At 28.0% G+C, this 42101-nt stretch carries 42 protein-coding genes, 1 pseudogene and 1 riboswitch; of the genes and pseudogenes, 38 read left to right on the top strand and 5 right to left on the bottom strand.

Annotated elements, in window-relative coordinates; genetic code table 11:
* Nucleotides 1-160: 160 nt before the first annotated feature.
* A complete protein-coding gene (locus tag ACRDBA_RS12585; protein ID WP_438573271.1) occupies nucleotides 161-1291 on the bottom strand; it encodes a DUF1002 domain-containing protein in 1131 nt (376 codons plus the stop codon).
* Nucleotides 1292-1472: 181 nt separating this feature from the next.
* Nucleotides 1473-1588: riboswitch (FMN riboswitch) on the top strand.
* A 249-nt stretch (nucleotides 1589-1837) separates the two neighbouring features.
* On the opposite strand from ACRDBA_RS12585, the pseudogene ribD reads away from it, so the two are divergent.
* From ribD to ACRDBA_RS12550, 7 genes and pseudogenes are all read left to right on the top strand, one after another.
* Nucleotides 1838-2917 (top strand): annotated as a pseudogene (gene ribD / locus ACRDBA_RS12580) (bifunctional diaminohydroxyphosphoribosylaminopyrimidine deaminase/5-amino-6-(5-phosphoribosylamino)uracil reductase RibD).
* A gap of 9 nt (nucleotides 2918-2926) precedes the next feature.
* Nucleotides 2927-3574, top strand: a complete 648-nt coding sequence (locus ACRDBA_RS12575) for a riboflavin synthase (RefSeq protein WP_438573270.1) — start codon at nucleotides 2927-2929, stop codon at nucleotides 3572-3574.
* A gap of 23 nt (nucleotides 3575-3597) precedes the next feature.
* Nucleotides 3598-4791, top strand: a complete 1194-nt coding sequence (locus tag ACRDBA_RS12570; protein WP_438573269.1) for a bifunctional 3,4-dihydroxy-2-butanone-4-phosphate synthase/GTP cyclohydrolase II — start codon at nucleotides 3598-3600, stop codon at nucleotides 4789-4791.
* A 30-nt stretch (nucleotides 4792-4821) separates the two neighbouring features.
* On the top strand, nucleotides 4822-5283 hold the full coding sequence (gene ribH, locus ACRDBA_RS12565; RefSeq protein WP_438573268.1) for a 6,7-dimethyl-8-ribityllumazine synthase: 462 nt from the start codon (nucleotides 4822-4824) through the stop codon (nucleotides 5281-5283).
* Nucleotides 5284-5416: 133 nt separating this feature from the next.
* Entirely contained in the window at nucleotides 5417-5980 is a 564-nt protein-coding gene (locus ACRDBA_RS12560) for a metal-binding protein (protein WP_438573267.1), read from the top strand.
* 163 nt (nucleotides 5981-6143) lie between these two features.
* Nucleotides 6144-8537 carry a PAS domain-containing sensor histidine kinase gene (locus ACRDBA_RS12555; RefSeq protein WP_438573266.1) on the top strand — a complete coding sequence of 798 codons (2394 nt, stop codon included), beginning with the start codon at nucleotides 6144-6146 and terminating at the stop codon, nucleotides 8535-8537.
* Nucleotides 8538-8630: 93 nt separating this feature from the next.
* Nucleotides 8631-9737 (top strand): M20/M25/M40 family metallo-hydrolase, encoded by a 1107-nt coding sequence (locus ACRDBA_RS12550; RefSeq protein WP_438573265.1) that lies wholly within the window; start codon nucleotides 8631-8633, stop codon nucleotides 9735-9737.
* Between the two features lie 99 nt (nucleotides 9738-9836).
* Here the strand turns inward: ACRDBA_RS12550 and ACRDBA_RS12545 are convergent, their stop codons facing one another.
* Nucleotides 9837-10388 carry a J domain-containing protein gene (locus ACRDBA_RS12545; protein ID WP_438573264.1) on the bottom strand — a complete coding sequence of 184 codons (552 nt, stop codon included), beginning with the start codon at nucleotides 10386-10388 and terminating at the stop codon, nucleotides 9837-9839.
* 292 nt (nucleotides 10389-10680) lie between these two features.
* Between ACRDBA_RS12545 and ACRDBA_RS12540 the strand changes: the two genes are divergently transcribed.
* Together ACRDBA_RS12540 and ACRDBA_RS12535 are read left to right on the top strand one after the other, a co-directional pair.
* A complete protein-coding gene (locus ACRDBA_RS12540) occupies nucleotides 10681-11556 on the top strand; it encodes a radical SAM/SPASM domain-containing protein (RefSeq protein ID WP_438573263.1) in 876 nt (291 codons plus the stop codon).
* Between the two features lie 237 nt (nucleotides 11557-11793).
* Complete coding sequence (locus ACRDBA_RS12535) at nucleotides 11794-12756, top strand: aromatic acid exporter family protein (RefSeq protein WP_438573262.1); 963 nt, start codon at nucleotides 11794-11796, stop codon at nucleotides 12754-12756.
* Nucleotides 12757-12792: 36 nt separating this feature from the next.
* Here the strand turns inward: ACRDBA_RS12535 and ACRDBA_RS12530 are convergent, their stop codons facing one another.
* Nucleotides 12793-13644: an MBL fold metallo-hydrolase gene (locus ACRDBA_RS12530; RefSeq protein ID WP_438573261.1), complete on the bottom strand. Its 852-nt coding sequence runs from the start codon at nucleotides 13642-13644 to the stop codon at nucleotides 12793-12795.
* 145 nt (nucleotides 13645-13789) lie between these two features.
* Here ACRDBA_RS12530 and ACRDBA_RS12525 point away from each other — a divergent pair, with 145 nt between their 5' ends.
* Nucleotides 13790-14008 (top strand): hypothetical protein, encoded by a 219-nt coding sequence (locus tag ACRDBA_RS12525; protein WP_438573260.1) that lies wholly within the window; start codon nucleotides 13790-13792, stop codon nucleotides 14006-14008.
* 79 nt (nucleotides 14009-14087) lie between these two features.
* The gene (locus ACRDBA_RS12520; RefSeq protein WP_438573259.1) at nucleotides 14088-14810 is read left to right on the top strand and encodes a DUF3784 domain-containing protein; all 723 of its coding nucleotides are present in this window, start codon (nucleotides 14088-14090) and stop codon (nucleotides 14808-14810) included.
* Between the two features lie 3 nt (nucleotides 14811-14813).
* Here ACRDBA_RS12520 and ACRDBA_RS12515 read toward each other — a convergent pair whose 3' ends face one another.
* Nucleotides 14814-15191 (bottom strand): DUF1622 domain-containing protein, encoded by a 378-nt coding sequence (locus ACRDBA_RS12515; RefSeq protein ID WP_438573258.1) that lies wholly within the window; start codon nucleotides 15189-15191, stop codon nucleotides 14814-14816.
* A 165-nt stretch (nucleotides 15192-15356) separates the two neighbouring features.
* On the opposite strand from ACRDBA_RS12515, the gene ACRDBA_RS12510 reads away from it, so the two are divergent.
* The 23 genes from ACRDBA_RS12510 to aspS all read left to right on the top strand — a co-directional run bounded on the left by ACRDBA_RS12510 (nucleotide 15357) and on the right by aspS (nucleotide 37320).
* Nucleotides 15357-15968 (top strand): DNA-3-methyladenine glycosylase, encoded by a 612-nt coding sequence (locus tag ACRDBA_RS12510; protein ID WP_438573257.1) that lies wholly within the window; start codon nucleotides 15357-15359, stop codon nucleotides 15966-15968.
* A gap of 208 nt (nucleotides 15969-16176) precedes the next feature.
* On the top strand, nucleotides 16177-16551 hold the full coding sequence (locus ACRDBA_RS12505; RefSeq protein WP_438573256.1) for a hypothetical protein: 375 nt from the start codon (nucleotides 16177-16179) through the stop codon (nucleotides 16549-16551).
* A 128-nt stretch (nucleotides 16552-16679) separates the two neighbouring features.
* On the top strand, nucleotides 16680-17909 hold the full coding sequence (locus tag ACRDBA_RS12500) for a transglutaminase domain-containing protein (RefSeq protein WP_438573255.1): 1230 nt from the start codon (nucleotides 16680-16682) through the stop codon (nucleotides 17907-17909).
* Between the two features lie 23 nt (nucleotides 17910-17932).
* Nucleotides 17933-18229, top strand: coding sequence for a Dabb family protein (locus tag ACRDBA_RS12495; protein ID WP_438573254.1), 297 nt, complete (start codon nucleotides 17933-17935; stop codon nucleotides 18227-18229).
* Nucleotides 18230-18249: 20 nt separating this feature from the next.
* Nucleotides 18250-19119, top strand: coding sequence for a DegV family protein (locus ACRDBA_RS12490; RefSeq protein WP_438573253.1), 870 nt, complete (start codon nucleotides 18250-18252; stop codon nucleotides 19117-19119).
* A gap of 220 nt (nucleotides 19120-19339) precedes the next feature.
* Nucleotides 19340-19981 (top strand): hypothetical protein, encoded by a 642-nt coding sequence (locus tag ACRDBA_RS12485; protein ID WP_438573252.1) that lies wholly within the window; start codon nucleotides 19340-19342, stop codon nucleotides 19979-19981.
* Nucleotides 19982-20125: 144 nt separating this feature from the next.
* Nucleotides 20126-20533, top strand: a complete 408-nt coding sequence (locus ACRDBA_RS12480; RefSeq protein WP_438573251.1) for a hypothetical protein — start codon at nucleotides 20126-20128, stop codon at nucleotides 20531-20533.
* A 230-nt stretch (nucleotides 20534-20763) separates the two neighbouring features.
* Complete coding sequence (ruvA, locus tag ACRDBA_RS12475; protein WP_438573250.1) at nucleotides 20764-21369, top strand: Holliday junction branch migration protein RuvA; 606 nt, start codon at nucleotides 20764-20766, stop codon at nucleotides 21367-21369.
* Nucleotides 21370-21379: 10 nt separating this feature from the next.
* Nucleotides 21380-22411, top strand: a complete 1032-nt coding sequence (gene ruvB / locus ACRDBA_RS12470) for a Holliday junction branch migration DNA helicase RuvB (protein WP_438573249.1) — start codon at nucleotides 21380-21382, stop codon at nucleotides 22409-22411.
* Between the two features lie 11 nt (nucleotides 22412-22422).
* Nucleotides 22423-23457 (top strand): tRNA preQ1(34) S-adenosylmethionine ribosyltransferase-isomerase QueA, encoded by a 1035-nt coding sequence (gene queA, locus ACRDBA_RS12465; RefSeq protein WP_438573248.1) that lies wholly within the window; start codon nucleotides 22423-22425, stop codon nucleotides 23455-23457.
* A gap of 42 nt (nucleotides 23458-23499) precedes the next feature.
* Complete coding sequence (gene tgt, locus ACRDBA_RS12460; protein WP_438573247.1) at nucleotides 23500-24642, top strand: tRNA guanosine(34) transglycosylase Tgt; 1143 nt, start codon at nucleotides 23500-23502, stop codon at nucleotides 24640-24642.
* A 140-nt stretch (nucleotides 24643-24782) separates the two neighbouring features.
* The gene (yajC, locus tag ACRDBA_RS12455) at nucleotides 24783-25052 is read left to right on the top strand and encodes a preprotein translocase subunit YajC (protein ID WP_438573246.1); all 270 of its coding nucleotides are present in this window, start codon (nucleotides 24783-24785) and stop codon (nucleotides 25050-25052) included.
* A 53-nt stretch (nucleotides 25053-25105) separates the two neighbouring features.
* Nucleotides 25106-25471 carry a TIGR04086 family membrane protein gene (locus ACRDBA_RS12450; protein WP_438573245.1) on the top strand — a complete coding sequence of 122 codons (366 nt, stop codon included), beginning with the start codon at nucleotides 25106-25108 and terminating at the stop codon, nucleotides 25469-25471.
* Between the two features lie 245 nt (nucleotides 25472-25716).
* A complete protein-coding gene (secD, locus tag ACRDBA_RS12445) occupies nucleotides 25717-26991 on the top strand; it encodes a protein translocase subunit SecD (protein ID WP_438573244.1) in 1275 nt (424 codons plus the stop codon).
* Nucleotides 26984-27856, top strand: coding sequence for a protein translocase subunit SecF (gene secF, locus ACRDBA_RS12440; protein ID WP_438573243.1), 873 nt, complete (start codon nucleotides 26984-26986; stop codon nucleotides 27854-27856). The genes secD and secF overlap by 8 nt, the downstream gene beginning before the upstream one ends.
* 164 nt (nucleotides 27857-28020) lie before the next feature.
* On the top strand, nucleotides 28021-28875 hold the full coding sequence (locus tag ACRDBA_RS12435) for a DHH family phosphoesterase (RefSeq protein WP_438573242.1): 855 nt from the start codon (nucleotides 28021-28023) through the stop codon (nucleotides 28873-28875).
* 59 nt (nucleotides 28876-28934) lie between these two features.
* Nucleotides 28935-29453 carry an adenine phosphoribosyltransferase gene (locus ACRDBA_RS12430; RefSeq protein ID WP_438573241.1) on the top strand — a complete coding sequence of 173 codons (519 nt, stop codon included), beginning with the start codon at nucleotides 28935-28937 and terminating at the stop codon, nucleotides 29451-29453.
* A 107-nt stretch (nucleotides 29454-29560) separates the two neighbouring features.
* The gene (locus ACRDBA_RS12425) at nucleotides 29561-31738 is read left to right on the top strand and encodes a RelA/SpoT family protein (RefSeq protein ID WP_438573240.1); all 2178 of its coding nucleotides are present in this window, start codon (nucleotides 29561-29563) and stop codon (nucleotides 31736-31738) included.
* A gap of 15 nt (nucleotides 31739-31753) precedes the next feature.
* Entirely contained in the window at nucleotides 31754-32203 is a 450-nt protein-coding gene (gene dtd, locus ACRDBA_RS12420; RefSeq protein WP_438573239.1) for a D-aminoacyl-tRNA deacylase, read from the top strand.
* A gap of 15 nt (nucleotides 32204-32218) precedes the next feature.
* Nucleotides 32219-32821, top strand: a complete 603-nt coding sequence (locus ACRDBA_RS12415; RefSeq protein ID WP_438573238.1) for an MBL fold metallo-hydrolase — start codon at nucleotides 32219-32221, stop codon at nucleotides 32819-32821.
* 9 nt (nucleotides 32822-32830) lie between these two features.
* On the top strand, nucleotides 32831-34255 hold the full coding sequence (locus ACRDBA_RS12410) for a coproporphyrinogen III oxidase (RefSeq protein WP_438573237.1): 1425 nt from the start codon (nucleotides 32831-32833) through the stop codon (nucleotides 34253-34255).
* A gap of 12 nt (nucleotides 34256-34267) precedes the next feature.
* Nucleotides 34268-35515 (top strand): histidine--tRNA ligase, encoded by a 1248-nt coding sequence (gene hisS, locus ACRDBA_RS12405; RefSeq protein WP_438573236.1) that lies wholly within the window; start codon nucleotides 34268-34270, stop codon nucleotides 35513-35515.
* A gap of 17 nt (nucleotides 35516-35532) precedes the next feature.
* Nucleotides 35533-37320, top strand: a complete 1788-nt coding sequence (gene aspS / locus ACRDBA_RS12400; RefSeq protein WP_438573235.1) for an aspartate--tRNA ligase — start codon at nucleotides 35533-35535, stop codon at nucleotides 37318-37320.
* A gap of 32 nt (nucleotides 37321-37352) precedes the next feature.
* On the opposite strand, the gene ACRDBA_RS12395 is transcribed toward aspS, so the two are convergent.
* Nucleotides 37353-37598 carry a DUF1294 domain-containing protein gene (locus ACRDBA_RS12395; RefSeq protein WP_438573272.1) on the bottom strand — a complete coding sequence of 82 codons (246 nt, stop codon included), beginning with the start codon at nucleotides 37596-37598 and terminating at the stop codon, nucleotides 37353-37355.
* Between the two features lie 327 nt (nucleotides 37599-37925).
* Between ACRDBA_RS12395 and ACRDBA_RS12390 the strand changes: the two genes are divergently transcribed.
* The 4 genes from ACRDBA_RS12390 to recQ form a co-directional block, all read left to right on the top strand.
* A complete protein-coding gene (locus tag ACRDBA_RS12390) occupies nucleotides 37926-39263 on the top strand; it encodes an APC family permease (RefSeq protein WP_438573234.1) in 1338 nt (445 codons plus the stop codon).
* A gap of 221 nt (nucleotides 39264-39484) precedes the next feature.
* Nucleotides 39485-39880, top strand: a complete 396-nt coding sequence (locus tag ACRDBA_RS12385) for a DUF1540 domain-containing protein (protein WP_438573233.1) — start codon at nucleotides 39485-39487, stop codon at nucleotides 39878-39880.
* Between the two features lie 69 nt (nucleotides 39881-39949).
* The gene (locus ACRDBA_RS12380) at nucleotides 39950-40510 is read left to right on the top strand and encodes an AAA family ATPase (protein ID WP_438573232.1); all 561 of its coding nucleotides are present in this window, start codon (nucleotides 39950-39952) and stop codon (nucleotides 40508-40510) included.
* Nucleotides 40511-40725: 215 nt separating this feature from the next.
* A partial coding sequence (gene recQ, locus ACRDBA_RS12375) for a DNA helicase RecQ (protein ID WP_438573231.1) occupies nucleotides 40726-42101 on the top strand: 1376 nt, incomplete at its 3' end.

The following is a 42101-nucleotide window of genomic DNA, read 5'->3' as shown; positions in this document are numbered from 1 at the left end:
AAAGAAATCTTCTATTCGAGTATATTATTCACCTTAATTGGTGAATATATACAATGACTTGAAGATATAATATAAATCAAAATATCTTTAATTATTTCTAAGAAGAAATTTCAGATACACAAAGTTTTTTACAGGCTCTTTTTATATAAGTATTAATTTATTAATTAGTAGTCTTTTCAGAAGTATTAGTGTCTAAGTTATTATTAGAGTCACTTGAGTTAGATGTATCTTCAGTTGAAGATGTGTTTTCAGTGTTATTTTCATCTATGTTTGGCTTTGAATCTGTATCTTCATTTGGATTTATACTTCCTTCTTCAGAAGTACTGTTATTAGTATCACTTATGTTTTCTGAAGTATTATCTTTTTCCGGGGTTACAGTTTCAGTTGAGTTTGAACTATCACCTGTAAATAATGATTTAAACCAGTCTACAATATTGCTAAAGAAGTCAGATATATTATTCCAAATGTTTTGGAAAAATCCACTATTACTTAATTCCTTTCCTGCTGTTTCTAAAGCATTAGAAATTTTATCGCTTATATTACTTAATGTTTCCTTTACTTCACTATAATCAATATTTAAATCATTTACTTGAACCATTAAATTAGTGATATTAGATTTTTGTTCATCAGTAATATCTATGGTATAGTCTTTTGTAACCTTATTAACTATTTTTTCTACTTCAGCTTCTGATTTTGGAGCTTCCTTTATAATTTCTGTTTTAACATCATTAATAACAGCAGCAGCTTCATCAAAGCCTATTTCTTCCCCAAGATTAGCAGTAGTCTCTACTTCTTCTTGAGCTACCTTTTTATTTTTTAGGGACAATTCTTCACCTTTTATAGCTTCAAAACCTTTTAATATTCCTGATAAAGCAGATGTTCCAGTAACAGGGAAGGGTGAACTAGCTTTAACATCAGCATTTGTTACACCAGATGTTACAAGGGCATTAGATAACATTAATCCAGTAACCTCAGTTAAATTATTAGCTTGTACATTAATTCCACCTTCGTTAGTAAGTTTTACATATGAAGACGAATAACACCCACCTTGATAATTAGATTGGTCATTAGGATCAAGACCTAATTGCTTAATGATATCATCATTTGTAATTCTATCTATACTAACCTTATCAGTAGTAACGCCAAATTCCTTTAACATTTGTTCTTCTTGTGCATCTGTTAAATCTATTCCAAAGGTTACTCTTTCCTTATTTTGTGCTTGTACATTTACTGTAAAAGAAGAAAATATTAAAGTAGTAACAGTAAGTAATGATATTATTTGTTTTTTCATATTTTAAATCTCCTTATTCAATAGTTTTAACTTATTTTACTTTAATTCTATCTGTAAAACTACTATATAAAGAAATTTTAAGAATAAATTAAGAAAAAATATATTGTTAAAATAAAGAAAATTAAGAAAAAAATGTTGACTTTATTTTAAAGGTGATTTAATATTTAGGTATAAATTAAATATTAATCTTCAGGGCAGGGTGAAATTCCCTACCGGTGGTAAAGCCCACGAGCTCAAAGAGCATGATTCGGTGTAATTCCGAAGCCGACAGTAAAGTCTGGATGAAAGAAGATAGATGGATTTTATGAATGTATGTTACTATACTTAGTTTTTTAGTATATTAATATATTTTAGTAAAGGATTATTTGCTCTGAAACATTTTGTTTCAGAGCTTTTTTATTATTCATCTAGGATACAGTTTTTTTCTGTATCTTTAAAAGCCTTGGGATAAAATTCTCAAGGCTTTTTCTTCTTTTAAATTCTAAATATTTATAAGAATGATAAATGTTTAGAATTAAAAAAAGAAATTTATAGGAAGGTAATTTTATGGATGATAAATATATGAAAATGGCATTAGAGCTTGCTAAGAAGGGGGTTGGAAGAGTAAATCCTAATCCATTAGTAGGAGCAGTTATTGTAAAAAATGAAAAGATTATTGGAGAAGGATATCATGAATATTTTGGTGGCAATCATGCAGAGGTAAATGCAATTAATAATTCAAATGAAGATTTAGTAGGCGCTACTATATATGTAACTTTAGAGCCTTGTTGTCATTATGGAAAAACTCCGCCATGCACAGAACTAATTATTTCTAAAGGGATATCAAAGGTAGTTATAGGAGCATTAGATCCAAATCCATTAGTTTCAGGCAAAGGAATAAAACAGTTAGAGGCTGCAGGTATTGAGGTTGTTTTAAATGTTTTAAAAGATGAATGTACAAGCTTAAATAATGTATTTAACAAATATATTAAAACAAAATTACCTTACGTTGTTCTTAAAGGCGGTATGTCATTGGATGGGAAAATAGCTACTGAAGCTGGTGAGTCTAAGTGGATTACATCAGAAGAATCTAGGAAACATAGTAGACAAGCTAGATATGCATTATCTGCAATTATGGTTGGAGTAGGAACAGTGATTAAGGATAATCCTTTGTTAACTTCAAGAATTCACGATAAAAAAGATCCTATAAGAGTAGTAGTAGATACAGATTTAAGAATTCCATTAGAAAGTAATGTGATTAAAAATAATAAAGATAATTTAACTATTATTGCTACAACTTCTAATAGTGAAAAAAACACGAAAGAATTAATAAAAATGGGTGTAAAGATATTAAGAGTAAAAGAAAAGGAAGGTAAAGTTGATTTAAGAGATTTAATGATTAAGCTTGGTAATTTAGGAATAGATAGTCTTTTAATTGAAGGTGGTGGAAGGTTAAACTTTAGTGCATTAAAAGAAGGAATAGTGGATGAAGTAAGGTTTTATATATCACCAAAGATAATAGGTGGATAAAATTCTATAGGAATAATAGGTGGAAAAGGAATTGAAAAGTTAGATAATGCATTTAAACTTAAAAATTTAAATGTTGAATTTATAGATGAAGATATATTAATTAAAGGTTTTTTATAGGAGGAACAGGTGTTTACGGGACTAGTAGAAGAAATTGGAGAAATTAAAAGTATAAAAAAAAGTAAAAAATCTGCCTTTATTAACGTAAAAGCAAGACAGATATTAAAAGATATAAAAATAGGGGATAGCATTAGTACTAATGGAGTTTGTTTAACTGTAGTTAGTTTTACTGAAAATGAATTTTCAGTAGAGGCTATGGCTGAAACTTTAGAAAGATCTAATATAGGAAAGCTTTCAAATGGAGAAAAGGTAAATTTAGAGAGGGCAATGAAGGCCAGCGATAGGTTTGGAGGTCATATTGTAAGTGGGCATATAGATGGTAGAGGTGTAATTACTTCTTATAAAAATGACGATATAGCAATTTGGATTACTATCGAAGCTAAAGAAGAAATATTAAAATATATAGTTGAAAAGGGGTCTATAACTTTAGATGGTGTAAGTTTAACGGTGGCTTATGTAGATAATGAAAAATTTAAAGTAGGAATTATACCCCATACTTCTAAATTTACTACATTAACAAGTAAAAGTCTGGGAGATGAAATTAATATAGAATGTGATGTAATTGGTAAATATGTAGAAAAACTTGTGAATTTTCAAAAGGTAGAAAAGAAGATTAAGGATATAGATATAAATTTTTTAATAGAAAATGGATTTTAAATTATTAATAGGAGATGAGCGTAATGTTTGAATTTGATAGTATTGAAGAAGCAATAGAAGATATTAAAAAAGGTAAGATAATAGTGGTTATTGATGATGAGGATAGAGAAAATGAAGGAGACTTAGTAATGGCTGCTGAATGTGTGACAGGAAGTAGTATAAATTTCATGGCTATGTATGGAAGAGGATTAATATGTATGCCTGTTGAAGAAAAAAGATTATTAGAACTAGATATAAAAGAAATGGTTTATGAAAATACAGACAATCATAAAACAGCATTTACAGTATCTATAGATGCTGTAGATACAACAACAGGTATATCAGCCTTTGAAAGAGCTCACACAATAAAAAGGGTATTAGATGAAAAGTCAACCAAAGATGATTTTAGAAGACCAGGACATATATTTCCACTGATAGCTAAAGAAGGTGGAGTTTTAAAAAGAGCAGGACATACTGAAGCAGCAGTTGACCTTTCTAAGCTTGCAGGATTTAAAGGAGCAGGAGTAATTTGTGAAATTATGAATGAAGATGGAACTATGGCTAGAACTTTTGACTTAATTAATTTTTCTAAAAAGCACGACTTAAAAATTATAACAATAGAGGAATTAATTAAATATAGAAGATTAAAAGAAAGATATATAGAAAAGGTAACTGAAGCAAAGATGCCTACAAGATATGGTGAATTTAAAATACATGGATATATAAATAAGTTAAATGGTGAGCATCATATAGCATTAGTAAAAGGTGAAATAAATGGGGATGAGAATATTTTGGTAAGAGTTCATTCTGAATGCTTAACCGGAGATGCATTAGGATCAAAAAGATGTGATTGTGGAGAACAATATGATGAAGCAATGAAAAAAATTGCTAATGAAGAATCAGGAGTTTTACTTTACATGAGACAAGAAGGCAGGGGGATTGGTTTAATAAATAAGTTAAAAGCATATAATCTTCAAGATACAGGTTTAGATACTGTAGAAGCAAATTTAGCATTAGGATTTGAAGATGACTTAAGGGATTATGGAATAGGAGCTCAAATACTTGAGGATTTAGGAATAAAGAAAATAAGACTTATTACAAACAATCCTAAAAAGATTATCGGGCTAAAAGGCTATGGAATAGAAGTTGTAGAAAGAGTTCCAATAAAAATAAATCACAATGAAGAAAATAAATATTATTTACAAACTAAAAAAGAAAAAATGAATCATTTAATATAAAAATACTTAAATAAAAAGGGAGATAGAAAGATGAATATATATGAAGGAAGTTTAATTTCAGAAGGGTCAAGATATGGAATAATAGTAGGAAGGTTTAATGAATTTATAACAGGAAAGTTACTTAGTGGAGCAATAGATGGTTTAAAAAGACATGGAGCAAAGGAAGAGGAAATAGATATAGTATGGGTACCAGGTGCATTTGAAATACCATTAATATCAAAGAAGTTAGCTAAAAGTAAAAAATATGATGCTATAATTTGTTTAGGTACAGTAATAAGGGGAACAACGTCTCATTATGATTATGTATGTCAGGAAGTTTCTAAGGGAGTAGCATCAGTTTCATTAGAAAGTGATATTCCAGTTATATTTGGGGTGTTAACTACAGATACTATAGAACAAGCTATAGAAAGAGCAGGTACAAAAGCTGGAAACAAGGGATATGATGCTGCAGTAACAGCAATTGAAATGGCTAATTTAATTAAAAAAATATAATTTTTATTATAAATAGAATCTTTATTTAGAAAGATTCTATTTATTTTATTTCATTTTAAATTCAGAGAACATACATTTTGTGATATACTAATTAAAAATAACATAAAGATACTTAAGATAATGGGGGAGGGAAATGGCAGCAGGCAAAACACATGATAAAATAACAGTAGCATTTTCACCAATTGTAATAATAATCCTTACTATTGTTAATGTAGAATTTATAAATGAAGTTGAAAATATAATTATATTAACCTTTGTAGGTCTATCAGTATATATTTTCGGTGGATATATGTTTTCAGGTGATCTTGATATAAAAAGTAGAGAATATAATAGGTGGGGAAAGATAAAGTTTATTTGGATTCCATATCAAAAGTTTTTTTCGCATAGGAGTATTTTTACACATGGATTTATATTAGGCCCTACGGTAAGATTAATATACATTTACATAATATATATATTAATTTTAGCAGTACTGTATTCATTTACAATAATAAATGTATCAACAATAGATATTGTAAATATTACGTTTGAGTTAATAAAGGGTAATGATATTCTTTTTATTAATATTGGTCTTGGAATTTATTTAGGATCAGGATTACATACAGCTACAGATATAATATATAGTTTCTTAAAAAAGAAATTTACAATCAAAATTAGAAGAAAAAAGAAGTATAAAAGAAAGGTAGCTTGGAGGTAAAGTATTTACCTTGTTAAGAATTAAAAAATTATTACGAAATAAGACATTGATGAATTTGAAATCAATGTCTTATTTTATTGTATATGGAAAAATAATGTATTATAATTAAAGATATCCAAATAACTTGTCAAAGTACATTTAAATATAAAGTGGGGAGAAAATTATGTTAGATGTTTTTATTAATGACAATAGTGAGAAGAATAATATAAAATATACAAAATTTATATTATTAATCCTAATATGCATTATTTTTTTGCTTATAAATTTATTAATTAGAAACTTAAAATCTCCGATAAATCCTGGAGGAAATAATATTTTAGTTGAATGTATGATTGTAAATAATTTCATGAGGTTATTTAATTTAATTTTATGTATTATTTCAATTGGAGCATGTGTATTTTACTATAATTCAACAAAGAAAAAAGAAATATTTATTGTTTCTTTAGCCTTTATGGTACTTTCAGTAGAGATATTTTTTAGATGCTATGATGTAATATTTTGTATAAACGATTTAAATAAAATAGAGGGTGGATATAAAGTTATAAACTCTATACTAAGAGTTACATTATTATTTATTGCTATATCAAAATTTGAAAAGTTAAAAAAATACATTACAAGCAATAAATGGTTTATAACAGGATGTATATATATAATTTCAATAATTGCTAATATTATGGAAGAAAAAAATGGGATTTTATACTTTTTTAAACAAGATAATTTTGCTATTTTATATAGTATAGTTTTTATTTTAATATACAGTATAATAGGAATTACGTTTATGAGAAAGGCTTTTAAAGATAGGGAATATATTTATGCTATTATAGGTTCTAGTATTATATTATTTGCTATAAAAGCTATATATGCAATATTTATAATTGTTGATCCTAATTTTGTACTTAAGGTAATTTCAATTGGAATTACTTATACTACTTTCATTAATATTATAAGTGGTTTATTTATTGAAATAATGATAAAGGTAAGTAAATCAACAATTCTTGAGGAAAAAATGCTTGTATTTTATAGTTTGATAGAAAATGATCCACATAGTGAAATTATGATTTGTACCGAAGATGAAGAAGTAGTATATTGTAATAAAATGGTTAGGAAAATTTATGAAGAAATACATAAAAAAGAAATGACTTATGAAAAAGTAAATGAAGTATTTAAAAACAAAATAAATAATATGGATAAAGAGTATGTAAAGAAAATTAGAAGAACTGTAAATGAAGCTGGATGTTGGGAAGGTTTAATCAAAGTTGGAAAAGGTGATGATGAAGTTTATAGTTCTAAGATGCAAGTAATTTATAATGAAGAAAATCATAAAAATTATGTTATTTCTTTAAGAGATATTACTGAAAGATATAATTTGAAAAAGAAATTAAAAGGAAATGAAAAAAAATTACATAGCCTAACAGAAAATATTAAGGATCTTATTATTAGCACTGATAAGGATAATATAATTGATTATGTAAATAAATCTATGATGAAATTACTTTGTCATAAGGAAGAGGAATTAATAGGTCAAAATATCAATAAATTTATTCTTTCAGAGCCGAGTGTTTTAAAGTCTTTAGAGGATGGAAGTGAATTAATAGTTGAACATTACTTAAGAGATAAAGACAAGCAGATTATAAAACTAGAAACTATAAGAACGCCTATTTATGATGAAACAAATGAAATTCAAGGATGGGTACTTGTAGCAAGAGATATAGAATATAGAGATGAATTAGAAAAGCTAAAAATAAAATACAAAGAAATACAGGAATATCAAGAAATTAAAAATGAGTTTTTTGCCAATTTATCTCACGAACTTAGAACACCTACAAATATAATATATTCATCAATTCAATTATTAGATAGCCAAATTGATAATAATGAATTATTTATGGATTATTACAGAAAATATGATAAGACTATAAAACAAAATTGTTTTAGAATGTTAAGGTTAATAAATAATTTAATAGATATAACAAAATTTGAAGCAGGTTTTTTAAAAACTGAAATGGTTAATGTAAATATTGTAGCTTTAATTGAAGACATAACATTATCTATTATACCTTATGTTGAGTCAAAGGAAATAAATATTGTTTTTGATACAGAGTATGAAGAATTAGAGATAATGTGTGATATAGAAAAAATAGAAAGAGTCATTTTAAATTTATTAGCTAATGCTATTAAGTTTACTAATCTAGGTGGAAATATTCTTGTTCATATAAGGCTAAATGGAGAATATGTTGAAATACTAGTTAAAGATGATGGAATTGGTATTCCTCAACATATGAAGGATGTTATCTTTGAAAGATTTGTTCAAGTTAGCAAGTCATTTAATAGATTAAAAGAAGGAAGTGGAATAGGTCTTGCATTAGTTAAGTCTTTAATAGATCTACATAATGGAAACGTATTTTTAAATGATACAGAAGATAAGGGGTGTGAATTCATCATTAAACTTCCAAATAAAAAGCTCCGATATGCAGAAGAATTTGTTGTGTCAAAGGAAGAAAAACCTCTTCAAGAAAAAATATCTATAGAATTATCAGATATATATGACATATTATAGAGATAATTTAGGTATAATTTAGATAAATTTAATGAAAAAACTCGAAAAATTTGTTAAAATTCTTAAGAGGTTATATTTTTAGGAGGAAAACTTATGATAAATAATGAAAGAGTACTAAAAAGATTTTTAGATTATGTGCAAATTGATTCAGAAAGTTATAATGAAAAAGAATTTGCATTAAGATTAGAAAATGATTTAAAAGAAATTGGTTTAGAGGTTGAATTTGATAATGCTGGTGAAAAGGTAGGTTCAAATACTGGAAACCTTATTGGGAAATTAAGAGGAAATGTTGAAGGAGAATCAATATTATTCTCTTGTCATATGGATACTGTAACTCCAGGTAATGGTGTTAAGCCGGTAATTAAAGATAATAGAGTTTATAGCGATGGAACCACTATTCTTGGCGGTGATGATAAAGGTGGTATAGCTGCAATTATTGAAGCTTTAACAGTTATTAAGGAAAATGATATAAAGCATCCAACTATAGAAGTAGTTTTCACTATAGCTGAAGAAGTTGGTATATTTGGAGCTAAAAACTTAGATTATTCTAAAATAACTTCAAAGACTGCTTATATATTTGATACTAGTGGAGATATAGGGTCAATAGTTATAAAAGGCCCAGCTCAAGATAAATTCCATGTTAGAATATCAGGTAAAACTGCTCATGCAGGGGTAAGTCCTGAGTCAGGAATAAGTGCAATTCAAATAGCAGCTGATGCTATAGCTAATATGAAGCTTTTAAGAATAGATGAAAATACTACAGCAAATATTGGAAAAATATCAGGTGGTGTTGCAACAAACATAGTTTGTCCTGAAGTAATAGTAGAAGCAGAAACTAGAAGTACTGTAATTGAAAGTTTAGAAGAGCAAACTAAGCATATGATTGAGACTTTTGAAAATGCAGCAAAAAAACATGGTGGTTCAGTTGAAATAAATGTTAATAGATTATTTGGACAATTTGTAATTGAAGAAGAAGATGCCATTGTAGCTAAGGCTAAAGAAGCTTTAAAAGCAATAGGAATAGAAGGAAAAGCCGTTTCAAGTGGTGGTGGAAGTGACACTAACATTTTAAATGGAAATGGAATTAAAGCTGTTAATTTATCAAGTGGTGAAAGAAAGCCTCATACTGTTGAAGAGTATATGGAAATTGAAGATTTAACAACTCTTTCAAAGCTTGTTTTAGAGTTAGCAAAAGCATAGAAATAAATACAGAAAAAATTAAAGAATGCCGTAAAGCATTCTTTAATTTTTTTTATTATGAATTTTTATACTTAAAGGACTGTTAGATAAATATAAAATTTAGCACATTCCGCCGCCACCGCCGCCACCACCGGCACCAGGACATCCAGCCATATTGTTATTAGCTTTGTTCATATTCATATTATTAGGTGGTGGAGGTGGTGGTGTATATTGCTTATAGTTATTCATAAATTCTTGAGCTCTTGATTGAAGAGTAATTAAGCTATCTTTATATTCACTATTAGATGGGTCGATCTCTGTTGCGATTTTTATGTGATTTACAGCTGTATCAAACCAACCTTTTTTTAATTGAACAAATCCTTGAAGATAATTCCATTCAGCAGAATTTCTATGTTCAATTAAATTTAGTTTAGATTCTGCTAAAATAAAGTTTTGATGTTCAATTAAGTTTCTAATTTCTTTGTATAGATTTCCATCAGTCAATAAATCATAAGCCAAGTTAACAGCATTTAAATTTTCTTGAACCTCAGGCTTAAGAGCTACATTTGAGCCTTTATCAACATTCAGCTGTGAAAGAATATTTTGATATGCGGACTTTATCTCATCTTTTGATGCACTTGGACTTAGACCTAATATCTTATACGGATCCAAATTTACTTCACTCCTTATTATAGTAATAATATTATATTCTAAATATATTTTAAATATAAAATATTATTCTGTAATTTGGAGATATATTAAAAAAATATTAAATAAAAAAAGTAGAGCTTGGCATCCGGCGAAGGACAAACCAAGCTCTACAAGTAATTAGCACTTTACGTACCAACTGCTCTATAATAATAACAGCATTTAAATAAAAAAGCAAGAAAAAATAAAAACAATGGAAAAATAAATATAAATATGGTAAGTTAAAAATAAAGATTATTAATTAGGAGAACAAAAGATGCCGAGATTTAAAAAAGTTTATATAGAAATAACTAACATATGTAATTTAAGTTGTAATTTTTGTCCTAAGACAGGGCGAGAACTTGGATTTATGAATGAAGAAAAATTTAAAAGAATAATAAAAGAAGTAAAATCTTTTACAAATCATATTTATTTTCACTTAATGGGAGAACCATTACTTAATAAGAACATTGAAAGATTTCTTGAAATAAGCAATGAAAATGATTTAAAAGTAAATATAACAACTAATGCTACCTTAATAAATAAAAGTAAAGATATATTAATTAATTCACCAGCTTTAAGACAAATGAATATTTCACTTCATAGCTTTGAAGCTAATAATTCTAACATAAGCTTTAATGATTATTTAAATAATATAATTAATTTTGTAGATGAAGCCACTAAAAAAAGTAATATTATTTGTGCTTTAAGATTATGGAATATAGATACAGAAGAGTTAAAAGCAAATAATAGCTTAAATACTGAAATAATAAAAACTTTAGAGGAAAAGCTAAAGATAGAATTTGACTTAAGAAATGCTTTATTAGAAAAAAATAGAATGAAATTAAAGGATAATGTCTATCTGAATATGGCAGAAAAGTTTAAATGGCCAGATATTAATATAGAAACTGTAGAAGAAAATGTATTTTGTTATGGTCTTAGAGACCAAATAGGTATATTGGTAGATGGAACAGTTGTACCATGTTGTTTAGATAGTGAAGGAAATATACCTTTAGGTAATGTTTATAAAGAACATTTAGATGAAATATTAGAAAGTAAAAAGGCTAAGGATATATATGATGGATTTTCAAGAAGGTGTGCAGTAGAAGAGCTTTGTAAAAGATGTGGTTATGCGAAGAGATATAAAAAATAAAGGTGGTACCCATAATAGTTACCACCTTTATAAAACTCGTTAAAATGAGGAAGTTATCCTCTACAAATGACTTTTCGAATTAAACACATTTCACAATTTAAATTATATTCATTCACTTTAATGTCATCAATATAATTTAAAAGGTAAAAAATTAATATATAGGTTATATAAGAATTTTAATCTAATTTAGTTAAATAATTCTTTTGTTTTAAAATTAAATATAAGGGGGAGTGTATAATGGGCTATATTTATAATCTTGCTTTTAAAATGGCTTTATCAGCAACTGTATCATATATAATTGCAGAATCAATAAATTTGAAGTATGCAACGGTTGCTGCAGTTATAGCCATATTAAGCATTCAAGATAATAGAAAGAAAGCTTTAGTAGTTGGAAAAAATAGAGCTTTAGCCTGTATTTTAGGACTTGGAATTTCTACTATAATATATAAACTAATGGGGAGCAATGCATTTTCATTTGGAATTTTTTTGATTATATTTATTCCGGTAACATCAAAGTATAAAATAGAAGTTGGTATGGTTCCAGCTGTAGTTTTATCTACACATTTACTAGTAGCAGACTTTATAAATTCAGGATGGATAATAAATGAGCTATTTATAATGGTAATAGGTATAGGGATTGCTTCAATTGCAAATATTTTTATGCCATCTATGCAAGATGAGTTTAATAAGGACAAGGAGTATATAGAAGAAACATTTAGGATTATAATTTTAAAAATGAGTAAATCTCTTGTAACTCACACTGTGGATATAGATGAGCAAAAATATATAATAGATCTTGAAAAAAGGTTAAAGGAAAGCAAGGATAGAGTTTATAAAATAGTAAATAATAATTTTTATAAGTCAAATTCATATTATACAGATTATATAAATATGAGAATAAATCAATTTGATACAATTAAAAGAATGAGATTACATTTTGAAAAGTTTTATATGTCATTTGAGCAAACTACATTAATGGCTAAATTTGCGGAAAATGTAGCTAAAAGTATTGCAGAAACAAATGATTGTATAGATCTTAGTAATGAAGTTATGGTTTTAAAGTCAGAGTTTAAAAAAATGCAGTTACCTAAAACACGAGAAGAGTTTGAAAACAGAGCTCAATTACTGCAGTTTTTAAATGATTTAGAAGAGTTTATAAGTATAAAAAGAAATTTTGCAATAAATTATTTAGAAAAATAACTTAGATAAAGGAGTGGAAATTTAAATCCACTCCTTTTAAATTTCAATTTCCATACCATCATATGAAAATAAAATATTATGCATTTTAAGAGATACTTCCATTTTTTTATAGTCATCATAACTTAGTCCCCAGTTTTCTTCAAGGTGGGTTAATACCACTGTTTTTATATTAAAACTTTCTTTAATATGTATTATTTCATCTATTGTAAACATTGCAGTATAAATATCATTTCCAAGAGGTATTTTTATGGAATGGTTAAAATTTTCAGTAGGGATAAATCCACCCATAATTAAAAGGTCTGCATTATTAAATAAAGAATTATTTGGAAAAGGTTTATTATCACAAGGAGCATAAATAACCTTTTTATTATTATATTTAAAAACAAATGATGTAGATACTATATTAGATATAATAGGAACTAATGAAATATCTATATTTTTTATTATTGTTTTATTAGTTTTATTTACTAAACATAAATTATGGGATTTATAATAATCTAAATAAGAACCATATTTATTTTTAATATTGTAAATATCATCTATAACTTCAGGGAGACCAATTATATTAATAGGTCTTGAACACTTAATTCCTCTAAAATAATCAATCCAGTTTAATCTTAATTGCTCTAAAAGTCTAATACCTAAAGTATGATCGGGATCCCAATGAGAGTAAAAGATATTTTCAATTTCAGTAATATTATCTCTGTTAATCTGATAGTTTACATCTTCAGGTGTATCTATTAGAAGTTTAAGATCTTTTACATATAAGCAACAGCTACTTCTTTTATATGGTTCTCCCTTTAAGCGAGCTTCCGAACATATATTACATTGACAAGTGGGTTTTGGAATAGATGTACATCCTCCAGAACCTAGTATTTTAAAAATCATAAAAGTTCTCCTTTCAAATAATAGTATAAGGAATATTATACCATAATATTCTTCTAGGGTTTTATTTATTAAGGATTGTAATATTATTTAAAGTAAGTTCATATATATAAATAGTTTAATAAAGAATTGATAAGGGGGTATTACTTTGGATTATGCTGATAGATTAGAAAAACATAAGAAAAAGATAATTGAAAATATTAATTATGGAAAAGAGATTGGTGTAAATAAGATTTCAGCAATATTTATGTTAGAAGATGAAGAAAGAGATAAAATTGAAAAAGACTTAATAACATGGTTAATAATTGATGGATACAAGGTTGCCTTAAGAAATGATGAAGTGAAAATTTTAGTAGTTGAATGGTAAAAATTAACTTATAAAATTTGACAATAATAGATAAGCCATATACTATAATAGGTATATTTACATTAGTAGAGGTGAGTATATGGGTTTATTTCTTTTATTTTTTGTTTTAGGTTTTCTATTTTTATTTTTTGCAGTAGCTATAAGTAAAAAGAAGTGGTATTTTCTAATAGCTGGTTATAATACTTCTTCAGATTGTGAAAGGGAAAAAATTAATATAGAAGGTTTAGCAAAACATATAAGTATAATGTGTTATATAATTTCAGCTATATTTTTTATAGGGGGAATATGTTCTTTTATATTTAAAATATCTATAATACCATTTATGATATTACTTTTATTAGTTATAAGTTATTATGTTTGGTATCTTCAAAGATTTGATAAAAATGATATAAAAAAAACAGATGTGAAAGTAGTTATTTTAGTTAGCTTACTTACGATAATTCCTGTGATTTTTGCTTTATCAATAGGAGGTAGAGAAAGTAAAGTTGTTATTAGTGAAAACTATATTGAAATTTCAGGGTTGTATGGTGAAAAAATTAATAAAGAAGATATAAAAAATGTAGAGCTAATAAATGATATGCCTAAAATCATAAAGAAAATTAATGGTTATGACACTATAGGTGAAGATAGGAAAGGTGAATTTAAGCTTGAAAATCAAGAATTTTCCATGATTTATATTGAAAGAGAAAAGGGAATTACCATAAAAATAAAATTACTAGATGAGAATTTTTATATAAATTATGAGGATATTGATAAAACAGAAGAATGTTTTAATAATATTGTTAAGTGGAAAGAAAACTAGAATTTAAAATTCTAGTTTTCTTTTTTTTTCAGTATTATTATTTCCTTCCTTTTTAGATGGGGGCTTTGGTTCTGAAGTCATTTCCCAATGTATAATAAAGGTTAAAAATCCTCTTAGTAATGTGATAGATCCAAGTATTATAAGTTCATTTAAATTTCTAACTATAACGGTTTTAAGAATTTCTGCTGCTAATTTAAATTCTAATGCTGTTGCCATTGAATTAGCATATTCCCATTTCAATGGATATGAATCCTTTTTTATAAGTCCCATAACATAATGATAGAAGGCTTTTATTGAGCCTACCGTTATAACTATAATACCCATTACTTCTAAAATAGAAATTAAAAATGGAAGTGTTTTATTAATAAGTTCTTCAATCATACTGTAACTCCTTTAATAATATATAAAATTAGTATTATACATATAAAGAAAAAATATTAAAGATTTAGTAAATAAATAAGAATGAGCTAATAAGAGATACATATGTATTATTAATTAGAATTTAGTTTATAATTATATAGAAAATATTTATTGAGTGGTGGAAAAATGATATTAGAAAAAAACTTTTATAGAAAAGATACTTTAACGGTAGCAAATGAATTATTAGGTAAGATTCTAGTTAGAAATATAAATGGTAAAGTTATAAGAGGTAAAATAGTCGAAACAGAAGCTTATATAGGTGCTATAGATAAGGCAAGTCATGCTTATAACGGAAGAAGAACTACTAGAACTGAACCGCTGTATGCTGAAGGTGGAATTGCTTATGTTTACTTTATATATGGTCTTTATCATTGCTTTAATGTAATTTCTGAAGAAAAGGATATTGCAGGTGGAGTTTTAATAAGGGCAATAGAACCTTTAGATAATTTAGAACACATAGCTAATATTAGATTTAAAAAGAAATATAATGAGTTAACTAAGGCTCAAAAATTAAACTTAACTAATGGACCATCAAAACTATGTATGGCATTAAGTATTAGCAAGGAAGAAAATTATAAAGATTTAACTAGTGAAGGGTCATTATATATAGAGACTGGTAACAGTGAAGAGTTTGAAATTGTTAAGGCTAAAAGAATAGGAATAGATTATGCAGAAGAGGCTAAGGATTTTTTGTGGAGGTTTTATATTAAGGATAACCCTTATGTTTCAGTAAAATAAACAAATTTATAACCTTTAGGTGTAGTTTAGCTACATATAAAGGTTAGGGAATTAGTTATGTCTATATAGTGAGTATGGTTTTAGTTGTATCATAAAGAAAGGTGAGTGTTACAAAGGTTATCAATAAGATAAATACATAAATAACATAGTATATTTAAATTTTAATTAATTAAACTAAAAGGGAATAAAATATATAGGAGTGAAGTTTATGAAGTTAAAGAAAACTTTAGTGTTAATGTGTTTATTTTTGCTTTTAGGAGTTATTGGGGTAGAAGCAAAGATTGAAGCTAAACCAAATAGGAGCCCAGTAGTAATAGGAGAAGTATTAGAAGTAAATGAAGATAAGGAAAACTTAATGGTATTAGTAGATGGATATATTAAAGGAAGCGAAGTTATAAAAGAGAAAATAGTATTAATAGTAGGAAAAGAAACAAAGGTTTTAAATTCTAGTGCAGATAAAAAGGAGAACATTGAAATAAATAAGGGAGATATGGTTTATGCAAGAGTAAGCGATGCTATGACCAAATCATTACCTCCACAAGTTGTTGCAAAAAGGATTTTTGTTACTAAAGGAGTAAATTAAAATTTCATATGTACAATTAAGTTCAAAATTGTTATAATTTACATAAAATGTATATATGAGCCTGAAAAGGCTCTGCTTATTTTACAGATAAAAATATTTTATTAAGGTTATTATGAGAGGAAATATTAATGATTGTAATTGTAAATGGTGCCTTTGGAACAGGAAAAACTTCTGTAGCATTAAATTTAACAAAATCAATACCTGATAGTATGTTATATGATCCAGAGGAAGTTGGCTTTATGCTTAGAAATATTATATCTGATGATTTAAAAGAAGAAAAAGAAAAAACAGATGATTTTCAAGATTTAGACCTATGGAAAAGGTTTGTTGTTAAAATAGCAGATGAATTAATATCTAAGTATGGCAAAAATCTTATTGTACCTATAACTTTAAAAAACAGTGAGTGCTTAGAATATATTAAAAAAGGTTTTGAAAGTTTAGATAGTCAAGTTTATCATTTTTGTTTAACTGCATCAGTAGAAACTATTCATAAAAGGCTTATAAAAAGAGGGGATACTCCGGGAAGTTTTAGTTTTAATAAAACTTTACCATGTATTGAAGCTTTTAAAGGATTAGAATTTGAGGAGTATGTAGATACAGAAGAAAAAACTATTGAAGAAGTAGAAAAGGTTATTTTAGGTAGAATACAAACTTTAAGTAATGTTTTTTTAGAAGAGGAATATTTAAGCAAAAGAGAATATGTTTTAAAGTTGCCTAGAGTTGATATGAGCATATTAAATTCAGCTCATCAAAGGGTTATCCATTCACAAAAGAAAAGAAATCATTTTGAAATAAATATAGAAACTTATCCGTTAATAATTCAGCAACAATTAGTAATAGATGGACTAAATAATTATTTAGTTCCAACAAAAAAAATACAATGTAACTCAAAGGAAATAAAAAATTTCACTAGAGTCTTAATTGGAAATGAAAAAAATAAATACAAAGCTATTGAAAAAGCTATAAACTTCACTAGAGAAATTAAATTTGATGATGAGTTAGCTTTAGAAATATTTGAAGGTGGGGAAAGTAGGGGAGCAATAGAAACAATAGAAAATAAAATAGGAACATGTAGTGAGTGTACAAATGTATTTATTGCAATTATGAGAGCATTAGAAATTCCAACTAAGTTTATTTTAGGGAAAACTTCAAAGGATGTGTATCATACATGGGCAGAGGTTTATATAGAAAAGATAGGATGGATTCCTGTTGAAACACAAATTCATATTCCAATTGATATTAGTAGAGGTTATTTTGGTATAACAAATAAGCATATAAAAATATATGAAGGAATAGACTTTGAAGATATAGGGATAAAGTTATGTGAATCTAGTATTGAATTAAAACAAGTTTTTTAAATATTTTAATTAGGGGGGATAAAATGATAAAGCATATTGTTATGTGGAAATTAAAGAGTGATTTAGAGAGTAAGGAAAGTGTAGCTTTAGAAATAAAAGAAAAAATAGAAGGGTTAAAAGATTTAGTAAAGGAAATAGAAAAAATAGAAGTTGGTATTAACATTGAAAATTCCAAAGACTCGTATGATGTTGTACTTTATTCTGAATTTAAAGATAAAGAAGGGCTTGATATTTATCAAAACCATAGTGAACATTTAAAAGTAGCAAAATTTATTTCTAGTGTAAGAGAATCTAGGAAAGTAGTTGACTATATAATTTAGCTGTTAAGGGGGATTAGGAGATGGAAGTGGTTGTAATTACAGATTCATGTTGTGATTTACCTATAGAGTGGATAAAAGAAAATAAAGTAGAGGTTATGCCTATTAAAGTTAATATTAATGGGGTAGAGGTAAATGATGATTTAGGACAATCTTTAAGTTATAAGGAGTTTTATAATAAAATAAGGAATGCTGAAAAAGCATCAACCTCACAGGTTAATTCATATGAATTTGAAGCTGTTTTTGAAAAATATATAAAACAAGGGAAGAAAGTTATTTATTTAGGATTTTCATCAGGATTAAGTGGCTGTATTAACAGTGCAATTTTAGCTAGGGAAAGTTTAAAGGAAAAGTATGATGACTTAGATATTGAAATTATTGATAGTAAATGTGCATCCTTAGGATTAGGTGCAATGGTGTATTACTTAGTAAATATATTAAATGAAAATAAGGATTGTAAGGAAGCTGTAAATTGGATTGAAAATAATAAGCTTAAGCTTAATCATTGGTTTACTGTTGATGACTTAAATCACCTAAAAAGAGGCGGAAGATTGTCAGCAGCAAAAGCGATAGTTGGAACAATGTTAAATGTAAAACCTATTATGAACGTAGATGATGATGGGAAATTACAACCAGTTGAAAAGACAAAAGGAAGAAAGAAATCATTAAAAGTATTAAAGGATAAACTAAAGTCAAAAATAATAGACTCAGAAAAGCAAACTATTTTTATTAGTCATGGTGATGCACAAGAGGAAGCAGAGTATTTAAAGGAATTAATTTTATCAGAAGTAAAGGTTAAAGATGTAGTTATTAACAATATAGGTCCAGCTGTAGGTACTCATTCAGGTCCAGGGACTATAGCATTATTTTTCTTAGGAGAAAAAAGAAATTAAGATATATTAAACAAGAAGTAATAGTGAAAAAGGGACTAGGTAATTAGAACGATAGGAAGTGGTAAAAGGGCAAAGGAAAAATTACTATTAGAGAGTATATGGTTATGCTTTGTTTATTATACAAAATATTATTAAAAGATGCTGAAATATAGCATCTTTTTTTATTTAATTGATTAATTAAGAAAAAAGTGGAAATAATACAGCTAAGGGAGTGATATATATGATAGATAGAAATAATAATTTTAATAATAAAGAAGATAAATTATCAATGGGAAGAAAGATAGGAATTGTTATACTAACAATGATTTCATTAGCTGTTTTATTTTGTGGTAGCTATATTTTAACAGGTTATTTCACAAATCCAACTAAACAAAGAGTAGAGGAATTAGATGGTGAGAATAAAACTGTTTATAGCGAAACAAGTAAGTATTTAAAGGATAACACAATTATAATTTTAAAAACAGGAAAAGAAGTAGATAGTGAGGAAGAATTAGTTTCAATTAAATCAAGATTAGGTTTAACTGGTGAAATATCAAAAGAAGCATTAACTACAAGGTTAGAAAATGATGGATATAAATTAGTGGAAGATGGAGAGGCAAAGCTTGTATTTGGAAGAGAAGGAAACGAATCAGGTAAGGTAGAGCCAAATAAATTCTTTATTGGAGAAAAAGATGGCTATTTAGCTATTTATTTTAGTGATGAAAATGGAAACTTAAGTGTAACATCAGAAAAAGATGTTTTTAGAGAAAGAAAGATGGTAAAAGATTTACCAGAATTAGAGCAAAATAAAATAAAGAATTTTGAGTTTATTTATGATTCAAGGCAAGGTGCAATGGAAGATATAACAGAATTAATATCATAGTTTACAATAAAAGCATGTACTGTAGATTTAGAAATCAAAGGTATATGCTTTTTTATTTTAAATTTAATGGCAGAGTTTATTTAGAATAAGTATTTTAATTAGGGGAATAAATATAATTGAAAACAAAAGATTAGGAGGGAAAGTATGAGTTTAGCACCATATTATGAGTATTTATTAGTTTTACCTACTGGGGATACTCTAGGATTTAATGATTTAGATACAGCTAAAGGATATGTTTATATTTACTATGAAAAGCAAATAAAAGATTATTCAGAATCAACTGATTATATGGATGTAACAGAGCTTGTTGGGCAAGTAAGAAATAATATTTGTCAACATATTGGAGTAGATGAGGGTGAGTGTGTTTTATATAGCATTCCAAGTTTAGTGGAAAAGCTACAAGAAAATTTAGTTTTTGATGAAGATAAGCAAGAAATAATAAGTAAGCTTTTAAGTAAAAATATAAATTTAAATATTTATGAGTATTCAATTGATAATATATTAACTGAAGTAGAAAAAATTCAATTAATAGATAGTTATGGAGAAATATAAGTATAAAGTTAATTATTTTTGGATAAGATATAACTGGTATAGAGTAAACCTTCGAATATTGAGGTATTACATTTTATTAAACTTTTATAGCCATTTGCAAAAAATTGCAAATGGCTATAATTATTTTTAGTTAATTAAAGAATCTTAAGTAATCTTTAGTCCTATTTTGTTGAATTATTTTATTTATAATGATAAAGTATAATGTAGATTAATTTTGCGGAGGATTGTAAATGTACGAGTATATTAAAGGTAAATATATTGGGATAAATAAAGATTATTTAATTATTGAAAATAATGGTTTAGGATATAAAATATTTACATCAGGAGCAACCATGTCCTCCATGCCAAAAGTTGGAGACGAGGTAATGCTTTATCTTGAGCAAATAGTTAGGGAAGATTTTATTGGACTTTATGGCTTTGATTCAAGAGAAGAACTTTCAATGTTTAAAATGTTATTATCTATAAATGGTGTTGGGGCAAAGGCAGCTCTATCACTGTTATCTATAAGCAGAATAAATAACTTGAAATATGCAATAATGTCTGGTGATGAAAAACACCTATGTAGAGCTCCTGGAATTGGTAAAAAAACAGCAGGAAGAATAATTTTGGAACTTAAGGATAAGCTTAAGCCAGATGAATTACTTGATAGTGAGGGCGATCAAAGCGAATTTGCAGATATTGTTCCACAAAATACTAATGCAATTTCAGAAGCATTAGGAGCATTACTATCATTAGGATATTCAGAGAAAGAAGCTGAAACTGCATTGAAAAAAGTAAACAGAACAGAAACTGTTGAAAATATTATTAAGGAATGTTTAAAAGTATTAATGGGATAGGGGTGAGATTATGGAAAGAATAATAACACCAGAAGAAATTATAGGAGATGGTGGTGGTTTAAGCTTAAGACCACAAAGTATTGATGAATATATAGGTCAAGATAAAGTAAAAGAAAGACTTAATATATTTATTAAGGCAGCTAAAACAAGGGAAGAAGCATTAGATCATGTTCTTTTATATGGACCTCCAGGACTTGGAAAAACTACTCTTGCTAATATAATAGCAAAGGAAATGGGGGGAGAACTTAAGATAACTTCAGGTCCAGCTATAGAAAGAGCTGGTGATTTAGCAGCTATTTTAACTACATTAAAGGATAATGATGTATTATTTATTGATGAAATACATAGATTAAACAGAAATGTAGAAGAAATTTTATATCCTGCTATGGAAGATTATGTTTTAGATATAGTAATAGGAAAAGGTGCAGCAGCTAAATCTATAAGATTGGATTTACCTAAGTTTACTTTAATAGGAGCAACTACTAGAATAGGGATGCTAACATCACCATTAAGAGATAGATTTGGTGTTTTATGCGATATGCAATATTATACAGAAGAACAATTAAAAGAAATTATTGTAAGGTCAGCTTTTGTTCTAGATTGTAATATAACAGAAGAAGGAGCCATTGAGCTTGCAAGAAGGTCTAGGGGAACTCCAAGGATTGCAAATAGATTATTAAAGAGGGTAAGAGATTATGCACAAGTGTATTCTGATTCTTTAATTAGTTATAAAGAAGCAAAGGCAGCTTTAGAATTACTAGAAGTTGATGCAAAAGGATTTGATCGAGTTGATAATAAAATCTTAGAGGCTATTATAGATAATTTTAATGGTGGGCCAGTTGGGATCGAAACCTTATCTCATTTTATTGGGGAAGAACTTGGAACTATTGAAGATGTTTATGAGCCGTATTTACTTCAAACAGGTTTTATTATTAGAACTGCTAGAGGAAGAATTGCAACTGATAAGGCTTATAGTCATTTAGGAAGAAGCAAAACAAAAAGAAAAAATATAGGTTCACAAGAAACCTTTTTTAAAAGTTAAAGGAGAAAGATATGAACGTAAGTGATTTTGATTTTTATTTACCAGAGGAGCTTATAGCTCAACATCCATTAGAAAAGAGAGATTCTTCAAAATTAATGGTTTTAGATAAAAATACAGGAGAAATTCAGCATAAAGCCTTTCATAATATTGTAGAGTATTTAAATGAAGGCGATACTTTAGTATTAAATAATACTAGAGTTATGCCAGCAAGGCTTATAGGAGAAAAAGAAGGTACAGGAGGCAAGATTGAATTCCTACTTCTTAAAAGAATAGAGGGAGATAAGTGGGAATGCTTAGCTAAACCAGGTAAGAAAGCTAAGATAGGCCAAAAATTCACCTTTGGAGATGGTAAATTAACTTGTGAAGTTATAGACATAATTGAAGAGGGAAATAGAATTATAGAGTTTTCATATGATGGGATTTTTGAACAAGTTTTAGATGAACTAGGTGAAATGCCTCTTCCTCCATATATAACGGAAAGATTAGATGATAAAGAAAGATATCAAACTGTTTATTCTAAGGAAAAGGGGTCGGCAGCAGCACCAACAGCAGGACTTCATTTTACAGAAGATTTATTAAAGGAAATAAAGGAAAAAGGTATAAATATAGCATACTTAACACTACATGTTGGTTTAGGTACTTTTAGACCAGTAAAAGCTGAAAGTATTGATGATCATGTTATGCATTCAGAATATTATTCTTTAGAAGAAAATGACGCAAATATCATTAATGAAACAAAAAGCAGAGGGAATAGAGTTATTGCTGTTGGAACTACATCAACAAGAACTTTAGAAACTATAGGAGATGAAAACGGATTAGTTAAGTCTCAATCAGGATGGACTAATATATTTATTTATCCTGGATACAAATTTAAGGTAGTTGATCAATTAATTACTAATTTCCATTTACCTGAATCTACTCTTATAATGCTTGTTTCAGCATTAGCAGGAAAAGAAAATGTAATGAAGGCATACAATGAAGCAGTTAAAAGTGAATATAGATTCTTCTCCTTTGGAGATTCTATGTTTATAAAAGAAAGCAAGTAAAATAAAATTAATATACAAAAGCAAATAAGGAAGTGAAATTTTTTGAGTAAGAAAAGATATACCCTACTAAAAAAAGAAGGTAATGCAAGAAGAGGTAGATTTGAAACTCCTCATGGAACAATTGAAACACCAGTATTTATGAATGTTGGAACATGTGCTGTTATAAAAGGTGCAGTTTCATCTATGGATTTAAAGGATATTGGATGCCAAGTTGAATTATCTAATACATATCATTTACATTTAAGACCTTCAGATAAGGTTGTAGCAAAATTAGGTGGATTACATGAATTTATGAATTGGGATAGACCGATTTTAACAGATTCAGGTGGATTCCAGGTATTTTCATTATCAGGAATGAGAAAGATAAAGGAAGAGGGAGTTTATTTCTCATCTCATATAGATGGTAGAAAAATATTTATGGGACCTGAAGAATCAATGCAAATACAAAGCAATTTAGCATCTACTATTGCAATGGCATTTGATGAATGTATTCCTAATCCATCAACAAGAGACTATGTAGAAAAATCAGTTGCTAGAACTACTAGATGGCTTGAAAGATGTAGAGTTGAAATGGATAGGTTAAATTCTTTACCTGAAACAATAAATAAAGAACAAATGCTGTTTGGAATAAACCAAGGTGGTTGTTATGAAGATATAAGAATAGAGCATGCTAAAACAATTACTAAAATGGATTTAGATGGTTATGCTATAGGTGGATTAGCAGTTGGGGAAACTCATGAGGAAATGTATAGAGTAATTGATGCTGTAGTTCCATATTTACCTCAGGATAAACCAATATATTTAATGGGAGTTGGTCTTCCAAGTAATATTTTAGAAGCTGTAGATAGAGGTGTAGATTTCTTTGATTGTGTTCTACCAGCTAGAAATGGAAGACATGGTCATGTATTTACTAAAGAAGGTAAAATTAATCTTATGAATGCTAAATTTGAGTTAGATACAATGCCTATAGATGAAGGTTGTGAATGTCCAGCTTGTAAAAGCTATACAAGAGCATATATAAGACATTTATTTAAAGCAAAAGAAATGTTAGCAATGAGATTATGTGTTTTACATAACTTATACTTCTATAACAAGCTTATGAAAGATATAAGAGATGCAATAGATGGTGGATATTTTAAAGAGTTTAAGGAACAAAAACTTAAGGAGTGGAATGGAAGAGCTTAAATAATAATGAACAAAGTGTAGATTTTTATTTAACAAGTTGTACATTAGTTGACACTTAAGTTTTAATAGGTTATATTATTATTTATAAATTTGGCACATAAAAATTATTTTATGTGCAATTAAGAAGGGATGAATTAATTATGGCTTTAGTAGCAAGTTTAATACCGTTTGTATTAATGTTTGGTCTTATGTATTTATTACTTATTTTACCAGAGAAAAAGAGAAACAAGAAATATATGCAAATGCTTTCAGAGTTAAATAAAAATGATGAAATTATGACAAGAGGCGGAATTATTGGGAAAATAATAATTGTTGAAGAAGATCATGTTATAATAGAATCAAGTGCTGAAAGAACAAAGTTAAAAATATCCAAAAATGGAATAGCTTCTAAAATAAATAAAGAGCTTTAATAAGAATATTACCCCCTGAAATATCATAGATTATATCAGGGGGTGATTTTGTTATGGATTCAAAAAAATATGTAAATAGTATCTCTAGAGGAGTGCTAGTGGCTAGTATAATTACTATAATAGCATCTGCGGTATTAGCATTAATTATGAAGTACGTAAATATAGGTGGAGCTGAGAATGTTATTTATGTAGTTCTAACAAGTTTAGCATTGGTAGTTGGTAGCGTATATGCCGCAAAATATCATGGAAGTAAAGGGTGGATTATAGGATTAGGTGTAGGTATTATCTTTTACATAGTATTGTATGTAATGGGAGTTGTTTGTGGAGCTGAAATTGAATTTGGAAGTTACTACTTAATAAAATTTGGACTATCTGCATTAGTTGGAACATTAGCAGGTATGCTTGGAATTAATTTATAAAAAATATATATTTTAAATTTTAAAAACTAGAAAGGCATTAAAAGCTTTTCTAGTTTTTTATATTTTTTAGTATAATTTAAGAAGTTTAAATAAGGATAATAAGTTGAAAAAACAGAAAAAAATGTATTTTTTCTAATAAAAAGGAAAAAAACTCTATAATTAATTGAATATTTTGCTAATGTATCTTGATATTACGTTACATAAGTAATATAATTTAAATGAAAACGTAACAGAGGGGGAAGAACATGAAAGCGAAAGGCAAAAGTAAAAGTAAAGGCAGAAGCTCAATTTTATTTATACTCTGCGTCGTTGCTATATTTTCTTTAGCATTTGCAGGATTTAAAGGTTTCGAGATTGCGGGATGGGAATTTAAATCATTTGACAAAGTAATCACTAGAGGGTTAGACCTTCAAGGTGGAGTATCTGTATTAATGGAGATTCAAGATGAAAACATTACCAGCGAGGATTTAGAAAAAACTAGACAACTATTATCATTAAGAGTAAATAAACTTGGAGTAGCAGAAACGATTGTTGCTACAGAAGGTGATAGAAGAATAAGAGTAGATATTCCAGGTGAATATAGTTCTAATGAGATAGTAAGTAGTTTAAGTAAAACTGGTAACTTAACATTTAAGGATTCTGAAGGAAATGTTGTTTTAACAGGTAAGGATGTTAAAGAAGCATCTGTAATGTTAGATAATCAATCAGGTAAACCTGTTGTTTCATTAAAATTAAATGATGAAGGTCAAAAGAAGTTTGCTGATGCAACTACTAAAAACGTAGGAAAGCAAATTTCAATATTAATGGACGAGGAAGTTATTTCAAGTCCAACTGTACAAAATCCAATAACAAATGGAGAAGCTGTAATTACAGGTAGTTCTTCAGTTGATGAAGCTAATAATTTAGCAGGATTAATAAGCTCAGGAGCTCTTCCTGTTACAGTTAAAGCTGTATCAGTTAAAAATGTAGGGGCACAATTAGGTGCTGAAGCATTACCAAACTCAGTTAAAGCTGCAGTTTTTGGCATAGGACTAATTTTCTTATTTATGATAATTTACTATAGAGTTCCAGGTTTCTTATCATGTATAGCATTAACTTTATATATTTCTTTAGTTCTTTTAATATTTGCAGAGGTTGGTACTACACTAACATTACCTGGTATAGCAGGGTTCTTACTTACTATAGGTATGGCAATTGATGCTAATGTTATTATTTTTGAAAGAATAAAAGAAGAGTTAAATAAAGGTTTATCAATTAAATCATCAGTTAAAAAAGGCTTTGAAAATGCATTAACTTCAATTGTAGACTCAAACGTTACTACAATTATAGCAGCATTAGTTTTATACTTCTTAGGAACTGGAGCTGTTAAAGGGTTTGCTGTTACATTGATGATTGGTATTGCTGTAAGTATGTTCACTGCATTAGTAGTAACAAAAATTTTAGTAAACTTAGCAGTGGATATGGGACTTTTAAAAAGCCTAGGACAATTTAGAGTTAAGAGGGGGGCTAACAATGCTTAAGATTGTAGAAAAGAGTAAGGTTTGGTTCTCTATATCAATGATAGTTATTTTAATAGGTTTAGGCTTTATGTTTACAAGAGGACTTAATTTTGGTATAGATTTTAAAGGTGGAACTAAGGTAACTATAGAATTAGGTGAAAATTTTAATAAGCCTGAAGTAGATGAAATAGTTAAAAAGTATGCACCAGATGCAGTTACAAATGAAATTGAAAAAACTCAATATGAAATAAAGTCAAGAGATTTAGATACTGCAAAAGTAGATGAAATGTTTAATGAATTAAAAGAAAAATATTCATTAGAGGATTCAGCATTACTTGAGCAAGATGAAATAGGTGCTTCAATAGGTAAAGAGTTAACAAGAAATTCTTTATTAGCTTTAGGTGTTGCATGTATTGCAATGTTAATATATATTGCATTAAGATTTGAAATGGCATTTGGTGTAGCTGCTTTAGTAGCCTTATTACATGACGTTTTAATAACTTTAAGTGTATTTGCAATATTTGATATTCCTATAAATACTCCATTTATTGCGGCTATATTAACTATTATAGGTTATTCAATAAATGATACTATCGTAATATTCGATAGAGTTAGAGAGAACTCAAAGAGTATGAGACGAGCATCAACAACTGAAATTGCAGATAAGAGTTTAACACAAACATTAGCAAGATCTATTAACACTACATTAACTACTTTATTTGTAATTGCTGCAATTAATGTATTTGTACCAACAGTTAGAGATTTCGCATTCCCATTATTAATAGGTATAGCTGTAGGAGCTTATTCATCATTATTTATAGCTGCTCCGGTTTGGGTTGCATTTAAAAAGAGATTATCTAATAAAAAGGTTACAAAAACGGCATAAAATAAAGTTGAAACTTATTTTATTAAGTAAAAAATCAATTATGTAAAATATAAGTCTCTAATTTTTTAGAGACTTATATTTTTTTTTTTTATAAAAACATTTGTAATATGGTCAATAATCAATTATAATAAATGTGTTTTCTTAGTTTTATGGAGGAGTTTATCATGCGGAAGTTTTGGGAGAGTATTTATAGTCCAAATTATATTACTGGATATAATCCCTTTATACTTAAAGATATGAATAAAGCTATTGAGTGTATGGTAGAAGCTGTTAACAACAGAAAAAAAATTGTTGTATATAGTGTACCTAATGTTGATGGATTGTGTGCAATTTCATCTTTAAGCCTGGTGCTTAAATATTTGAATGCAGACATTGAATATATAATTCATGAAAATGACACTAGTTCCTCAGCAATTTCAGTAAGTGACATTATTAATAATGTTAGCTTTTTGGGGGGGCAAGTTTTGATAACCTTGGGGATAGGGTTGAAATCAAAAGAGGAGGAATTGCTTTGTAAAAATCTTGGTATAGATTTGATTGTTTTGGAAAATAAAGAAATAAAAAGTGACAGTAATTACATATATATAAATCCAAATCAAGTAGGATGTCAATATAGATATAAAAATTTATCTGTAAGTGGATTGACTTTTAAGTTAATGCAAGCAATCGCTATATATTATAATATTAAAAGTATAAATAAGTATTTGGATTTGATTTTAATAGGAGAACAATGGGCAGGAGTACCTTTAAAAGGCGAAAATGCCATTATACTTAAAGAAGGTAGAAAGTTCTTGATTAATAGTAATAATCATGGCTTAAGAGCTATTATGAATTGTTATAACATAGTAACAATGGATGATGAGTGCATCTTAAAGATTATTGAAGTAATTACACCAACTATGAATGCGGTAAGAATTATGGATAATGCCCGTATTATTATAGAATTATTAACTACAACACAAAAAGAAAGAGCAGAACAAATAACTAAATATTTAAATAAGTCAAAGAAAACTATATAATTGTAGTATATTAATTATATAGTTTCTAAGTTTTTATTTTATAAATTGGAGGATTTTATATGAATCTTAAAGAAAAAATTAGAGTAATTGAAAACTTTCCTAAGGAAGGAATAAGCTTTAAAGACATAACAACAGCAATAGGTGATGGAGAGGCTTTAAGATACTCAATAGATGCTATGGCTGAATACTTAAAAGATAAAGAAATTGATGTAATAGTAGGGCCAGAAGCTAGAGGGTTTATTTATGGTGTTCCGCTTGCATATGCAATGGGAATAGGTTTTGTACCAGTAAGAAAGCCAGGGAAATTACCAGGAGAAACTGTATCTATAGATTACGCTTTAGAATATGGTACAGATACATTACAAATACACAAGGATTCGATAAAAAAAGGTCAAAGAGTAGCAATAGTTGATGACTTGCTTGCAACAGGAGGAACAATAGAAGCTGTAGCTAAGTTAGTAGAAATGGCTGGAGGAGAAGTTGTTTCGTTAGCCTTTGCAATAGAGTTAACTGAACTAAATGGTAAATCAAAGTTAGAAGGTTATGATGTTATGTCATTAGTTCAATATGATATCTAAATTTATTGAAAATTTAAAGTAAATATTATATAATAAAAAGAAAATGGCTGGTTTTTTAAACCAGCCTTTGATTTTAGAATTTACTAAGCTGAAGGAGAGATATCCTAATGATTACTAACCTGTTACAAAAAATTAAAGATAATTGTAACAATGTTGATGTTAGCATTGTAAAAAAAGCATATGATTTAGCTATAGAAGCACATAAAGAACAAAAAAGAGAATCAGGTGAGCCATATGTTATTCATCCAATTGATGTTGCGTGTATTTTAGCAGAAATGGGGATGGATACTAGTACTATAGTAGCAGGATTGCTCCATGATGTAATTGAGGATACTCATTATACATATGAAGATATAAAAGATCTTTTCAATGAAGAAATTGCAAACTTAGTGCAGGGAGTTACTAAATTAGGGAAGATAGAATATAAAACAAAAGAAGAGCAGCAAGCAGACAATGTAAGAAAGATGTTATTAGCCATGGCTAAGGATATTAGAGTAATTATTATTAAACTTGCAGATAGATTACATAATATGAGAACTTTAAAATTTATGAAAAAGGAAAAACAAAAGCAAAAGGCAAAAGAAACCTTAGATATATATGCTCCTCTTGCTCATAGATTAGGTATCTCTAAAATCAAATGGGAGTTAGAAGACTTATCTTTAAGATATTTACACGAAGAAGAATATTATGATTTAGTAAAGCAAATTGCAGAGAAAAGAGTTGAGAGGGAAACTTATATAGCAAATACTATAAAGGATTTATATGAGAAATTAGAGGATGCAGGTGTAGATTCTGATATAGAAGGTAGACCGAAACATTTTTATAGTATTTATAAAAAAATGGTTAATAAAAATAAAAGCATTGAGCAAATGTTTGATTTAACTGCTATAAGAATTTTAGTTAATTCAGTTAAGGATTGTTATGGCGTTTTAGGTATTGTTCACACTATTTATAAACCAATACCAGGAAGATTTAAAGACTACATTGCAATGCCAAAGCCTAATATGTATCAATCATTACATACAACTGTAATAGGGCCACAAGGTAAAACCTTTGAAATTCAGATAAGAACATTTGAAATGCATAGAACTGCTGAATATGGTATTGCAGCTCACTGGAAGTATAAAGAAGGTGATTCTCATGAGGAAAAGGAGAAAACCTTTGAAAGTAAGCTTGTATGGTTAAGGGAAATGTTAGAATGGCAAAAGGAAACCTCTGATGCAGAAGAGTTTATTGAAGGCTTTAAAATAGACTTATTTACAGATGAAATTTTCTTATTTACTCCAAAAGGAGTAGTTATAAATCTGCCTAATGGAGCTACACCTATAGATTTTGCCTATAGAATACATACAGACGTAGGTAATAGATGTGTAGGTGCAAAGGTAAATGGAAAAATAGTACCTTTAGATTATAAGTTGAAAACGGGTGAAATAGTAGAGGTATTAACATCCAATTTTGCCAAGGGTCCAAATATGGATTGGCTTAATATGGCTAAGAGTAACCAAGCAAAGAGTAAAATAAGGCAATGGTTTAAAAAAGTTAAGAAAGAAGAAAATATTGATAAGGGTAAGGAACTTTTTGAAAAGGAATTAAAAAAGCAAGGCGTAGTTTATTCGGAAATTGCAAAAGGCGAAACTTATGAAAGATTACTTAAAAAATATAATATTAACAATATGGAAGATTTATATGCAGCTATAGGTATTAGTCAAATATCAGCTTCATCTTTTATATCTAGATTAAAAGATGAAAATATAGTTGAAAAAGTAACTCATGAATCAGTTAATAAAAGTATTGATGAAAAAATTGCAAAGTCTCAAAAAAGTAAGCCAGAAAATAATTATGGTGTAACTGTAAAGGGGCTAAATAATTTAATGGTTAGATTTGCAAGATGTTGCAATCCAGTTCCAGGTGATGAAATTCAAGGTTATATAACAAAGGGAAGAGGCGTGTCAGTTCATAGAGCTGATTGTAGCAATCTAAAGGCATTAATTAACTATGACGCAAATAAAGTAGTAGAAGTTGCTTGGGGTAAAGCAAAGGGAGCTGCATATGTTGCTGAAATTCAAGTTAAAGCTGAAGATAGAATAGGAATTTTAACTGATATTATGGTTATAATTACAGAAGCTAACTTACCTTTAAATGCATTAAATGCAAAGTCATCAAAGGGAAATGTTGCAATTATTAATATTAAAGTAAAAATAGATTCTATAGAGCAATTAAAAGAATTAATGCGAAAAATAAGAAGATTAAAAGGCGTTATGGATGTTTATAGAATGAATAACTAAAGGAGAAATAAATTTATGAGAGCAGTTGTTCAAAGAGTATCATCCTCTAGTGTTGTAGTTGATGGAGTTTTAGTAGGAAAGATAGAAAGAGGATTAAATATCCTTATAGGAATTTCTAAGGATGACACAGAAGAGGATTTATTATATATAAGAGATAAGGTAATTAATTTAAGAATTTTTGAAGATGAAAATTCAAAAATGAATAAATCCGTAATAGATATTAAAGGTGAGATACTAGCTATTTCTCAATTTACCTTATATGGTGACTGTAGAAAGGGAAGAAGACCTAACTTTATGGAAGCTAAAGGTGGGGAAGAAGCTAAGGATTTATACGATAGATTTATAGAGCTACTAAAAGAGTCATCCTTAAAGGTTGAAACAGGTGAGTTTGGAGCAGACATGAAGGTCGATATACAAAATGATGGTCCAGTTACTTTACTTTTAGAAAGCAAAAAGAATTTTTAATATTGGAGGGTATTTATGATAGTAAAAACATTACCAGTGGGGTCTTATCAAGCAAATTGTTATATAATAAAAGATGAAAATAGTAATAAAGCAGCAATTGTTGATCCAGGAGCTAATGCTGAATGGATAATAAAATCTTGTGAGGAAGTAAATGCAGAAGTAGATGTGATTCTTTTAACTCATGCCCATTTTGATCATGATGGTGCTGTTGAAGAGTTAAAAGCTAAGTATAATGTACCTGTTTATATGCATAAGGAAGAAGAAAATTACATGAATATTGATACATCATCAGTATTTGGTAAGCTAAGTAAGGTTTACGAATTTATAAATGATAATGATACTATTAAAGTAGGTACATTAGAATTTAAATGTATTCATACACCAGGACATACAAAGGGTGGAATGTGCTTCTTAGTTAATGATAAGGTATTTACAGGTGATACATTATTCCAGGGGTCTATAGGAAGAACAGATTTTATAGGTGGAAGCTTTGATGAGATAATTAAAAGTATTGAGGAAAAATTAATGGTTCTTGATAAAAATGTAGAGGTTTATCCAGGTCATGGTCCAAAATCTACTATTATTTTTGAAAGGATGAGAAATCCTTTCCTAGCGTAAGGAGAAAAAATGGAAGTAAAAATCACATTAAATGATTTAAAGTACAGATATGATGTTTATCAAATGTTTAATATATATTTTCCCCTACATGAACTTAAATTTCTTGATGATGGAGAATATAAGGTTAATGTTTTAGAAAGTAAAATTAATTTTAGATATGGTAACTTTTATAGGGAAGTACAAATTGGAGATAACTTAAAGGATGATCTTAAAAGAATAGTTTTTTCTTCTCTTAAAGATATTACAGGAGATTATTATCCTTGGGGTATATTAGTGGGTATTAGACCATCTAAAATAGCTTTAAAGTATCTTGAAGAAGGAAAAACAGAAGATGAAATAGTAGATATCTTTAATAAAAAGCATTTGGCATCAGAAGAAAAAGCAAGATTATGCATAGAAGTAGCAAAAGCAGAAGAAGGATTTGTAAACAAAGATGAAAAAAACATAGCAATTTATGTTGGAATGGCATTTTGTCCTACTAGATGTTTTTATTGCTCCTTTGCAGCAAATCCAATAGGTGGAAACAAAAAACTTGTTAATCCATATATAGATGCTTTAATTTATGAAATAAAAGAAATGAAAAAATACGTTCAATCTAGAGGATTAAAAATAGAATCAGTTTATTTCGGTGGAGGAACACCTACAGCTGTAAATAACGAAGAATTTGAAAATTTAATGAAAGAGATATATACTGCTTTTATTAAAGAAAAAAATGTTGTAGAATTTACAGTAGAGTGTGGAAGACCTGATAGTATTACAAAAGAAAAGTTACTTACTATGAAAAGGTATAATACTACTAGAATAAGTATAAATCCACAAACAATGAATGATGATACTCTTAAAATGATAGGAAGAGGCCATGATTCAAATGATGTTATAGAAAAGTTTAAATTAGCAAGAGAGTTAGGCTTTGAAGATATTAATATGGATATGATTATAGGACTACCAGGTGAGGGACTAAAGGAAGCGCAAAATACTGCAAAAGAAATTTTAAAACTTTCTCCAGATAGCTTGACAGTTCATGGATTATCTCTAAAAAGAGCTTCAATTCTTTATGAAAACTTTATTCTAAAAAAAGGAATACAAATAAAGCAACAAAGTGAGTTATCCCATATGTATGAGGAAAGCAGAACATTAGCTAAAGAGTTAAATTTAGCACCATATTATATGTATAGACAAAAAAATATGGTTGGTAATATGGAGAACTTAGGGTATTCTAAAAAAGGTAAGGAATGTATTTATAACATTCAAATGATTGAAGATAAGCAAACAATTATAGCACTTGGTGCAGATGCTGTATCTAAAGTGGTATTCTTAGAAGAAAATAGAATAGAAAGATTTGCTAATATCAAAGATGTTAGAGAATATACAACTAGAATTAAGGAAATGGTAGATGGAAAGCAAAAGCTTCTAGATACTCTTTACTTAAAGTAGGAGGAGAATAAAATGGAAATTCAAGCACCTAAGGGTACTAAGGATATGCTTCCTCAAGATGCTTATAAGTGGCACTTTGTTGAGGAAACATTTAAAAACACTGCAAAATATTATGGTATGAGAGAAATAAGAACACCTATTTTTGAACATACAGAATTATTTAAAAGAGGTGTAGGAGATACAACTGATATAGTTCAAAAGGAGATGTATACTTTTAATGATAAAGGTGATAGAAGTGTTACATTAAAACCAGAGGGAACTGCACCAATAGTTAGAGCATTTATTGAAAATAGATTATTTAATGAGGCACAGCCTACTAAGCTTTATTATTCAATACCATGTTTTAGATATGAAAATGTTCAAAAAGGAAGACTTAGACAATTCCATCAATTAGGGACAGAAGTCTTTGGTTCTAAGGAACCATCAATGGATGCAGAAGTTATAGCTTTTGCTATGAATGTATTAAAGAATTTAGGTTTAAAAAGCTTAAGCTTAAATATAAATAATTTAGGGTGTCCAAAATGTAGACCAAACTACAATGAAGCCTTAAAAAAATATCTAGAGGAAAATCATGATAACTTATGTGAATTATGCAAAAGCAGATTTGATAAGAATCCAATGAGAATTTTAGATTGTAAAAATAAAAATTGCAATAGCATAACAAAAAATGCACCTATTATATTAGATTTTATGTGTGAAGAATGTGATACACACTTTACAGATGTTAAAAAATATTTAGATGCGTTAGGTGTACCTTATGTAGTAGACCCAGGAATAGTTAGAGGTTTAGATTACTATACTAAAACAATATTTGAAATCTTAAATGATGATTTTACTGTTTGTGGTGGTGGTAGATATGATAAACTAATAGAACAACTTGGAGGACCAGAGATGCCTTCAGTTGGATTTGCTATGGGTGTTGAAAGATTAATAATGACTTTAGAAAAAGAAGGAATAGAAATTCCTAATGAAAGACTATTTGATCTTTACTTAGGAGCAAGAGGTGAAGATGCAAAAATTGCAGCATTTACTTTAGCTAATAAATTAAGAACAGTTGGTGTAAAGACTGAAATTAACCATATGGGTAGAAGTGTTAAAGCTGAAATGAAATATGCAAATAAGATAGGTGCAGCTTTTACAACAATTTTAGGTGACGATGAACTTCAAAATAAATCTATAAGGCTTAAAAGAATGAGTGATGGAGAACAGTTTGAAGTGAATTTGGACAATATAGAAGAAATAGCAAATGTGCTAAAGTAACAAGGAGGAAAATTACTATGGGTGAGGCTTTAGGTGGCTTAAAAAGAACCATGATGTGTGGTGAAGTTAGAGAAAGCAATGTTTCTCAAAGAATTACACTTATGGGGTGGGTTCAAAGAAATAGAAAATTAGGAGGTCTTCAATTTATTGATTTAAGAGACAGAGCTGGAATTATGCAAATTGTCTTTGGTGAAGAAATAAATGCTGAAGCTTTTGAAAAAGCTAAAGATGTTAGACCAGAATACTGTATAGCTGTTACAGGAGAAGTTGTTTTAAGAGAAGCTCCAAACAACAATATGCCAACAGGGCAAGTAGAATTAAAATGTGAGAGCATAAAGATTCTTTCAGAATCAGAAACTCCACCAATATATATAAAAGAAGATTTAGATGCAGCAGAAAGTATAAGACTTAAATATAGATATTTAGATCTTAGAAGACCTGATATGCAAAGAATTTTTATGATAAGAAATAGAGCATCAAAGGCTGCAAGAGATTTCTTAGATAACAATGGATTCTTAGAAGTAGAAACACCTATGTTAACTAAGAGTACACCAGAGGGAGCAAGAGATTACCTTGTACCATCAAGAAATTATCCAGGAATGTTTTATGCACTTCCTCAATCACCACAAATATTTAAGCAATTATTAATGGTATCAGGATTTGATAAATACTATCAAATTGCTAAATGTTTTAGAGATGAGGATTTAAGAGCTAATAGACAACCTGAATTTACTCAAATTGACTTAGAAATGAGCTTTGTTGAGCAAGATGATGTTATTGCATTAAATGAAGGTTTAGTTTCACATATATTTAAAGAAGTAGCAGGAATAGATGTTAAGCTTCCAATAAGAAGAATGCCATTTAAAGAAGCTATGGAGAAATACGGTTCAGATAAGCCAGATTTAAGATTTGGAATGGAAATAACAGACCTTTCAGAAACAGTTAAAGATGTTGAGTTTAAAGTGTTTAGTGATGCTTTAGCTAATGGAGGATCTGTGAGAGCTCTTTGCGTTAAAGGTGGAGCTTCAATGGGAAGAAAAGATATTGATAGATTAGGTGAATTTGTTAAGACATATAAAGCTAAAGGCTTAGCTTGGATTGCGCTTAAAGATGAAGAAATAAAATCACCAATAGCTAAATTCTTAACTGAAGAGCAAATGAATGGAATAGTAGAAACTATGTCAGCAGAAAAAGGAGATATAATCTTAATTTTAGCTGATAAAAATTCTGTTGTGTTCCAAGGATTAGGTGCTTTAAGATTAGAATTAGCTAAGAAGTTCGATTTAATAAAAGATAAAAATGAATTTAACTTCTGCTGGATAACTGAATTCCCATTATTTGAATATGATGAGGAAGATGGAAGATACTATGCAGCTCACCATCCATTTACATCACCTATGGATGAAGATATTCACATGCTTGAAACTGAACCAGGTAAGGTTAGATCAAAGGCATATGACTTAGTATTAAATGGAGAAGAGTTAGGTGGAGGATCAATAAGAATTCATGATTCTAAACTACAATCAAAAATGTTTGAAGCATTAGGATTTACAGAAGAATCAGCTCAAGAAAGATTTGGGTTCTTAATTGATGCATTTAAGTTTGGACCACCACCACATGGAGGGTTAGCATTTGGTTTAGATAGAATGGTAATGTTCTTATCAGGAACTGAAAACATTAAGGATGTAATAGCATTCCCTAAAAATCAAAATGCTTATTGCTATTTAAGTGAGGCTCCAAATATAGCTGATGAAAAGCAAATAGAAGAATTAGGTTTAGTTATAAATAAAATAGAAGAAAATTAATAAAAAAGGCAGGTTTTAATAACCTGCCTTTTTTATTGGGAGAAAAATATAAGTAAAAGTTGTAACAATATAATTATAGGTACGCCAACTTTAAATTTAAGGTGTCGTGTTTTATGGTTAAATGTATTCATGCCTAGATAAATTCCTATAGAGCCACCTATAATAGCTAAAGACATTAAAAAGTTTTCAGATATTCTCCATTTGCAATGGATAGCTTTTTGCTTGTCTATATACATAACTATAAAAGAAAAAATATTAATTATTATAAAATATAACAACAAAAATTTCAAAATATCACTTCCTTTAATATAATTGTTTAAATTATTATACTATGAATTAATGATATAAACTAATAAAAATACGGAAAAATTATAAAAATATTGCATAAATATTAAAAGTTTTAATTAGTTATTAATAATAAAAGTGAAAAATTAACAATAAAATTAGGGAAAAAATGTAGAATTAGTATATTAAACACTGATGAAGGTTAAAATAATGTAAAAAAACCAATTAAATTATAAAAAGTATATTCCTCTTTCATTAATTTTATGATATAGTGTATAAAAATACACTATTAAGTGAACAAGAGATAAAGAGGTGGTTTAATGAAAAAAAATGAATATGGGCTATTTACAGCAATTGGAATGATTGTTGGGATAGTAATTGGATCAGGAATATTTTTCAAAAGTGATAATATCCTTGTAGCAACAGGGGGAAGCATAGCTCTAGGTGTTTTAGTATTTTGCATAGCAGCAATCGGTATTATATTTGGTAGTCTTTCAATTTCAGAGCTTGCATCACGTAATACAAAAGCAGGGGGAATAATTACATATGCTGAGTATTCTTATAATAAAGCAGTAGCATGTGCACTAGGATGGTTCCACACATTCTTATATTACCCTACATTATTAGCAGTAGTTTCATGGGTTGCAGGAATATACATATGTATGCTTTTTGGGATAAATGGAACATTAGAAGTTCAAATAATTATAGGACTAGCTATCTTAGTTATAATATTTATTATGAACGTTCTATCAGCAAAGTTAGGTGGATACTTCCAAAATGCTTCTACAGTAATAAAAGTTATTCCATTAATTCTTATTGCTATAGCAGGAATATTTTTTGGAGAACCTTCAGCAATTGAAGTTAGTGATATTACAAATATGCAATCATTTGGTTGGATAGCAGCAATTGCTCCAATAGCATTTTCTTTTGATGGATGGATAGTATCTACAGCAATTGGTCATGAAATAAAAGATTCAAAAAGAAATCTTCCAAAAGCTTTAGTTATAGCACCTATATTTATACTTATTATATACCTTCTATATTTTGTTGGTATAAGTATATATGTTGGACCAGAGACAGTAATGTCACTTGGTGATGCTCATGTTGATTTGGCAGCAAATAATATATTTGGTCCAATGGGAGCAAAGATAATTCTTACTTTTGTAGTAGTTTCAATAGTTGGGACAGTTAATGGATTAATGATGGGTTATACAAGATTACCATATTCATTAGCAATTAGAGGAATGTTCCCTAAATATAAAACATTTTCAAATGTAAATGAAAAGCTAGGAATGCCATTACAATCATCAGCAATTGCTTTTATTATAAGTGTAGTATGGCTAGCAATTCATTATATAACTCAAAGATTTGGATTACTTCCAAATTCAGATATATCAGAAATATCAATAACAATAAACTACGTTCTATATATTCTTTTATATGTAAAAGTATTTAGAATGGGATGTAGTGGTGAAATTAAGGGTATATGGAAAGGTAAGATTAATCCAATCTTAGCAACACTAGGATCATTAATAATATTATTAGGAAGTATTAGTAATCCATTATTCTTTGTATATGCAGGAATTTGTTTAATAATTTTAATATCAGCAATTGTATTTTGGAGATACCAAAGTGTAAAAATTGATGAAAGCTTATAATATTTAGTTAAATATCTATAATATGCTCCCTTTATAGTAAACAGTTTAAATAATAGAACTGATACTATAGAGGGAGTATTTTATTTAAAATTATTTTTTAAAATAAATATGAGTCTAGTTATTAGTAAGTATTTTTAGAATGTAAAAGTTACTAACATTAGAATAATGAATTCAAAATATGGAAATAATTATAGTAAGTATAATTATTAGGATGTGATTGAATGAATAGATTAACATGTAATGTTAGAAAGTGTAATCATAATTTTTTTGGTATATGTGATATGAATAAGGTAAATATCTCAGAAGGAATAAATAATAATATAAGTGAAAATAATTGTATTAGCTTTGAAAAAAATAGAATTTCTAAAATAGTAAAAAGACTAGGAAATATTGATTTATATACAGATAGATTAAAGTTTGTAGAATATGGAGACTTCAGTATAAAACTTCCTGATATAGAATGTAATGTTATAGAATGTGAATATAATGAAAATAAAAGTTGTATATCTAAAACTGTTATGATTAATGGATTTAGAGCAACATCATGTAACGGAACTAATTGTTTGACTTATAAGAAAAATCTAAATGAAATAAATGGTAAAAAAATACAAATTTAATATTGAAAAATTCTCTCCCTGCAATTAGAATAGTATATAAAGGGTAATTTTATCTGTATGGGAGGGCGTATGAGAGGAATTATTGTATTTGGAGAAAAGGGGTCAGGAAAAGATACTGCAGCTACTTTAATTAGTAGTTATTCAAAAAAAGAAAGTTATTTTTTTAATATAGGAGACATAGTAAGAAGCATGTCACCAGTATTTAAAGCAACAGATAAATGGAATAATAATAAACGAGGATTTTTTATTGATATAGCAAAAAAACTTAAGGAATATGATATTAATTTTTTAAATCTTTTTATTAATGGAAAGATATTAGAAAAGTTTAATTGTAATAATTTTGAAGAGATAAAAGAAGATAAACTTATAATAATAACAGGTGGAAGAACTGATGAGGATTTTGATTATTGGAAGGAAAAAGGCTTTATTACAGTAGGAATTCATTGTGATGAAGAAATAAGGCAAGAAAGATTAAAAAATAGAGATGGATATTTTCAAAATACTGTAGATTCACTAGAAGAAAATACTAAGAATAACATAAAAAGATCTGATTTTGTAATAGATAACAGTAGTACAAAAGAAAATTTAGAAAATCAAATAGCTACATTTGTAAGAGAGCTTTATAGATAATAAAGTTGACCCCACTAGTTTAATTTCTAGTGGGGTTATGTTATTATAAGCTAAGTTATAAACAGAAATTTTAACTTTTGGTGGATTTTTAAGTACATCTAAAGTTTAGAATTCGTTATTAAGAGGCGTGTTAGATTTTCACTCACTCATCAAGAAGTGGGAATGAATAAGAGTTGCTAGCCGTTAGATAAAAATAAATTGTAAGGAGTGTAATAGTGATTAATAGAGCTTTAGAAGTTTTAGAAAAATATTATGGTTATAAAAGTTTTAGAAAAGGGCAAGAAGATGTTATATTAAACATTTTAAATGGAAATGATGTTTTAGCTATAATGCCAACTGGTGGAGGAAAATCTTTATGTTATCAAATACCAGCTTTGCTTTTAGAAGGGGTAACATTAGTAGTTTCACCTTTAATATCTTTAATGAAGGATCAAGTTGATACTATAAAGGAAATGGGTATAAACGGAGCTTATATAAATAGTTCATTATCAACATTAGAGTTTAATTCTATTTTAGATGGAATAAAAAACAATAAATATAAGATTATTTACATAGCGCCAGAAAGATTAGAATCTAATGAGTTTATCGAAGCAATAACAAGATGCAGAATAAGTCAAGTTGCAATAGATGAAGCTCATTGTATATCTCAATGGGGTCATGATTTTAGGTCAAGTTATAGAAGAATTACATTTTTCATAGATAAACTAGTAGAAAGACCAATTGTAACAGCATTTACAGCTACTGCAACAGAAGAAGTTAAAAATGATATAGTAAGACTTTTAAGACTTAGAGAGCCGAAAATATTTTTAACAGGCTTTGATAGAGAAAATTTAAATATAAATATAGTGAAAAATGGTAGCAAACTTATATACTTACTAAACTTTCTTGAAGGTAATAAGGGGAAAGCAGGAATAATCTATGCAGCTACAAGAAAAGAAGTATCTGCTGTATGTGAAAAGCTTAAGGAAAGAGGATATTCAGTGGGCCAATATCATGCTGGACTATCTGATGAAGAAAGAAGGTTAAATCAAGAGGAATTTATCCATGATAGAATAGATATTATGGTTGCTACAAATGCATTTGGAATGGGAATAGATAAACCTAATATTAGATATGTTATTCATTATAATATGCCTAAAAATATAGAAGGTTATTATCAAGAAATAGGTAGAGCAGGAAGAGATGGCGAAGAGAGTACTTGTATTTTACTTTTCACACCAAGTGATGTTCACACTCAAAAATATTTAATTGAAATGAGTGTAGAAAATGAAGAAAGAAAAATTAGTCAATATAAAAAGCTTCAGCAAATGATAGATTTAGTTTATAGTAATGGATGTTTGAGAAGCTATATTTTAGAGTATTTTGGCGATGATAAGGTTAATGATTGTAATAATTGTAGTAATTGTTTAAATGATGGAGAAGTAACAGATAAAACTATTGATGCTCAAAAGGTTTTATCATGTATATATAGAATGAAAAGAAGCTTTGGAGCAACAATGGTAATAGATGTTTTAAGAGGATCAAAAAACAAAAAGGTTCTTCAATTTAGCTTTGAAACCTTAAGCACCTATGGAATAATGAAAGATTATTC

Source organism: Clostridium sp. (genome assembly GCF_051654825.1).
GTDB lineage: Bacteria > Bacillota > Clostridia > Clostridiales > Clostridiaceae > Clostridium.
This window is presented reverse-complemented; position numbering and strand designations above follow the sequence as displayed.

Coding starts and splice junctions, on each gene's coding strand:
- ruvA (WP_438573250.1), top strand. CDS start 20,764: ATGTACGAGTATATTAAAGGTAAATATATTGGGATAAATAAAGATTAT.
- ACRDBA_RS12390 (WP_438573234.1), top strand. CDS start 37,926: ATGAAAAAAAATGAATATGGGCTATTTACAGCAATTGGAATGATTGTT.
- ACRDBA_RS12430 (WP_438573241.1), top strand. CDS start 28,935: ATGAATCTTAAAGAAAAAATTAGAGTAATTGAAAACTTTCCTAAGGAA.
- dtd (WP_438573239.1), top strand. CDS start 31,754: ATGAGAGCAGTTGTTCAAAGAGTATCATCCTCTAGTGTTGTAGTTGAT.
- ACRDBA_RS12520 (WP_438573259.1), top strand. CDS start 14,088: ATGGGTTTATTTCTTTTATTTTTTGTTTTAGGTTTTCTATTTTTATTT.
- ACRDBA_RS12500 (WP_438573255.1), top strand. CDS start 16,680: ATGATTGTAATTGTAAATGGTGCCTTTGGAACAGGAAAAACTTCTGTA.
- hisS (WP_438573236.1), top strand. CDS start 34,268: ATGGAAATTCAAGCACCTAAGGGTACTAAGGATATGCTTCCTCAAGAT.
- ACRDBA_RS12450 (WP_438573245.1), top strand. CDS start 25,106: ATGGATTCAAAAAAATATGTAAATAGTATCTCTAGAGGAGTGCTAGTG.
- secD (WP_438573244.1), top strand. CDS start 25,717: ATGAAAGCGAAAGGCAAAAGTAAAAGTAAAGGCAGAAGCTCAATTTTA.
- ACRDBA_RS12560 (WP_438573267.1), top strand. CDS start 5,417: ATGGCAGCAGGCAAAACACATGATAAAATAACAGTAGCATTTTCACCA.
- ACRDBA_RS12535 (WP_438573262.1), top strand. CDS start 11,794: ATGGGCTATATTTATAATCTTGCTTTTAAAATGGCTTTATCAGCAACT.
- ACRDBA_RS12530 (WP_438573261.1), bottom strand. CDS start 13,644: ATGATTTTTAAAATACTAGGTTCTGGAGGATGTACATCTATTCCAAAA.
- ACRDBA_RS12555 (WP_438573266.1), top strand. CDS start 6,144: ATGTTAGATGTTTTTATTAATGACAATAGTGAGAAGAATAATATAAAA.
- ribH (WP_438573268.1), top strand. CDS start 4,822: ATGAATATATATGAAGGAAGTTTAATTTCAGAAGGGTCAAGATATGGA.
- ACRDBA_RS12425 (WP_438573240.1), top strand. CDS start 29,561: ATGATTACTAACCTGTTACAAAAAATTAAAGATAATTGTAACAATGTT.
- ACRDBA_RS12505 (WP_438573256.1), top strand. CDS start 16,177: ATGAAGTTAAAGAAAACTTTAGTGTTAATGTGTTTATTTTTGCTTTTA.
- ACRDBA_RS12410 (WP_438573237.1), top strand. CDS start 32,831: ATGGAAGTAAAAATCACATTAAATGATTTAAAGTACAGATATGATGTT.
- ACRDBA_RS12490 (WP_438573253.1), top strand. CDS start 18,250: ATGGAAGTGGTTGTAATTACAGATTCATGTTGTGATTTACCTATAGAG.
- ACRDBA_RS12435 (WP_438573242.1), top strand. CDS start 28,021: ATGCGGAAGTTTTGGGAGAGTATTTATAGTCCAAATTATATTACTGGA.
- ACRDBA_RS12485 (WP_438573252.1), top strand. CDS start 19,340: ATGATAGATAGAAATAATAATTTTAATAATAAAGAAGATAAATTATCA.
- ACRDBA_RS12385 (WP_438573233.1), top strand. CDS start 39,485: ATGAATAGATTAACATGTAATGTTAGAAAGTGTAATCATAATTTTTTT.
- ACRDBA_RS12570 (WP_438573269.1), top strand. CDS start 3,598: ATGTTTGAATTTGATAGTATTGAAGAAGCAATAGAAGATATTAAAAAA.
- queA (WP_438573248.1), top strand. CDS start 22,423: ATGAACGTAAGTGATTTTGATTTTTATTTACCAGAGGAGCTTATAGCT.
- secF (WP_438573243.1), top strand. CDS start 26,984: ATGCTTAAGATTGTAGAAAAGAGTAAGGTTTGGTTCTCTATATCAATG.
- ACRDBA_RS12540 (WP_438573263.1), top strand. CDS start 10,681: ATGCCGAGATTTAAAAAAGTTTATATAGAAATAACTAACATATGTAAT.
- ACRDBA_RS12480 (WP_438573251.1), top strand. CDS start 20,126: ATGAGTTTAGCACCATATTATGAGTATTTATTAGTTTTACCTACTGGG.
- ACRDBA_RS12510 (WP_438573257.1), top strand. CDS start 15,357: ATGATATTAGAAAAAAACTTTTATAGAAAAGATACTTTAACGGTAGCA.
- ACRDBA_RS12585 (WP_438573271.1), bottom strand. CDS start 1,291: ATGAAAAAACAAATAATATCATTACTTACTGTTACTACTTTAATATTT.
- ACRDBA_RS12550 (WP_438573265.1), top strand. CDS start 8,631: ATGATAAATAATGAAAGAGTACTAAAAAGATTTTTAGATTATGTGCAA.
- aspS (WP_438573235.1), top strand. CDS start 35,533: ATGGGTGAGGCTTTAGGTGGCTTAAAAAGAACCATGATGTGTGGTGAA.
- yajC (WP_438573246.1), top strand. CDS start 24,783: ATGGCTTTAGTAGCAAGTTTAATACCGTTTGTATTAATGTTTGGTCTT.
- ACRDBA_RS12380 (WP_438573232.1), top strand. CDS start 39,950: ATGAGAGGAATTATTGTATTTGGAGAAAAGGGGTCAGGAAAAGATACT.
- ACRDBA_RS12495 (WP_438573254.1), top strand. CDS start 17,933: ATGATAAAGCATATTGTTATGTGGAAATTAAAGAGTGATTTAGAGAGT.
- ACRDBA_RS12415 (WP_438573238.1), top strand. CDS start 32,219: ATGATAGTAAAAACATTACCAGTGGGGTCTTATCAAGCAAATTGTTAT.
- ruvB (WP_438573249.1), top strand. CDS start 21,380: ATGGAAAGAATAATAACACCAGAAGAAATTATAGGAGATGGTGGTGGT.
- ACRDBA_RS12515 (WP_438573258.1), bottom strand. CDS start 15,191: ATGATTGAAGAACTTATTAATAAAACACTTCCATTTTTAATTTCTATT.